Below are 57671 nucleotides of genomic sequence, written 5' to 3'. Positions count from 1 at the left end.
TAAGGTTATTTCGAATTCTTCATAGTTGTCGAACGAACTTGGAATGCTCCGTTTTTGTAAGCAAGAACAGAGGTTTCTACGCCTTTAATTACGGAAGTAGCTTCACCACGAATCGTTTTTGTTGCAACAATCTCATAGACTCCGTTTTTATCTACATCAGAAGCCTTCATTGTATTGTAGAGCGAACGTTTGCCATTCACTTTCACGTATTCGTTTAGAAGAACTTTAACACCACTGTCTTTGAAGGATACTACGTAAGCATTGGTGCTACCGCTGTTACCGCCAGAGTATACAGTAATCATGACATCTTGAGATTTATCACCATTGAAATCGCCAACGAAGTTGATCTTTGGTTGGTAACCCGAGAAGTCTTTGATATTACTGTTGATCACTTTTTTAGTCTTACCTTCTAGAACGACGATGTTGATATCTGTAACCAGACCACCATTAGCGGCATCCTTGTTACCAATCAGTAAAACATTATCCGAAACACCATTACCAGTTACATCAACTTGTTGTTTCGCTAGCAAAATCGTTTTTGCTGTTGTTGTAATCCCCTTAAGCTCAAAGCGTTTGCCAACGGTGAAATCACTTGTTGTAGTTGATGGTGTAGTCACTGGCTTGCTATCGGATTTAATGGTTTCTGTACCCACAACCTTGAAAGCACCGTCTTTAAAAGTAAACGTTGTTTTTTCCTCACCTAGAACTATAGCTTCAGCGTCACCGCGAATTTTTCTAGTTCCCACCAGATCATATACACCATCTTTATTAAGATCCACTTGCTCTAAAGTGTTGAAAAATGCTGGTTTACCATCCACAACAGGTTTTACACTCAAAAGCGGTTGTACCTTATCACCTGTGAAAGACAATATGTAAGCATCTGTCGTACCATTGTTACCACCGGAGAATGCTGTAAACATTACATCATTTGCTTTGTCCCCGTTAAAATCACCAATCCATTGAATTTCTGGTTTGTAGCCATCGAAACCGCTGATTTTTGCATCTTTCAATGTGTTTGTTTTGCCATCTACAACAACCAGGTTGATGTTGCTTACATAACCAAGCTCATCTGCTTTGTCACCGATCAGATAGATTTTATCTTGGACACCGTCTTTATTAACATCGTTAACTTGTTTTCTGATAAGAACAGTCTTATCTGTTGTGTTAACACCTTGCAATGCGAAAGGTTGGCCAACAGTCAGTTCACCAAGTGCAGGTTGTTTGAAGGGGTCTTCTTTAGTAGTTTCTGTTTTGCTAACTTGGAATTCGCCGTTTTTGTACGCAAACCATACTTTTTCATAGCCTGTTACCACTGAAGTAGCTTCACCATGGAGGATTCTGATTCCAAGCAGTTCGTTCACGCCATCATTTTCCACATCGACTGCTTCTAATGTTCTGAATAATGCCCGTTCGCCTTTCACCTTCAAATCCCCGCCCAGAATAATAGAAGGGGTATCATTCTTGAAAGTTACGATTCTAGCATTGGTAGAACCTTGGTTGCCACCGGAGTACGCAGTAATCATCACATCAAGTGCATGGTCATTATTGAAATCACTCACATAGCTGATTTTCGCGTTCGAACCACCAAAGTCTTTAATCCCTGCGTTTAACACTTTGTTTGTTTTGCCGTTTACAACGATGAGATTAATGTTGTCGAAGTCAGGAGATTCATTTTTGTCGCCGATGAGATATAAAGTGTCTTTCACGCCATCCAAATCAAGATCAACCGTTCTTGTTGCTATCAATACTGTATTGGCGTTCGTTTTAACACCAGCTAGTGTAAATTTTTGTCCAACTTGATTAGCGGATGTTGCTACGGTTGAACTGGTTGGCGTTGTGACAGGATTGGCCATTGCTTGAGATGAGAAAGATGCGACTGCTGCTACACATAATGCAACGGATAATGTTTTCTTTATTTTCATTGTGTTACCTCCGATGGTCTTTTAAGGTTGGTGTCGATTACAGACTTATTATAGTCCTGCAAACCTAGGACAGTGTTACGGTAAGGTAACATTATCCTATTGAAATAAAACAATAAATAAATAAAATATCCATATCAGAGGAACTTCAAGCACTAAATAATGCCAATTTCTTTTGGGGATAGCGGTCGCAAACTCAATAGAAACGCTTTCATCGGCTATACTATGGGATTTGAGCTACCCTACTTTTTTTTAATAGTTTGATAACAATTCTGTAAAATCAGTTTGATCCAATTAAAGTACAAACCTATTCGACGGCTATAACAGTTACAACTCCTCCGACAAGACGATCTCTTCTCCTTGTTCTTGTCTGATTCTAATATTTTCTTTTCCCCAAGAACACATAACGTCAACGATCTTATTGGCTGTAACCCCATATTCCGTCAGGCTATATTCAACTTTTGGCGGCATCTGCTGGATCAGGACCTTTTGTGAGATGCCCTGAATATTGCGCTGCAATTCACACCGGACATCAATAAGCAGATGATCAAAGCTTTCCACTTTCCACCGATGATTTCTAGTGTTGCCTCTATCCCTAGATTATATTGTTTCATAGAATAACAACTCGTTCATACAGATCTAATTAAATTACCCAAAACTTCATTTTTTCATATATTATTTCGTGAGTCTAGTACGTACTTCAAAGTAACCATCTTACTTTATTGTGTGTATTTTCTTTTTTAAAACCTGCAAGATAATGATGATATTCATAAAAATAAGGCACAGCATTTTGAAGAAATACGCTTAATATAGGCCTGGAATGGAGATTCATTATGAAAACACTGGTGATTGTGGCACATCCCAACCTTGAGAATTCGAGGGTCAATCAACGCTGGAAAGAAGAGCTACTGCAATATCCAAACGATATTACCATTCATGAGATTTATAAAGAGTATCCTGACTGGAATATTGATGTTCCTAGAGAGCAAAATCTAATGGAAGCCTATGACCATGTGATCTTTCAATTCCCTTTGTATTGGTATAGTTATCCGCCATTTCAAGCGAGCGATGAAGAAATTAATACTAGTGCAAAAGAATATATCCACTATATCTTTAAGTACCATATTTGATACAAAAAGGGCTATCCCAAGTCTTGATCAAAGACTTTAAGGATAGCCCGCTATTAAAAAATCTAAAGCGTTTCTGTAGTGAGTGTAAATCCTTCGATCACAGCATCTTCGTCAACCTCAATCAAAATGCAGCGTCTACCTTGATAATTCACTTGCTTCACATATTTCAAATCCTGTGGACTGACCGAAATCGTAGCTACCTTTGTTTCGATCTTTATCGATTTTGTAGTGAATTTCGGCATCACACTACTTGCCTTCATTTCATAGTGCTTATCGTCTACGATGGTTTCAAACGCACGTTCCACTTTTTCCATCGTCACGTCTTCAACGCCGCTTACCTTCAGCACACGTTCTACATCTCTATAGTCAAGTTTAGGAGGTTCTTCTTCATCTTGATTAGTTTCAATGACCTGGTGGATTTCCTCGTACAGCTGAGCAATGGTGGTCGCGTCAAGTTGATCGCCCGCCACTTCCTTCACGATATCTTCGAAAATAGCTCTCTCTTCCAGTGCCGTCACGGATCTTTCAGCGTTCAAGACCTGCTCGATGAAATGCGGATCTGGAAAATTCGATTTTCCCGTACAATACAGAATGCGGTTCACATCGGAATAATTATCCGTCACGCTTGGGTAAAAGAAGCCCTGCTCCGGCGTACTTAACTTGACGATCGGATCTACAATGACGTTGTACTTGAATTCCCTTTCCACATAATCAAATAAGAGAGCTTTCCGTTGCTTCTCCGTGGAATTCACGCTGCATAGAATAAACGGATGCGCGAACATTTCGTTTTTCTCACTTTCCTCGGCTTCATCGTTTCTATCCTTGGTCGGGCGGTAATACTGTCCGCGAACAAAAGTGATCACCGTATCCCGTTCATAATGAGTATCCGCCATCATTCTGTCCACCAACAGCAGCATCAGGTCCTGCCATTCATCTGGATCCCCTGTCACCAAAGCTTGGTGAAGCATCACCTGCGCTGGTTCCTCCGCTTCCGCCTGAAACTTCAACTCGAACAATTTCTGATCCAGTTCGCCGGTCAAGAGCTTTTTGAAATTGCCCATATACAGCTCCTGCTTCTCTCTATCCACCATTCCAAACGGCAGGCGCTCCCAATGATAGATCTCGTTACTTTCCTTCATAATATACACGTTGAGAATATCGTAAATATTCATTAAATCGTGATCCAGCTTAAATTGCTTGCGTATATGCGCGACTTCTTTCTTTATCATGATTCGTTAGACAACTCCTAGGAAGATAAATTGGTCTTTTCAGTATAAAGGATAAAAAAAACCTTCGCTATACTAGTTGAACTTAAGATTTTTCTATTAAGGTAAGTTCGTGACTCCGGTGAATGTTTGGACTTCCGGCCGCTGTTGTCACCAGATTTCTCGATTATTACCATGTTTCATGGTTGAAATCCGGTGACAAAGGCGGACACTACGTTCCTACAGTTCCAAATTTCCCCTCCATCACTTTTCCTTTTTAGAATGTTTTTAGTTCAACTTATATAGAAGGTTTTTTTATACGTGCTCGTTGTAATTAATTTATCGCATGCTCTAATGCATAGTCTTCAAGCGGAATATCTACCTGTTGATCCATGGCTAGCTTGGCTAGCTGCTCACCAAGAAAGGGTCCCATCGTTAATCCGGATGAACCTAGTCCATTAGCAACAATTAGTTTATTCCATCCTTGAACCCTGCCCAACACGGGCAGAAAATCTGCTGTAAATGGACGGAACCCTACTCTTATCTCATTTAGGCTACAATCCGCAAGACCGGAAGCCGTTTGAAGACCTTTATTTAATATTTCTTGCATTCCTCCTGCGGTTACAGCAGTATCATAACCTACTACATCATTTTCGTGAGTAGCACCTACCACGATATTTTGATCCGCAAATGCAAGGATATATTGATCTGTAGGCGGCATTACCACAGGCCATTGCTCTGTACTCGCTTGTTGAGCAAGCTTCAAGTGCATAATTTGAGCCTTCTGATAACGCACCTGGAGCATGATCCCAAGCGGATGTAGCAAAGCGTTAGACCAGGCCCCTGCACACACAATGACTTCATCCGCTGTGAATGTCTGTTTTCCTACGCTAACCCCTTTAATTTCATGATCATCATGCTCAAGAATAGCATCTCCCTCAATCATCTGCGCACCGTTACGCTGTGCCGCCCTTAGCAAAGCATCACGTAATTCACGTCCATCCACTCTTGCTGCACCCGATACATGCAGCGCATGATAACCTTCCGACAATAATGGAAACTTCTCTTGTGCTTCAAGATCCGTCAACATCGTAAGCTCACCTATTTCAGGGGCGTCCTCTCTGCGCAGTTCCGCTCTTTCTTTCATCGCGAGTAACTTTTTCAAATCCTCATGAATACATATCGCTCCAACTTTTGCGTATCCAGTCTCGGTTTCTCCAGCCTCTTCCAACTCTTGAATAAGTGCCGGATAAAAGCTTGCTCCCGCCTTAGCAAGACGATACCATGCTTTGTTTCTGCGTTGAGACAACCATGGACAAATAATCCCTGCTGCTGCATCCGTTGCTTGTCCAACATCCTTACGATCTATAATGATGACCTCAGCACCTAACTTACTTAGCTGATAAGCTGCTGAAGCCCCTAATATCCCTGCACCAATTACAATAACCTTGTTCATGTCCGAAGTCCCTTCAGTTATTCATTTTTTTAATCATTCACTACTTATCCATTGTATCTTAAATTTGACATTTATAATGAATTATCGTACTATAAACCTCACTCAGTTAAAAGTACTTTAATTAGAGTACTAAAATAAAAGTGTCATTCAGAAGAAAGAAGGTATACAGTTGAAGTTTTCACAGTTTTTGAAGTCCAAAGGAGCCATTGGTTCTATTTTTATGGGTGTGTTCTATGCCATTGCGATGCTTGGTATTTTCTTACCAGGGTATACAGCACTTCCAGGGAACATGGATGATTTAAAAATTGCTATCGTCAACGATGATGCAGGTAAATATGGGGCTCAGATTTCGAGTCAGTTTTCGGAGAGCTTACCCTTCAAAACGATAAAAACCGATGTATCGAATAAAAAGGCGATGGATGAATTAGAGCATAATAAGTTAGCTCTAGTTGTCCATATTCCAGAAGAATTTTCCGCCAACGTTCAAAGCGGTAAGGTATCCGCAAGTATTGATTTCACAGTCAACGAAGCCTCTGCCACCATGGTATCTTCAGCCATGTCTTCCGTTGTAGGAGAAATTAACAAACAATTAAGCGCGAACTTCTCAGAGCAAACCGCAAAAGGTGTGTTAATGAACTTTAACGTACCAGAAGAACAAGCCACCGCAATGGCTACACAAATTGAGAATAGTTATGTCGGGAATTATGTTGTCATCAATGATGTTCCGGACGGCATGCACAACAACATGCTACCTATGTTCTTAACTATGGCTGGTTATGTTGGGGCAATGATTGCCTCCATGCAATTAGTTGCTTCTTTTAAAGCGAACCGCGGGAAAGCAAGCAAGACAAAACTGTTTATGTTCGTTCAATTAACAGCTTTATTAATCGCTGTATTATCAACAGTCGTTGCTTTAGCCATTGCATTCTCTATTGCAGATGTAGACCTATCCTTACTGTTACCAGTTGCTGCTCAGCAAATTCTAATGTATATGGCTGCATTTAACGTGTGTGCGATTATGGTCTTCCTAGTTGGCGAAGGCGGTATGGTCTTAAATATTCCAATCCTGCTCATGCAAACCATCGCCAATGGTGCTACCATGCCTCGTGATATGATGTATACACCATACGATTGGTTCGGCCGCATTACACCGATGTATTATTCTGTACAAGCTTATTTGGCACAAATGTTTGGTTCCATCAGTCCAGCACCCTTCTTATGGGGATTAGCAGGCGTATTTGCCGGGGCTATGATGATTAACATTGTAATCGTCCGGTTTGTTCATAAACCTGTACCTCTGACTAAAGAAACTATACTGCCCGTTGAAGTTAAAAATACAGCTGAAATAACCGCCTAGGTTTGGTAAGATAGAGTTTAGCCAACAATTAGGAGTGGGTTCTGTGATGTCAATTCAAATTTATATCTTAAGTAAGTTAATGGATGAAAATAATTATCCTTATAAATTAAAAAAAGAACTATCCACCCCTATTCCATTTGATAAATTGCTCAATCTATCTGAAAGCAAACTATATTATCACTTTGAATCTCTTTCGAAACAGGGCTTAGTTGAACAGGTAGAGATTATAAAAGAAGAACATCGCCCAGACAAACAGGTGTTTTCCATTACCGATAAAGGGCGCAAGCAGCTCCCGCTCAAAATTTATAAGGTAATAGAAGATGCAGAATCTATTTCAGATATGATTGTCGCTCTTGTGAATCTTCGTTTTGTAGAGACTGATAAAGTGATCCCGATTATCGAGAAGAAAATTGAACAGTCACTTATAAAAAAAGATCAATTAAATCAAATTTACCATCAAATAGATGTAGTTAGCTCCACTCGTGAAGTCGTAGATTTCATGGAAAGCTACTACGTTTCTCAACTTGAGCAATCTATACACTGGTGGAAAGTTCTTTTAGAAAAGCTGAAAACGAAAACGATATAAAAAAGAATGCCTTGGATTATAGCATAATCAAGGCATTCTTTTTTTATATCCAGCACCAATCGCAAAGCTTTTTTCAATTATTCACTTTTAATCAATAAATATAAAAAGTATGGGGCACCGATTAAAGCCACGATTACTCCTGCTGGTATTTCAGTATTGGCTACTACCATTTTACCAAGTGCATCTGCAATAACAACTAATCCTCCACCTATTAATAGGCATGCGGGAATCATTATTTTATGACCACGAAAGAGTCGTCGAACTAAATGTGGAACCACTAAACCTACAAATCCAATACTCCCACTAACGGCAACCGCTGGTGCCGCCAATAATACACTACATACTAAAAACCAAACGCGATATTTATTTAAAGATACCCCTAAACTAATGACTACAGGATCGTTAAGCCTTAGCACATCCAATATAAGATGATTCCGAATTAATAAAGGCACAATAATAAGTAACCAAGGCAGCATAGCATACACGTGACTCCAATTGCTATTCCCTATGTTCCCTGCCAGCCACACTTTGATCATCTGATATTGCGAAGGATCTAGTACGAAGGTTAACACAATCATAAATGCGCTAATCGCAGCTGCAACAGCAATACCTGTATAAATTAATCGAATGGGAATAATGCCTTGATTGCGATCATAGGAAAGCAAAAATAAGAGCGCCACAACGATAAATCCGCCCAATAGGGCGTACAAGGGCTGAACATAAGTATGTAAGCCGGTAGAGCTATTTTGTAACAGCAAAAATAACATCATGGATAATCCAGCTCCAGCATTTATCCCCAGTATGCCCGGGTCCGCTAAAGCATTTCGGCTTATAGCTTGTAGCAGCATTCCTGCTATCGCCAACGCGCCACCCACTAGAAACCCCAATATCATTCGAGGAATACGAAACTGAAAAAGTACAAGCTCCTGCCTCGGTGTTCCATTTCCTAATAGGGTCTGCCATAACTCTTGTAAGCTTAAGCTGCTTTGACCAGTAGATACACTATATATAAAGCCTAGCAGTAAAATGATAGCTATAATTATAAATTTCCATCTAAGCTTCACTATAGTTCCCGCCTTTCTTTACGTGCCAAATACAGAAAGAACGGAACTCCAATAACTGCAATTACAGCGCCGACAGGTATTTCATAAGGAGCATTTACGATACGTGCCACTAAATCAGCAAGCACAACAAGGATTGCCCCCAGAACTGCGGATAATGGAATAATATAACGATAATCTACACCCACTATGTAACGTACCAAGTGCGGAGCAATTAAGCCAACAAAGCTTACAGATCCAGCTAAAGCACATGAAATCCCAGCTAACATAAAAGCGGATAAAAGCGCGAGGTTCTTGATAAGCTTAATATTAACGCCTAGCCCTTCCGCTGTCTCATCCCCTACAGATAATATGGTAATCGACTTTGAAATTACGATGGCAAGTAATAGCGCAAGGAGCATCCAAGGCAACATTTGCTGTAAATGGGCTATGCTAATGCCACTTAAACCTCCTCCATACCAAAAAGCCACCTGCTGTGCCACTGAAAAAAAGATACTTATTCCTTCACTTAGGGCAGTTAGCATAGCAGATATGGCAGCACCCGCCAGTACAAGGCGAATAGGTGTCATTCCTCGTTTACTTAATAAGCCAACACTAAAGACTAAACCTGCTCCCAATCCCGCACCTAGAATACAGAGCCAAAGTGTACCTGTGAATGTAAGCGTCGGCAGGAAAACCATAGCAATAACTAACGTGACCCCGGCCCCAGCATTTAACCCAAGAATACCCGAATCCGCTAAAGGATTGCGACTAATCCCTTGAATAATCGCTCCACTTACTGCAAATCCAGCGCCTGTAGACATAGCGGCAAGTACCCGGGGTAAGCGAATCGACTGGATTACCTGATGAGTAGACGCCTTATCATCAAAAGCGATGATCGACATAAATACATCTGCAAAGGGTATTTTTTTCGCGCCAAGGGCCATAGCAAGTACTAATACTCCTATTAATAGGAGGAGCATGAAGATTAGCAATAATAAAAAGGAGAGCTTTTTTTCTCCTGTTAGAGATGATTTCTGAACATTCGCGGCCAATGTTTCCAACCCTTTCCCTTCACTTTACAAAAAGAGCCAGCCAAGGGCCAGCTCAGATGCAAACGAATATGATTTCTAACGCAAGTCAGAGGATGTGGTAAGCATAAATTTGACGGCCCGACTAATCGCACCCGAGATTACGCTCACATGCTCCTCTTGAGCAAGCAATGCCCAGCTTACTTCGAAGCTTGGAATGTGTAAGGACATCATGCTATTACATAAATCCAAGCTATCCTTGACCATATAATCCAGCTCTTCTCCACCGGCAATCATAAGCGTTTTAGGTAAATGACTTAACGTATTGCTGTGTAAATCAGCTTTAAAATTCTCATACTCATTTAATAATGCGTAATCATTCCACCAGATGGAAGCACTGCTTGCAATATAATGCGAAAACAAGGTAGGTTGTGTAAACAAGGCATGCAGAACAAATAATCCGCCAAAGGAATGACCAAACAATGCTTGCTTCTGCTCATTTATAACGAACCGCTGGGCAATGGCTGGCATTAACTCTTTTTCAAAAAAAGCAAGCAGCTCATCTGCCCCGCCAAATTCTGGCCAAGGCTCCCCGTTGGGACGTTTCGGTAAATTCGCAAGCTCGGCTGGCATAGTTAAATCATAGGTCCGACGCACTGTATCAAATGCCTCACCCCCAGGATAGCCGATGCCGACAACAATCGCGGGTGGATATCCTTTGGGCTTACGTGTCAGCAATCGGGTGATTTCAGCAGCGGTTTCAAAAAGTCCATTACCATCTAGCACATAAATGACGCCGTAGCCATCTTTTGCGGGCTCATCTAAAGGTTTGGCAATAAAGATTTCATAGTCCTTATGATTAGCTTTACTCGTAATCAGCATCGTTTCATAGTTGGGCTTTACATACGGTTTGATGATCATGGCTTTAGGAACTTCACGATATCGTCCATCGTCTTTTGATAAGCAATTAATCCGCTGGATCTCCAGTGATCACCATCCACCTCGAACACTTTACCTGCTTGGACTGCAGGCAGCGCATTCCATAAAGGACTAGCTTTAATGTCTGCCAGGAAGGCATCTCCGAGACCATCATTATCATTAATAAAGATGTAATCAGCATCTAAATCAGACAGCATTTCCAGCGAAATATCCGCAGACATTTCACCTTCTACAAGAGTACTTTGAGCAAAGCCTAGCTCACTCAGCACATAACCTCCGTAATGGAAATTACCCACTAAAAAGATCGCACGCGCATTCGCATTAATATAAATCGCTTTTTTACCGGCAGAAACGCTAGCTAACTGTGCTTTAGTCTCTTCTAGCTTTGTATTATAAGCAGCAATAGCTTCTGTTGCTTTATCCTCTAATCCTAGCAATTTCGCAATCGTTTCTGTTGCTTCCACTACGTTACCCAGAGCATTCTTAAACACATAAGTTGGAGCAATTTGCGAGTAGTTTTCATAGACACCATTTTGTGCATAAAACGCCGTTGGGAATATAATTAATTCCGGCTCCAAATCCACTACAGATTCTGGAGAGGGAATACCATTAGCGAAGCTGATTTCTTCTACACCACTTAACGTATCCTGTAGATATTGCTGTGGTCTTTCACCCGTGGACCATTGCGCTACCGGGGTTACACCAAGCGTTACTAAGTAGTCCTCTAGACCAGGCGCATACACCTTTTGTACAGTTCCGGGAATGTTTACTGTATTGCCTACTTGGTCAGTTACTACAAACGCCTCTCTAGCCGCTACTTCCGCTTCTTTTACAGCGGGTTCCTCCGTTGCGCTCGCTTCGCTAGTTGTTGCTGGAGTATCTGTTGCTTGCTGATTCGCTGTATTATTACTGCCGCAAGCTGTTAGTAGAATGGATAATAAACCAACCATTACAACATAACTTATTATCTTTGTATTAAACCCCTTCATGATTGACCTTCCCTCTTTCCTATTTTCTCAATAATAATCATTCTCAGTATTGAGTGTATAAGAGATAGGGCTCATTGACCATGTAACATCTTATGATTCCTCATGTACATTTTCAAGGTATCATCATCACTGCAAGTTCTTCTAGCATCCGCTTTAAAGCCACAGGAGAATATTCGAACCAAGGATCAGAATGAATAACATAGATTTGTTGCTGTTTAATAGCCTCTAACTGTTTGAATCCAGCGTCTCTCTGCAAATGATGCCATGTTGCGCGTGACTCATCATCTGGGCATATAATCGTAAACAGCTTATCTACCTCCAACTCACCTAGCTCATCAAAAGTAATCTCGGCATTATACAGACCAGGCTGCTCATAACTAGATACCGCTCCCAAATCCTGAAATAAAAGATGCTCGATGCCTGTATTGCAATAAGCAAAAATTTGCTGCTGATAGATACGTATAACTAGAACTTTAGGTGGATTTGTGATCCACCCTAACTCGCAACGAACGTCTTCCAATCTTGCCCTATACTGTGTGATCCATTGTTTCGCTTCTTCTTGTTTATTTAATCGGGCAGCAAGTTCAGTTAACGCTATTAAGCAATCTTGTTTATCATCCAGCCAATAGATTGGAAAATGATCCTCTATCTGTTTTACCAGCTCTGACGACAATGCTTTGGGAGAAATAAGAAGATCGATTGGCAAATGCAATAGCTCATTTGGGCTGCAATAATTTTTATTTTGCGTCAAAGTTACCTTATGCTCGATTTCTTGCGACCACAAATTATAGTAGTACGGTGTCCATTTTGCACTTAAGGGTGCAGCAAATGGGATGATTCCTGCCGCATGTAAATACCCCATCATATTCCCAGTTACAACACCGATATTAGATTTTTGCTGGCTAGAATACATCGTTGGGGAGATCCCTTCGACCTTTTTGAACACTCGGCTAAAATAAAACTCATCACTATATCCAACAGCCTCTGCTATAAACTTCAAGCGAACGTCTTCCTTTTGCAATAATTGTTTAGCCTTTTGAATCCGCAGCTGGGTAACAAACTCCATTGGACTTTGTATATATTCCTGTTTGAACGCTGAGGAAAAATAACTGGAACTAAGACCAGTAAGATCTGCTAAATGAGCCAAAGATAAGGGCTTCGTGAAATTCTTTTCTATGTATTTTCTAACCTCACTTAAATCTGTCTTTTGAGATTGTTTTTGCATTCTGTCACCTCTTTACTGCTTATATATTAATACAGCTTGATTAATTCGATGATTGATAATTATTCTCAATTATACTTTTGTTTTGGGAAGCTAGCAATGGTTGGAAGTGTATAGCCTCGTAAAAAAAAGACGCTCAGGGAAATCCCCTCGCGTCTTCTTTATGTGTATCTATGGGCATCTCTACCCTAAATAGCCCTTCTTATTTTGAATCAACAACCGGAACGGAAGCTGGAGCTGCAACTCCCCCTTCATTCTTCTGCAAGTTCTCTTTCACTTCTTCAGTCCCTAAGGACTGTACAGGAGCACCGATGCTGAAACTATCGATGATCTTCCCAAGTGTGGCTTGGTCAAAGTCTTCTTGAGCGTAAAGTTCAATGGTAAAGCCATCTTTTTCCCAAATCACAATTCCATTTGCAAAATAAACCTTAGTCCCGTTAATTACTTCTGTCTTCACTTCTTCCGTAGTACTGATCCCATTGTCGCCGCCCTTGGAGATTAGGAAATTAACAGCTTTATCACCGGAGTTATACTGCACTTCAACCATGCTGGTCCCCTGAAGAACAACATTCACAAACTCATAGTCTGCCATCCAGGTTGGTGCCGGGAAGTTCATTCCAAGCTCTGCACGTGCTTCATCCAGGGTTAACTTAGCTACAACCGGCAATTCAATGGCAACATTCTCCCCGCCTTTCCCCTCTTCAGATGGAGTCATTGACTGTGCAGCCGAAGGGATTTCCTTATCGTATTGCGTGATTTCGAGATTTCCTACTTCAAACTTTGCCATGATTGATTGGAACATATCCTGTGCATAGGAGGTTGCAGAGAATGCTCCACCTAGACAAATTACTGCACTACCAATCACTATTGCATTTCTCCAGCTGCTTTTTTTCATCGTTATCCCGTCCTTTTTCTCTGATTTGAGTTCAAGAGCTCCGTGGTCCAGCTTGTATACTAAACGGTTATAAATTCTTTCTTTGGCGGCAGTGTTATCCTGTTCAACATTCTCAAGCAGTTCTATGGTTTTGCTGAATTTTGTGAGATCATCATTTTTCTTATTCATGGTTGAATCCTCCTGCTTTTAAGGAAATATGCAGTTTCTTCAGACTTCTATGCAATACGACACCAATATTGGACTCACTGACGCCCATGATCTGTGCGACTTCGGAATTTTTCAGCCCAGCCCCATATTTCATTGCAATGATATTACGTTCCTTCTCACGCAGCTTGGAGAGCGCCTTAAACAGTGCTTGATTATTATCCTCACGAATCGCCAATTCCTCCGGAGACGGCTTGGGAAATATGAGCTCCAGCAAAGAATCTAGTGAGGTGTAGCTTCTTTTCTTCTGCCCTCGGAAGTAATCCGTCACAGCGTTCCTTACAATGGCAAACAGCCAAACCTCAAAATTCGATTTTTCTTCTGAAAAGCTGTAATACTTACACATCACCGTCTCAAACACCTGACTGCAGATGTCCTCTGACACGTGGTGGTTATTAATACGATAACTAATATATTTGTAAACACGTTTGTAGTACGTATCGTACATCCGGGTAAATTCCTCTTTTGACATCATGGCACCACGTGATCTTTCGATATTCTTGTAACGGTCCGCAGTACCCTGGATAACTTCCATCTTCACCCTCCTTCCACCTCACCTTCATCGAAAAGCTAAACAAATTGCGCAATTTGTTGTGAAGAAACTTACATAAGTTAATACGTAGAAAAGCCCAAACCATTAACAAATGTTTTGATAATTGTGGGATTAAGAAACCATCATACAACTTATAGTTCACCAAATGGAGACGGAGGACCTTTTTCAGCGATCGTTCATGGGGTTAATAATCACAACACAAAAAAACGCCACCCCGAAAGGCTGCGTTAATGTTTATCCCTTACTTACTGCTCCCCTAGCTTAATTAATTATTTTTGCAGGTGCAAGCTTTAGTAATTCTACATTTAGGCGTTGCTCTGCTTCCTCATCAATACGATACCCATCTGCTTCTAACCGTTCTATTTGCCGATCTAAGAAATAAACCGTATTAAAAATCTCAGTAGCACCTAGCACGGATAATACAGGTTTCAATGCATATTCAATAGCTAGAAGATGACCTAACGAACCCCCAATAGCAATAGGTACAATTCGCTTATCAACCAGCGCTTTTTGCGGAAGGAGATCTAAATAGGTTTTTAAAATCCCCGTATAGGAAGCTTTATAGATAGGCGTTAATATGGCAACAATATCTGCTTCTTCCACTAGCGCATTGGCCCCAAGAATCTCCTCGCTGGCAAAATTGGCCGTAAGCAAATCAATTGCAGGTAGCTCATGGACATAGATCGAATGATGCCCAATCCCCTCTTGTTCTAAAAATCTTCCAACCTGCTGATGGATAGCAGTCAACCGGGACTTTCTAGTATTTCCTCCATTAATAATGACTGCTTTGCTCATTACACATTCCCTCCTGTGCTCGCAACGGTTAGTGTTTTTTCAAATGTGGGTACAACAGGTACAGATAGTCCTAAATTTCCTCGAAGCGTGTTACTCTCATATTCAGTGCGGAATAAGCCCCTACGCTGTAGTTCAGGAATTACCAATTCAACAATATCGTTAAAGCCCTCTGGGAAATGGGGAGGCATCACATTAAATCCATCTGCCCCTTCATTTAAGAACCATTCTTCTAATTGATCTACGATTTGTTCAGGGGTTCCAACGATTTCCCGGTGTCCGCGTGCTCCAGCGATCCGTTCATAAATTGCACGTATGGATTGCAGATTTTCACGTTTGGCAATATCACGAATAATGTTGTAGCGGATACGCGGATTGGTCTCATCTTCAATGGAACTGAATTCCGGAAGTGGTTCTTCGACATCATACCCTGACAGATCAATGTTAGTGAAAGCTGACAAATACGATAATCCTACCTCAGGCAAAATGTAGCTGTTTAATTGCTGCTGTTTCAACAAAGCTTCTTCCTCAGTTTTCGCTACAGTAATAAACACACCCGGCATGATCTTCAAGTCCTCCGGCTTACGTCCATATTTATCCAACCGACCCTTTACATCCCGATAAAAGGTTTGCGCTTCTTCAAGGGTTTGCCATGCTGTAAAAATAACTTCCGCGGTCTTCGCCGCCAGTTCTTTTCCAGATTCAGACGACCCGGCTTGAACTATCACTGGATGTCCTTGTGGTGTTGTGGATGAGTCAAGTGAACCTTGCACTTTAAACCAGGCTCCTTCATGGTCAACGGGATGTACCTTGTCTACATTTAAATACCGGCCTTGTTCCTTATCGATGACTAGCGCCTCAGACTCAATGGATAACCAGAGCTGTTTGACAACCTCCACAAATTCCTCTGCACGTTCATAGCGGGATGCATGCTGCAAATGTTTATCCTTACCAAACAGGAGAGCTTCCCCCTCATTAGCTGATGTTACTACATTCCAGGCGGCACGCCCCTTGGATAAATGATCAATAGCTGCAAATTTACGCGCTACATGGTATGGATCGTTATAGGTAGTCGTCAAAGTGGCCGTTAACCCAATATTCTTAGTTACCGCTGCGAGTGCCGAAATAATAATAACGGGGTCTAGCTTCAATGATGATTGTGCATTTCCCGAAAGCTTTTGACCCAATACATCTGCAAAAAACACCATGTCGAACTTACCACTCTCAGCCGTTTGTGCAATCTCCGTTAAATACTCCAAATCAAATGCCCGACTTGCCCCTGAAGAAGGATGACGCCAGCTTGCTACATGATGACCAGGTAGATTAATGAATGCCCCGAGTTTCATTTGTTTTTTTGTCATGCTAATCACTCCTATTGTTTATTTTTCAACTTATATAGAAAATTATTTAGCAAAAGGATTAAATTCGTTCGTATATAACTCTTCCGGTTTCACTTGGCCTTCTTTAAGCTCCCCATTTGCCACAAGCCAATCAATCCAAACATCGTATTCCGATGGTGTGATCACACCGCCTTTTTCAGAGATGCCCGTACTCTTCCAAAACTTAAGATTATCTGTGGTTTCCTTGCGTTCACGCTTATTAATAATTTCCTCGAATCGTTTAATTACTTCCTCCCTAGGTGTCGTTCGGGCCCATTCAATCGCCTTAGCCACTCCATCTACAAATTGCCTGACGGTATTAGGATTATCCTTGATATACTGATCTGTGAAAAAGTAATCACCCGCAGTAAACTCTGTCCCAAACACATCAATATCCTTGAAAATTTCTGCGACCCCTCCTGTTGTTAAAGCCCGATCTCGGGCAATCCCGCTTAACATAACCACATCGATCTGATGATTTCGCAGAATCTGTTCTGCACTAGAACTTGGGACTGTAACCAAGGTTACTTGTTCAATTTCTTTTTCGGTCAAGTTGCCTTGGCGTAAATAATCTTTAATGACGAATTCCGAATGAGCACCGAGAATATTCACCCCTACCTTTTTACCAATAAAATCTTTAGCCGACTTTATAGCTCCCCCCTCGAGGGCATATGCACCTACATACGTATTTTTATCACTGCCATAGGAGCCAATGACCGACTTTATTTTTACGTTCTTGGCGTAAGATTTAATAATGGCTCCATTGAATGCTGCACCAAAGTCAATTTGTTTCGTCGCGGTTAATTGAATACTTTCTGGACCACCCACGCTGTCACCAATAGACTCTAACTTCAGATCTCCTAAGTAGCCTAAATCGGCAGCTAGCTCTGGGAAAGAGACACTTCCAGGGGCAGACTGATATTGCAGAATCTGATCTTCTCCACTTTTCGCGGAGGACTTACCTTCTGAGCAGCCAGATAAAATACCACTAACCAAGCCTACAAATATAAGCAGTGCTACTGTTTTGTTCATCTCGCTTCTCCTTTTCCAAATGAATTCTATATTTCTATATGACAAATTAATTCAAGCGGTTTAATTGGGATTAATAATAAAAAAATATCATTCAAAATCATCCTTCTATTCATTCACCGGTTGCTTCCATTTAGAAAATTTACGCTCGACTAAGGTCAAGCCTTGGTTGATTAGCAAGCCCAATAAGGCAATGGTTAATATACCGGCGTACATTTGAGGGATTTGGAAGTTATATTGAGAATAAGTGATTAAATAGCCTAAGCCTTCTTTTGCCCCTACCATTTCTGCAGCAATCAATACTAATATCGCCCCTGTTCCTGCCATCCGAATACCTGTAAAAATAGTTGGCACGGATGCCGGCAAAATCACCTTTAGAAATAACTTAAACGACTTAATATTCATGGATTTGGCCGCTTTTATAAGCAAGGGATCAACGTTCCCTACAGCAGCAATCGTATTTAGAAGAATAGGCCATGTGCAAGCAAATAGGACGATCGTAATCTTGGAGGTTTCACCAATCCCTAGCAGCAGCATAAATACCGGAAGTAAAGCGAGCGCAGCCGTATTTCGGAACAACTCCAACACTGGATTTAACAACTCCCTAGCTAATGGATACCAGCCAATCAGTAATCCTAACGGGATCGCAATTATTACCGCTAACGCAAATCCACTGAACGAGCGAATGATACTCGCTAAGAAATGAGTGAATAGCTCACCTGAAGCTATCAAATTCCATAAGGCGGTGATTACCTCAGAAATAGGTGGGAAAAATGCTGCGTCAACTAAGCCCGCCCGTGGTGCGATTTCCCATAGTAAGAACAATAAGACTAAAACAATAGACTGTTTAAACACCTTAAGCACGCCGGAAAAAGAAACAGGATTTCGTTTCTTCAGCTGTAACGTTGAATGAGCAGTCTTTACGGATTCGATGGGAATACCCTCCTTTATCAACTAAATATACGCACCTCTGTATTCAGGTTCATGCAAATAACCCCACACTTCATGACGTGCCTTCACAAAATCAGGATGTGAGCGAATATCCGCATCTTCCAATCGTGATTGAAGCGGAATATCTACAATCTTCCTCACCGTACCCGGCCCTGGTGTCAAGACGACTACTCGCTCCCCAAGATAAACGGCCTCATCAATACCATGCGTAATAAAAATTATGGTTTTTTGGGTCTTCTGCCAAATTCGTAAAAGCTCACTTTGCAGTGATTCTCTTGTTTGGGCATCCAGTGCGGCAAAAGGCTCATCCATTAACAAGACGTCTGGGTTAAAGGCAAGACTTCTGGCAATGGCTACACGCTGCTTCATCCCCCCGGAAAGCTCATGAGGATAACGATCTCCGAAATCACTAAGCCCAACTAATGAAAGAAAATGCCTAACCTGCTCTCTACGTTCGTGCTTTGGGATTCCCTTTGCTTCTAAGCCAAATTCAATATTGCCACGCGCGGTCTTCCATGGAAATAAAGCATACTGCTGAAACACAATACCCCGATCAAGCCCTGGACCTGTTATGGGGTGACCATCTATTAAAATGCGACCTTGTGTTGGTGATGATAAACCGCTGATCAAATCAAGCAAAGTTGATTTACCACACCCGCTTGGACCTACTATCGTTATAAACTCACCTTTTTTTACGGAAAAATCCAACTCTTTTACCGCTGTAAATTGCCCTGTTGCCTCCTTTTGCTTGGAATCTCGGACACTGAAGGTTTTGGTGACACTCTCAAACCTGATTTTTTCAGAAGCAGCCATGGACTTCACCTCTTTTAGTTATTATTCGGATAAGTAAACAAAAAGGCTCAGGTGACAACGACTAGCGTTTGTCCCCTGAGCCTCTGGTTGAACCAGTCAGCATATTCCGTTTTAAACATTTGAATACTTAAATTTAAGTATTTGTAATTTGTATTAATCTGATGGGATTACTATATTTTAATCCGGTGGGATTGTCAACAATAAATTCAACTATACTTAATTAAACCCAATATTGGCATATTTATTCAACGAATGAAATGCTGCATGATGAATGGTGCTACGGACGAAGCTGTAAGCAAGCTGAACAATGTAATTGCATAGTCGTTCAAAATATGCGCGATACTAGATGCCCAAATATTCTTAGTCTTCATATAAGCCCCTGTAAGAACAAGACGTACAAGGCCAATACCTACAAGTGCTTGTACGAGATTCCAATGATAGGTTGGTAGGTGAATGGCTCCGAAGATTACTGCTGTAACAAGAAATGCAATCCAGATTCCCGCTCTGCGAGAAAGCTTGAAATTCACCACACACAATTGCAATATAAACAGGAATGGTAAAATGGTTAACAATTCTTCACCAACAAGTTGAATCCCCATTTTGACAAACATCAATACTTTACCAAGAGAATCAAGTTCTGCAAAGACATTAACTACTGCATCAGCTACAGTATTAACTTTTACTACATAGACTAGAATGAGACCGACAATCGGAGTAGCAATTATATTAAAGATAAAGAACAGCACACCCCACTTAACATCATTCTTTGTAATTTTACGAAACAGGTGATTCGCATGACCCTTAGATGCCCAAATGAATGCAACAAGCGGAATTCCCGTGAACAATATAGGTGCTAAATATTCGTTAACTTTCAATGGTATAAACGGTATTCGAGTGGTCAACGCGATAAATCCCAATACAATCGCTACCATTACAACGAGCCATTTCATAACAGGAATTTGTACAGGTAATTCATTGTAAAACGGGTAATCTAAATTTTCTTTTGCTTTTTTCATGGGTTTCTTCCTCCAAATATCGTACTAAACTCTTGATACCCATAAGTTAAACCACTTATATGAACCTAATGTGAACTGGATGAATATACAGAAAATTTTCAGAAAAAAACCAAAAAAAAATGCCAATCTCCATTAGGAGTGGCACTTATCTATTCATTTGATATTCCTTATTTGCCTGTCGCTTTTCGTTCGCCAAGCAAAGAGTTTAATTGCTCCAACAAATCCCCGCCACCCGTAAAAGATATGGATCCGATTTTCTCGCATATTCTCTCGAGGAATTCCAGCTCTTTCAGTCGGAACAGCGTCTGATTCTCATCCATTAGCTTTGCGGTGTTAAGCAAGCTTCGGGTTGAGGCCGTTTCTTCACGACGAGTAATTAGATTTGCCTGTGCTCTTTTCTCCGCAAGCAGAACGGTGTTAATTATATCTCTCATTTCCCCTGGCAAAATGACATCCTTAACCCCAGCACTCAGGAAATCTACTCCGAACTCTTCACCCTTCTCACGTAAACGGGATAGGACGAACGACGCAACGTCCTCTTTTCGTTTCAGAAGATCATCCAATTTGAGCGTTCCGACATATTCCCGCAGCATAAGCTGAAGCTGGATATGGATTTGCTCGTCAAATGACTTCATTTCCAGAGCACGTAATGGCGTTACGATCTTGTACTGACAAACGAAGTTAAGCCGCAGCGAAACTTTGTCTTCAGTCATGATCTCTTGGCCGATGAGATCCATTTGTTGTTGTCTTAAATCAATCGTCTTTACCACAGTCGAAACTGGACCTCTCCAGAAGTGGTACTTGCCAGGAGGAAGTTCTCGTTGTAATACATGATCATAAAACAGAAATCCAGATTCGTAGCTCGCAATTTCGTAGGACTGCACATTTGCTGTTAGCTTCGCTATAATTGCGCGGTTTACCTCGACAGGCAATTCAGGTTGTCTGATATCTGCATGGAAAAAGGTGTGTTCTTTAAGTATATTCCAGAATGCGTAGACACCAGGCTTAAGTAATTGAACAAATTGCCCGTCCTCATAGTACAGAATATACTCGTGATCTTGTACACGTACGATATCGAGCTCACGCACGAGATCTTCATCATGAAGGAATAACTTCATATCTTTTCCTTCCACATTAAACGGTTTAGCGATATTCAACACCACAACGGTGGATTTTGACCACATTGAAAAGTGATAGCTCCCCGGCATCAGCTTTTTCACATAACTTCCTTTATGAAATAGCAAACCACGTTCGTCAGCTTGAATCGTTACTTTGTTCAACATAATGTTTCCCCCTAATTAGTTCGACCATTGGTCTTAGAATCCCACTGAAGTTCTGGCGGAATCTCGTTTTAGCTAAGCGATTTATCTATTGTTCTCATGGATATTCTCACACTTTAATCTAAGAGAACTTCCTGAAATTTCGCACAAGCGGTATCCACGGATTGCAAAGCCTTACTTCAGTGCACTAAAGCTAGCTGCAAGGGATTCTAGCCTTTGGTCTTTTCTTCAATTTTTCGCTCGATTTAAAGTCGAGTGCTCTACCAGAATCGCGTCCAAGGCGATTGGGGAATCGAACCCCTAATAAGGGATTCTTACCGATCCGATCGTACAGGATACCGTAACATAGCATGCACGGCACTGCGGGATACATCGATATCCGCGCCTCGTTACGACCGTCCAAATAAGAACCAGTGTATGATGAAACGCCATTTGGCGTTTACCATCTTGCTAAATGCTGCCTTACAGGTTCTATAATCGCTCATTTCAGCCTTAACGAACATGGTGAAAGTATTACGACTGCAGATAAACTTTTCCATTACACCCAAATCCCTCCCCTGTTACAATGGAAGAAGATGCTTCATATGAACGGAGGATACCTTTGGCTAAGGAAAGCTTTGATAAAGAAATACAGTTTCTGCGAATGCTGGTGCTTACGAGCGGGGCATTCAGCAGACAACAGTTCGCAGACAGATTGGGGATTTCCGTTCACACCTTTGATAAAACGATCCGACGACTCAAACAAGTAGCTAGCTCCACGCACCAGCACTTGGCGGATGAACAGAGCAGGGAATTTTCCGAGACCTTTCGCCTAAGATATTATGACTCCACCGATCCATTACTCTTATTTCTATTCCGCGCCAAATCCGTAAAGGAATCTGAAAGCCAGCGAGTCTCGCTGCTTCTAGGTGCAATGAATGGACAAGCCTTGACTGCGAAGGATTTATTGGAGATGTGCTGCAGCAGTCTGCCTTCTGATCTACCTTTACCTGACGAAAAGACCATTCGCTCGGATCTCAAATACTTGGAGGAGGTCGGAGTCATTACAAGAGAGCCGGGATCTCGCCCGTACCGGTACCGAATCCAAGACGACTTGATTCGAAGCTTATTGGATGAAGAGCTTATCGATTTATATGATTTTGTAGATGTGATGGCGAACACTCAAGTCCCTTCCGTTCAAGGATATTTACTGCGTGATGGATTAAAAAAACATCTTCTCCGCAATCAAGTTGAGCGGCATGCCGTTGAAGCATTTTTATATAAATATCACTATTACTCGAGGATTTTAGATGAGGCGCATCTGTTTACACTTCTTCATGCAATGCGCCATCGCCGCAAAGTCAGGTTTCTGTATTTCTCACCGAAGTCTGAGAAAAGCTACGCATCCAAAAACACCAATCCCCTGTTTGAACGTGAAGCAGAGGGCAAAGCTGAAAATATGGTTCCACTTAAAATTGTGTACGATCATCAATATGGAAGATGGTATTTGCTCTCATATGATAGACAGGGTATTCGGAAATACCGGATGGAAGGAATTACGCAAATCGAAGAAGCTGAACCTGTGGATGAGATCTGGTACGACGAAAAGAATAAAGAGCTTGTCGAGAAGATTAGGTACAGCTGGTTGATAGATACTGGCCGGCCGGTGACCGTACGTGTCCGGTTTTTTAATCCGGGAGGTTCAGAACCGAACTTCATCAAGGAACGGGTACTCTTGCAGGGACAATGGGGGGAAATTGTGTTTGAGGATGAACATTCGTTTATTTATGAAATCATCGTAAACGGGGTTACTGAAATTAAGCCATGGCTACGTAGCTTCGGTTCTAGCTGCGAGGTTCTGGAGCCCGCTTCGTTTCGCCAGGAAATAATTGCTGAATGGAAGGAGATCCAAGCTTACTATGAATCTGTTTGAGAAAATATTCAATCACCAGATCATTTCCCGATTGGAGGATTCCGGTACTTTCATGATCACTACGCACGAACGGGCCTGGCTTAAGACCATGCTTGAGCATCCCTCGGCAGCTGATGCTTTCACTACGGATACTATGGACAAGCTACGTACTGCCCTTGAGTCGGAACAGGGGATGGATATTTCCAATCATTTGATTGAAAAAGCCCGTACGCTAGAAAAGCAGGTCTACCACCCTCTTCTGCGATCTTTGCGCCGGCATATCATGAATAAAACGGGCATTCTTATCACCTACGCGATTAAGGGCGACCGTATTAATAAGGATCATTTGGGGTTTCCGTATAAGCTGGAATACTCCATGGTCAAAAGAGAATGGTATTTGCTCTGGTATCACACTCGGCATCACTCCTACATGAGTACCCGACTAAAGAAGATCCATTCCATCACATCAGAACCAATCGAGCCCTCAGCAGCAGAGAACATTCTAAGGAAGATCGGAGAAACTCTTGAATCGCGTAAAACCGAAGTCATCATTGAAATTGTCCGCGTTTATAACGCAGAGCTATCCCGTATTCTATACGCCTTCTCCAGCTTTGAAAAAAATGTTGAGTATGATACGGAGAAGGATACCTATCGAGTCAGAGTTTCTCTGCTTGGGGATGAGCTCGAGTATTTACTTTCCAAGATACGTTTTCTGGGAAAACGGGTTTGGGTGGTCGAAGGCGATTATTTGAAAAAGCGGATGCTCGAATCATCGTCAAAAGCTTTAGAGCGTTATGGAATCATACCAACCGATGAAGAACTATCTTCGTAATCTGAGATAAATAAGAGTCATGTAGTTAGCAATCTATGCCTACATGACTCTTTTGAATTACCTATTAATATTGCTGCTATGAAATCATCAACATAATCTTTTGCCATCTCATAACTCAGTTTCCCGACTCCACCAAGAAGAGCATCACACAATGACTCCTCGTAAGGATATTCTTCATAGAAGATGTTATCTTCGTAAGATTTCAACATTGCAGGACAAGCCTCTGTTTGTACTCCAATAATACGGATAGCTGGGTTAATCGCTTTAGCCGCAACCGCGATCCCTGTAATAAGACCTCCACCACCTATCGGAACTACTATGGTATCAATATCTTTATTCTGTTCCACAATTTCAATTGCAACGGTCCCTTGCCCTCCATAGATTTCTGGATCACTATAGTATGCGTCAATATAGGTTAAGCCGCGTTCACAATATACTTCATACCTAATGAATGAGCCTCATCATAATTTTTACCTAATTGCATTACATCGGCTCCGAAATACTTGATTTTATCTATCTTACTTATGAGAGTACCCAGTGGCACAATTACATTTTTTATTCCTAGGATTGATGCTGCATAGCTTACGGAGCTTCCAACGCGCAGCTTGTGGCGGTTTGGATTCGGATCTTATAAAGAGAGAAAATAGAGTTTTCAGCATAAGAGAACCTCATATGATCTAGATTTTACAATATGTATGATTATTCGACAATTTGGGAACATATCCCTTTATTCTGATTATGAGTGGAGGCCTGCTCTCTTTTTTGGATGAACAGCATCGAAAAAAGCAAAAATTCCAAACATATACAAGAAAAAAGACTGTCGCATGTACAGTCCGAAAATAAAGTATGCGTTTATCCCCTTCGGTTCCGATCCCTATATGCTTCTCCGGCAGCCACAGGGCATGTCTTAGTCCGAAAGAACCGAAGGGGCAGTAAGGGCATTTGCAAGCTGCATGCCATCCTTTAGTCCTTGAAGATATAGACGTTCATAAAGAACGGCTTGCTTCAATTGAAGCTTATCCTCCCAGTACTCAAACTCTGGCATACGTGCAATGTCCGTGGAGTCAAACAACGCTTGAAAAGCTTTGAGCTCTTCTTCAAAAACATGCCTAGGCTCGGATTGATGTTCAATCTGTGCGGTCACCTCATCCAATCGACCTTGAATTGTCTGTAGAAACCATACCGGAAAGCCCACCACATCTCCTCCAAGACAAAAGTTCAAACGAAAAGACGCTGTATGTCCAACTTTTTCTTGATACATCCGATTAATGAGTTCGTCCATCTTACGGCTCTGGGCCTGAACCGCTTCATTACTGCTTAACGGAATTCCCTGCTCCAGTGATTTCTGTCCGAGTTCATTCAGCTTGCGCTTTTCCTCCTCATATTTGTACTTCAAATGTTGCATTGCACCCGCACCTTCTTGGTAAAGCTATGTCTGTAGACATTTTCATTTACACTGATTATGAATAGTTTTAATTTCCTTTCTGTACGTATAACTTTTTTAAAGTAAATCTATTAGTGCCACTCAAGAATGGGATAAAAATATACGTTAGCAAGAACAATAAGTTTCCGAGTGTTACGCATATGAGTACCATACTTGGGAATATTATACGGTACGCTTATACGTATAGTCAAGATTTAAACTCAGAACAAGCGAGGAGATTCTAGTGGGAAAGAGAGTTATCGTGAAAATATCTCAGTTGACGAAAAAGCATGGTATCTCTCTACGAGAGTTGTCAAGAATATCCGATGTTAGACATGCTGCATTGAGCGAATTAGCCAACAATAAAAGAGAAGGTATTAACTTTAATCATATTATTAGAATAGCAGAGTCATTAGAGATTACCGATATTCGAGAGATTATTGATTTAGTTGACACTGGAGATACAAATTGACAGTAATACTGCAAATAATCTCATGGTCAACTTTCTAGAATTAAATATCAAGTTAAAAATCAATAAAAAAACGAGGATACCTGATTCTAATACGTCAGATGATATTCTCGCTTTTTCGTCTTCAATTATTTACTTCAATCCTTTTTATCTGTATTTCATTCTTCCGCTCCATCAGTATTATGATTCAACCCGATCTACTACTACATTTTTCACAGCATCGCTCACCAACACAGCCACTCTCCACATGGGATGAATGTCCGGTGTGAACAACTTTATACGATGAATCTCCAACAAAATTTGATATATGTCCGCTTACGAGATAGAGACTCTTTTGAAGCTGATTTACCTGATACAATTACCGATCTTGGCTCTCCACAAACACTACTTTCTCACCCTTTATGAGTTCAGCGATAGAATAGTATCGTGCACCAGAGTTATTAATCTGCGGCTTGGGTAGATGCTTCAAATGAATTACGCCTTTACTACAAAGATTATAAAAACGATACTCTTCTCCCGGATGATTAAATCCATATCCACCATTTATACGATTTGATATGTATTCTTTAATTCTAGTAGCAAAATCTATCTGTACACCTTCTAATAAAGCGTTGAGAGAAGGAGACAAAGGATCGAGAACAACAATCTCATCAATTTTATATAGAAACTCCATTTCTCCACCACCACTAGATCTGAAAGTTATATATATTGGAGTTTTATATGAAAAACCCTTCGCAGTATGTGGGCACGCATGAATAAAGTAATTTTTCGTTAACTCATACGTCTTACCCGCAGCAACCGATAGAACTTCAACCTCGTAGTACTTCATTCCTTTTCTCACCCCTTTAATAAAATCTATAAATTCTGTTGCAACTGTTACATCCTCACCTCTTCTTTTCTCTTGACTAATTACATCATTTATTAATTCTAAAATGTCTGTCCAAGTAAGACTGACAAATCCAGTTTCAGGTGGATGAAGCACTCTATACTTTGTTAAAGTTACACCTACCTTAGGCACATCAGCATCGAGCGGAAAATTTGTTGGATCAAGATACGACTCCAGCTGCCTTGTGATATCCTTTTGCAGTACAGAAGCACTTACGCTCTTGGCTTCAATTATTATAACTAGTTTTTTTGTGTTTCCTTGAAACAAAGACAAGGTAATATCGCATCTTATTTTCTTCACTCCAGCTGATAACATTTCTGCGTCTACTTGAACGAAATCGAATCCCTGCTTAAATTCCGTGTACTTATTTGAAGTCAAACGAGTAACTTCTTTTAAAAATAACTGTATCAAGTTAGGATATCTTGAAAATAGGTACGATAGTCCTTTAGTCTGCTTCGTCTCTGTATCCCCATGTAACAAATCAAAAAAGGTTGAATGGTAATCCGTATTTCCTTCATGATAAAGACGTAGCATAGTTTTCATTATCGATTCTCCCATACTTGATAAATAGGTTTCGTATTCACTAGATGCTATCATTCATCCGACGAATAGTCTGTCAGAAATCTTTCATAGTATCCCTCAGTAGCCCAAATCCCCAAAACTATAATAGAATAGAATTATAAATGCAGAATTGATTGCATAAATACTAAACTGCATAACCGGAGGGACTTATGAAAAAACATATCTACGTAGTTGGAGCTGTCATCATCGAAAATAATAAGATCCTCTGTGCACAGCGCGGGGCTACTAAAGCACTAGCTTACAAGTGGGAATTCCCTGGTGGCAAAATCGAAGAAGGCGAAACGCCACAGGCTGCGCTTAAACGCGAAATTAATGAAGAAATGAACTGCGTGATTGAAATTGGTGAAGAGATTGAGACTACCGTGCATGAGTATGATTTTGGCTTTGTGCATCTGACTACTTTCTATTGCCACCTACTAAGCGGGACGCCTACCTTAACTGAACATGTTGCAATCCAGTGGCTATCTGCGCATGAACTGATGTCACTAGATTGGGCGCCTGCTGATATTCCTGCTGTACACAATATTCAGAAGAAGCTGACAATATAACATGGACAACCCTATTCAGCATTTAAAGAGCACATTAAATTGGGCGTTTATTGACCATCAACAGGACTCTTTGGATCAATACAAGCCTAGGCTTCTAGTCAATAATAAAGAGACCAGCGATTTTGTTCTTACTCCTTTGCTCGAAGAACTCGATCGCTGTCAGTCCTTTATTTTTTCCGTTGCTTTTATTACTGAGAGTGGACTAGCCACTCTGAAGTCTCATTTAGCTGATCTAAAAATGCGCGGGATATCGGGCAAAATCCTTACCTCAAATTATCTGAACTTCAACCAACCCAAAATTTATAAAGAGCTTCTAAAAATCACAAATGTTAGCGTACGGTTGACGGATCTAAGTGGATTTCATGCCAAAGGATACGTTTTTGAGCATGAAGATCATTCCACTATCATTATGGGAAGCTCCAACCTAACCGCCGCTGCATTAAAAGCCAACTATGAATGGAATGTGAAGCTAACCTCTTTTAAACACGGAGGGCTCTTAGAACAATTTCATAATGAATTCGAGAAGGTATGGCAAAATGCTGTCCCACTAACGGATAAATGGATTGAATTGTATCAAATTCTCTATGACGAGGTTCAAAAGGCAAACCGTAACCATCCATTGACGCTACCCTTAGTTCCTGAAGCGATTCCGCAAACTGTTTTTAGTAAAATTTCACCCAATAAAATGCAAGATAGTGCGCTTAAGAATCTACAGGATCTTCGCAGCACCGGAGCGCATCGAGGATTGGTCATTTCGGCAACAGGAACAGGAAAAACCTATCTCTCTGCTTTTGACGCAAGGAACTTTGCACCAAGTCGAATGCTATTTATAGCTCATCGGGAACAAATTTTGCACAAGGCTATGACTGATTATCAACGAATCATGGGAGGAAAAGATAGTGACTACGGTATTTTATCCGGTACAAGTAGAGATACAGATGCCAAATACCTCTTTGCAACCATCCAGACGATTTCTAAACTCTCAACACTAACTAATTTTGATCCCAAGGCATTTGACTACATACTGATTGACGAAGTCCACAAAGCTGGAGCTCATTCTTATCTTAAAGTTATTGAGCATTTTGAACCTAAATTTCTACTCGGTATGACCGCTACACCCGAACGTACGGATGACTTCAATATCTATGAGCTTTTTGACTATAACATTGCCTACGAGATTCGTCTGCAGGAAGCTTTGGAAGAGGATATGCTGTGTCCATTTCACTATTTTGGTGTCACTGATTTTGAATATAACGACCAAATGATTGACGATACAACGATGCTTTCTCAATTGGTTACGAACGAAAGAGTTTCTTACCTAATCGAAAAAATCGAGTACTATGGACATTCCGGCGAAACTGTAAAAGGTTTAATCTTTTGTAGTCGTAAAGAAGAGACCTTAGAGCTATCCCGCATGTTAAATGAAAGGGGATATCGCACAAAGGCATTAACAGGAGATGACTCCCAGGAAGACCGTATGCAGTGTGTAACAGACCTTGAGTCCGGAAAACTGGATTATATCTTAACGGTGGATATTTTCAACGAAGGAATCGACATCCCTTGTATTAACCAAGTTGTGATGCTGCGCCAAACCCAGTCTAGCATTGTTTTTGTTCAGCAGCTAGGACGTGGTCTGCGTAAACACTCGGGTAAAGAATTCGTAACCATCATCGACTTTATTGGTAACTATAAGAACAACTATTTGATCCCAGTAGCCCTCTCCGGAGATAAGTCTCAGAACAAGGATAATATCCGTCGTCATATGAAGGACACAAGTTATATTAAAGGCGTCTCAACAATTAATTTTGAAGAGATTGCAAGGCAACAAATTTATCGCTCGATTAGCAATAGCAATTTAACTGCTCTTAAAATTCTTAGAGAAGAGTATTTCCAACTTAAAAACAGGCTGAATCGAATCCCTCGATTAATCGATTTTATAGAGAATGATTCAATCGACCCACTTATTTTTACTGAAGAGCATTTTAGCTATTATCACTTTTTACAGAAAATCAAAGAGACAGTTCCACATCTATCCGAGCACGAGAAAATGTATGTAATAATGTTGTCCGCTGAGATCCTAAATGGAAAACGCAGATATGAAATCTTACTGTTGAAGCTGCTATTAGCAAATGATCTGGTTACTTATGAAGAGTACAAAAATGCCCTGAACGAAAGTGGTTGTTCAACGGATTCCGAAACAATTGATTCGGTTAAACGTGTTTTAGATTTGTCTTTTTTCACTGAGGCGGTGAAGAAGAAATATGGAGACACTGCTATCGTGGAGTTCACAGATCAGCATCTTGCATTCCACCCAGCGATGGCACAGTCCTTACAGAACAACGCTTATTTCAGAAACATGATCCTAGATATTGTTCAGACCGCTTTTCATAAAAATGAGCAGTATGTATTTAGCGAGCCACTAACTCTTTATCAAAAATACTCCCGCAAAGATTCCTGCAAATTATTGAATTGGCATAGCGACGAAAGCTCCACCATGTACGGATACAAGACGAAGCACCAGACCTGCCCGATCTTTGTAACGTATCACAAGCATGACAAGGTCGAAGCAAGTACGAACTATCAGGAGGAATTTGTGAGTCCAGAGGTTCTGAAGTGGTCCACAAGAAGTAGACGAACCCTTGAATCCGATGAGGTTAGAACGATACTTGAAGCAGACCAACGAAACATCGACCTGCATGTATTTGTGAAAAAAGACGATGCGGACGGAACGGAGTTTTATTATCTGGGTAAAGCACACCCGGATCAAGAAAGTGCTGTTCAGGCGACTATGGTCGATAAGAATGGGACACCCATATCCGTTGTGCATATGAATTTGGTGTTGGAGCATTCGGTGGAGAGTAAGTTGTATGGGTATTTGGCTTGGGCCTAGAATCAAATTTTAGTATGATTTTCCAATTTAATATATTTAGCTGTTGCTAATAATTGTATGAAGAAGTTAAAGGTGATTTGATGATCGTAACAAACGTTGAAGTACTAACGCGATAATCAAAATACTGACGTTGTCGTGGCTATCATCTGAAATGATTGCCCATAAAAATAAAAAATAGACCAAACGGTCTATTTTTTTAATATGAACACTTTAATAAACAGCAATTCTGACATAATGCCATTGGAAACTTGCGCCACCCCACGGCCCTTCATTATTACCCTAGTAAAAATACTGAGATAAATTAAAGACTAATTTACACTTCCACCTAGTTTGAATAAAAATAAAGAATCTTCTTAGTTACACTCATTGTATATAATAAATAATCACAAAACCAAGATTTAAGAATAGTATATTTCAATTAGATATATTTCACCGTTATTCTTAATGGAACAATAAAGGGACGTTGGAACTTCTCCAACTTCCTTCTTTTTTAAAAACTCTTAACTTATTTGAATGATCATCATCCTAGTAATAATAACTGATGTAATCTTAACTGAATAGTATTAAGTAACCGTTTAGATCTCTCCAAATTATCCTTTAATTTGATTGGAGATAAAATCTCTAATCTTTTCTTTACTTTCTTTTTCAATTTCATTTGCACGCCTTCTAAATTCCTCTGACTCAGCTTTTGCAAACATGTATTGATCGATAACCTCCTTTTGAATCGAAATTGGAGGAACTGGAACTTCAAATTCCAAGAAATCCTCCTCCTTGAATCTATTTCTACTTACAGCAGCCGAACCTGCTGATAACAGTTTAACAGCTTCAATCAAGAAAGGTTGGGTAAACAGAAAGTAAAGAAATTGTGGTAACATGATTTCCTCGTCTATCTTAAACTGCGGAAATTCATTCGATACAAAAAAACCACTATGCTCTATAGGAACTAAAGCAAATGACTCTTTCCAAGCAAATAATCGATTATAAATAAAAGAATTTTCTACAAGAGGCGTTAACCATTTTGCACTTATCTCCTCCCCAAGCACAGTTTCACGATAAAAAGTTCCTTCTCCATACCATTTAACACCAACCATATTATATTCCTCATCAGGCAGCACTGGAACTTTATGTGTTAGTTGAGTTGTAAATTCGCTTATTTTTCGAATAGGCCAATTATTTGGATTATTGTACTTTAAGAGCAATTTAACAGGTATAGTCCATTTTTTTAAATCCTTAAACTCAGCGTAATATATAGGATTCTGTAAGCCCTCAACATATTGAATGATCACTTCACTATGGAAGTTATTATCAATCAGCTTTCTGTACTTATCAATTAAAACTGGCAGTTCATTTTCAGTTTCTTCTCCGGCCGCATTTACTCCTACATTAACCGCTTCATAAAACAGTACTTGATAGTTGATATCACACTTTGAACTATTCCTAGCATTCTGATAAGCATGAATATCTAGTTCATCTTTTCTTTTCTTCAAATCATTTTTTTCTTTTATAGTTATTTTTTGGATCAACTTATTTTCGATATAGTGTCTTTCATCCTTTTGCTTTTCAATTTCCTTTTCATTGTATCTACTCATTAATTCCATCCATTGCTGCTTTTCTTCGTTGGTGAATTTTTGCAAAAATACCACACTTGCTTTAACTTTTGCGCCCGTAGAAGCAAAGGTGTCTTGTGGTAATGAAATAATAGCTCGAATAAATGCTCTTTCTTCTACAAATTCTCTAACATAATTTAGGGATGAGTTATTAAGAATACCCTCAGGTAAAACAATTCCTAATTTACCACCAGGTATTAATAAATCCAAACACCTTTCTATAAAGAGCAGTTCGGTCTTAATTGATGAGCTTTTGGGTAACGAAAATAGTTTAAGAATTGGCTTGCCTACAGTTGCTTTATTTCTAATAATAATTTTTTCGTAGGCGTCACCGTATATGTTCTTATAATGGTTAATTACATCTTCATCATCTTCAACCTGATTATTTTGGATTTCATCATTCATATCGACAAGTTGTCCAAATGGAGGATTTGTTAGTACTATACTAAATCTTTCTTCATATATACCATTGATATTCAAGAACCCATCATGATGATGAATTCCCCCATGACCATCTCCATGCATTATCATGTTCATTTTTGATGTGCGTGCCATTCTTTCATTTGCATCAGTTCCGTATATACGTCTATTAGAAAGCGTCCATAACCTTGAACCTTCTTTATTATTGTCCAATTCAACCATTAATTCATTAAATTTCTTAAGTAATAATTCAGCTTTTTCAACAACAGAAATATCTTTCCTTGATTCGATAATTTCCTTATGTTTTTTATAATCCTGATCAACTGATTGAAGAATTTGATTCCGAACTTTTTCGAATACACGAATCAAAAATCCACCGGATCCTGAAGCTGGGTCACATACTGTAGACCCTTCTTTTGGATCTACCATATCCACCATGAAATCAACTATCTTCCTCGGTGTAAAGAATTGACCAATTTCCCCCCTGAAGGTCTTGCCTAAAAATTTTTCAAAAGCAATTCCTTTTACATCGGTTGATGTTGCAGATAGGTTATATCTTTCGAGTTTTTCGATAATAGACTTAATCGTGTTTGTTTTAAGATTGATTCTTTCGTCTTTTTTAAAAAGCTTGTCCTTACCAAACTCTCTTTTAGTTTTTTCGAAAATATCGTAAATATAATCAGGATTAAACATTTCACCTTGCTCAATATACTCTAACGTAAATATATTACCTTTCATATCTACTTTTAAGTTTCTCTCGGCAAACACTTTCATAAACAAAATTTTTGCTATTTCATCAAAAGCAGCCGCAGGGTCAAGTTTCTCCCTATTTCTAATAATATTGTGGCATTGATGCAACAAGTCAGCAAATTCATTTTCCTTAAAAACTTTGAGCTTATTTAATAAGTCATTTATTTCTTTTTCGTTAGAATTCGCTTTTGGAATATCTTCGATTTCTATTCTATAACCAGGTAATTTTTCCTTATTAACTTTCCAATATCTAGATTCTCTTTTATTATGGGTCACAAAGAATGGAGCATTCGTTTGTCTTGCATATAACTCTCCTTGTAGGCTAACATCATCATTTAATAATATATTTTCAGCCTTACATTCAACAATGATCAGTGGAGCCATTTTATTTTTTTTATCATTAATGGTTCTCCAAATAACAAAATCTGCTCTCGCCCCACCCGACCCCCTACCAGTTGTTTCAACTTCTTCATCAATTTGTTCAAGACTGTACCCATAATTATTTATTAATTGAAGCAAATACTCTTGTCTTACTAGTTCTTCTGGAGTTAACACTAACCATTTCCCCCGGATATGACTATATATTTTGTTGTCTTTAATTTTTAAATTGATGTTCATGTTATTCCTCCAGATACTATTAATTGTTAAATGTTATATTTAAATTTTAAATAATTAATTAAAACAAATGAAAGTTCAGTATATTTATTTTTTCCCTCTTCTATTTTTTTTTCTGAGAAGGCGTTTACGAGTTCTTGTGCCTGTGATTTATTAATATTTCGGTAGTACAATAGTTTTGACTTACGTATATTCTTAAGTCTCTCAATGTCTAATCCTAACACCCTAATAGTATCTAAACAATCTCCATCTTCTTCATCTTTAGTTAGAATTTGTCCATCTAAAGTATATAAGAATCTATTTTCACAATCAGGATTTAAAGGAGACATTTTTAATTGATCATTACCTCTTTTAGCATTACATGATAATTCTTTTGGTAGAGGGTCTTTTCTTCCACCTATACAAGAGACTATCAAATTATTATAGTCTAATTTTTCTTCTTCTACACACTCAAATCGAGGTTTAACGTGTTCAATCTCTGTATTATGATCGTTATTAACCCTTATACCACAATAACAACATATATGACCTTGATCATTAAGCAGTGCTTCTTTTAGAATTCCCTTCTCTGGATTCCTCAGATTATCCCAAGTTGGTTTCCAATTATCATTTTCTTGCTCTTTCCACCTATCGAATTTTGCTGGTGATTGACCTTTAATTATGTATTTCACTACTCCAACACCTCTAAAATATGCAGTAGCGACTCTGCTTCTATAAAAAATGGATCAGAATCACTTATCTTCCCTTTAAGTTGATCAATTATCAGTTTGGCCTCCGCAATCTTTTTTCTAGAAATATGCTCATGAAACTTATTGATTAAGCTAGTTACTTCAAATGGCCTTTCAGATACTCCCATTATTTCTGTTAAGATACCATTAACATCCCTACCAAGTGACCCATTGCTATTTGTAGAAAATACATTACCATTATCCATTAAAAAAATGTCTTCTTGATCAACACTCGATAGCAATAGGGGGGAGTGCGTTGTAATAATAAATTGTGTTTGAACACCAGTCATTTTCAGATCGTTTAATAACTGTCTTTGCCAGTTAGGATGAAAAAAGGTATCTGGTTCATCAAACAAATATAATGTATCTTTGTAACCAAAAAACTCAATAATAGCATTTAACGTTAGGTATTGTTTCTCCCCTTCACTAAAATCTTCATTTCCAACAATAATTCCAGATTCTAGAACACATTTAACTTGTATATCTGATAGCACACCTAAACAATGGGCAACATCAAGAAATTTAAATAAATCTCTATCGTAACCTATTGCTCCGTGATTAATAATTTTTTGAAGTGCATTACCCTTAAAATTATAAGTGCGTAATCTGTTTTTATCTTCAAAACCATCATTCAAATCTTCTAATAAGTCTATGAACGTAGTCAAAAAACCAACAGAGTCGGCTTTATCTTTACATAAGGTTATTGTAAAGGAGTCCAATGAAGATATAGACAAGTTTTTTTTAACGAGTATTTTAATGTCTTCAAGCTCACTACCCAAAATTGATAATAGTACCATTGAAAAATATGATGGGTGTAAGTAAAAAAAATGCCTAGGTATAAATGCTCCTTGCTTAATGTTTCTAATAAACTTTTTAGTTGAAAAACCTATAAGATTTGATAATTTCTCACTATGACCTGAGTAATAAACAAGTATATTACGGGGTAATATTGTTTGCAAATCGTCCTTCATAAGTGTTTTAAGTTGCTTTAATGTTATTTCGTTGTTATTTACCTTCACTATAAATCCTTTATTTATATCCGATTTTATATTCACATTTCTTCTATCAAACAAATTATAATCTATTTCAAAGTCAAATAAAGGTTTCTCCAAACAATATATCCACTTAAATATGTTAATTATAGCTTCAAGTAAATTAGATTTACCGGAACCATTATTTCCGATAAACACAGCAAAATCATCATCAGAAAAATTAATTACTAGATTTTCAATGTTTTTATACTTATCGATTGATAACTTATTAATCTTCATTTATATGTTCACAACTCCTTTTCAGTGTAATATCCTGTAGTCTATATTCGATAAAGGTGAGAGGATTACCTTGAAAAACTCGAAGATTGATTATTTTTTATTCTTAAACTCGACAAGTTCCTATAATGCTTTTTAGAACTGTTAAAATCCTAAAGTCATCAAAAATCGATATTTCTTATATCACGACTGCTCTATTCAAAATAGTTGTATTCTTTTTCTCGAACATAAAAATTCATTAATATGAATTAAGTCATCCATATGCGTTTCATGGAAAGGCGCGGACAATGTACACGATCTCAATTTACCCCAGCTATACAGAAAAGCTAGATACTTTGTTTTCCAAAAAGTTCAGAACACAAAAGACGCTCCAGAGACTATTCCCGAGCGTCTTCTTGCGTTATATTATTTCGATTTATATTTATTCGCCGAAGTATATTCATTTTTTACACAAAAGGTTAAATGCTTCTCAGTTTTCCAATGACTTCATAAGATTTGTGATATCACGAAAACTCTTCATAGCCACCGACTCCACATGTGTCGAGTGTTCAGTATGGACAACCTTAATACGATGTGTCCCCCATCAAATGAAAGTCTGAACACAGAAAATTGTGGTTTGGCAATTGTTTTTCAAACTACTAATGAGCATCAGTTGCTTCTTTCGTTTCTTGTTTTGAAGCGATTCTTTTACCTGTGCAAGTATTAGACCATATATTAAATTATTAAAACGTTTGGCGTGCACAACTACATCATCCATATAGACAATAGGGTCAAGATACTTAATCAGATTGGATTAATCCTGCTCCAGTAGGCAGACAAAAGCCGCATTATGTCTATACTTCACTATGTATTGCAGTAGCATTTTTACAGATATTAATTCCGTATTAAGGGCTTGAATTTATCTAATTACTATATCTATTAATCAGCACGACTTAAATGATAAAGACAGACTGCTGCATATGATGAATTAACCGGGTAAGCTAAAAGCTTCATTCTCCTGCAATCCCTTCTTATTTGACGTAAGAACCCGATATCACACAAATAATCAAACTTGCCTTGACCACTTCGTCTCAAAGTAGATTTTCACAAGGCCTTGTCTAACAAAAAAGCGAACTCAGCCCTATGCTGAATCCGCTCTTCCATTACTCATACGATCTAATCAATAAGCCCCGACTTCTGCAACAGCCGCTGAATAAGAACTGCCACTTCCGCGCGGGTGACATTAGCCTTTGCCTCCAGCTTATTATCGCCACGGCCGCTGATTAAGCCTGCCTTGGCTGCAAGCGCCAGACTATCCTTGGCCCAGACGCCTATGTTGCCTGCATCTGTAAAGGCTGCGAGTGTGCTTGTCGCATACACTGTACCACTCTGATCCGCAAGGCCGGTTAACTTCATCGCTTTGGCGATAATGTTCATGGCCTGTTCGCGTGTGATTGGAGCATTCGGCTGGAATGTCCCATCCTCAAAACCGGTGATCAGACCGTACTCAGATGCCGTTTCAACCGCTCCTGCATACCAGCTATTCACTGGCACATCCGCAAACGCAGTCTTTCCTTCTCCAAGCTTCAGTCCCAGACCGCGTACGATGATCGCCGCGAACTCTGCCCGGGTGATATCTGCATTCGGGTTAAAGGTCGTTTTGTTCACTCCATTAATTACTAGACGAGATCCCATATCGTTCACTGCGTCCTTCGCCCAATGATTCTCCACATCCGCAAAAGTCAGCCGATGCCAGATCACCGAATACGAGCTGTTCGTCACACTCTTAATAACTGCGTAGTATTTGCCGTCCTTCAGAACGAATCTGGTCGGCACATGGCGCACTGTGCCATCTGGCTCCACAACGACTCCAGTCGTAATCCGGTTTGGATCAGTACCACCTGGAAGTGCCACTATCCGCTCTACGTAAGCATTGAACTGACTCACTTCCACTGTCGATGTACCGTAAGTAGCGGTAACAGTGAAATCTAGTGACGGTGCAACGAGTGTGAAGCCACCTCTACTTGCCGCACCCGCCACTACCTGGTTCATGGATGCCGAGGTCTCACTGATTGTAATCTTCAGTTTGATATCTTCCAGCTTCAGGCCATTTCCAAGTTTCTCAACTAACGCATTGATGTTGATTTCGTCGGCTGGCAAAGTATAAGTACCTTTGCTTGTCTGAAACACTAGAGTAGCCGATGCGTTCTCCATGTTCTTAATTATTTGACCATTTAACTCAGCGACAATGACGTTGGAATCCAGCGTCACAGGAACGGTCACCACCGCCCCATTACCTTCCGCATCCAGCTTCGCTTGGAGTTTAGCTGGGTCAACGACGATAATAGTTGTTCCCACCTTTCCTGAGGTCGTTGTTGTTGCTTTGCCCGCATTCTCTTCCTTACCATTTACGAGTACGATCACATCGGTAACGACTGTATTCGCATTACCGGGGGTTGTTCCGCTATTCGAGTTTCCTCCGGTTCCTGGGCTGACCGGATCAGTACCAGGTGTTACGGTATCAGCCGCCACAGCTGCTGTTGCACTACCGTATTTCACCACCTTGCCGTCAGCATCTACCTCTGCAATCCCAATCGTATCCCCATTGGCTGCTGGAACCAATCCCTCACTGCCTACAAGCGTGTATCCAATCAAGATATCTCCCACATTTGGTACGACGACACTACCAGCACCAAAGTTCTTATAAAAGAGCTTATGTCCTTCTGCCAGCGCAGGCGTAACGGTGATTTGAGTATAACCATTATTGGCTGATCCACTTGGATCGATGGCGATCACGTTCAAGCCACCCGCAGGGATAAGTGTATTAATTGTAAAGATAAGCGTGGTTGCAGGTCCCGCCGGAACGGAACCGCTAGCTATCACCCGTACTTTAACGATGTGCTCACCACTCAAGTCCGGTAAGTTGGTTCCGTCGTACCGTACGTATGGTCCGTCGTCCACTGAAAATTCCATACTCGTGTCCAGACCAACGATCGTATTGTTCAGATCATCAGCCGTGACTTCAGGCGCGGAAGGGATGACCGCATTCGAGTCATGAACAGTAATCTGAGCGGCAATAGAAGCGAATGCTGTTGCCGTTGCCTTTTCCCGAACATAATACGTGTTCGGTGCAAGGTCAGTAATCATTGTGTCTGTAACTTCTGTCCAAAGACCAGTGCTGCCTATTTTGTATTCCATTTGGACTGTCAGATTCTGAATGGTGCCGTTATTAGCTCCATTGTACGTTACATCCGTAACAGTCACTCCTACCGGAGCCGCTGTACGAGATGGAATGCTTAACGTCTGTACCGCACTGTCCGTTGTTGTTGAACCGTCACCTTTCTTAAGGATGCTCAGTGACGTTCCCAACCAACTGCTATCTATTTCCAACTTGCCATCTACTGACACCGTAATCGCTGTATCGTTTACCATGTATGAGCCACTTGGCGTCAGGCCTGCCAACTGTTCAGTAGCATAGTCGATGACGGCCGCTGGCGTCGCTTCTGGCATTTTCGTGAATGCCGATACCGTCACTTGTACCGAAGCCGAACTAAATGCCGTCGCTGTTGCTTTCGTCCGCACATAATACGTGTCAGGAGTAAGTCCCGTCACGCTTGTACCCGGTACATCTATCCATGCACCTGCTGTGCCTTTTTTGTATTCCATCGCACTAGTAACATTGATGAGCGTACCATCGTTTGTGTTCATTCCCGTTTCACCCGTTGCTGTCACACCAGTCGGCGCCACTAAACGGGACGGAATGCTTAGCGTCTGTGCCGCACTATCTGTTGTCGTCGAGCTGTTGCCCTTCTTCACGATGCTTAGCGATGTTCCTATCCAACTACTATTAATGTCCAGCTTACCATCTGCTGTCACCGTAACCGCTGAACCCTTTACCGTGTACAAGCCACTTGGCGTCAAGCCTGTCAACTGCTCTGCCGCATAGTCAATGATGGCTGTCGGTGTTCCTTCCGGCGTTGGCACGAACTTAGCTACCGTCACGCTCTTCGCTTCTGAAGCAAATGCTGTCAAAGTCGCTTTCGTCCGGACATAATACGTATCAGGAGTAAGCCCTGTTACGGTTGTGCCTAACACATCCGTCCATGCCCCTGCTGTGCCCTTCTTGTATTCCATCGCGGTTGTTACGTTCGTCAATTTGCCATCGATGGCATTTATCGCCGTTTCATCCGTCGCCGTTACACCAGTCGGCACCCCTGCACGGGACGGAATGCTTAGCGTCTGCGCCGCACTATCCGTTGTCGTCAAGCCATTGCCTTTCTGCACAATACTCAGCGACGTTCCCAACCAACTGCCACCAATAGCTAATTTACCATCAGTTGTTGCTGTTACCAAATCCCCGTTTACTGTGTACGAGCCATTCGGCGTGAGGCCTGTCAGTTGTTCAGTCGAATAATCAATAACGGCTGCGGGCACCACTTCCGGTGTTGCCACAAAAGCAACCACCGCCATCTGCACTGAAGCTGACGCAAATGCCGTCGCCGTCGCTTTCGTCCGCACATGGTACACGTCCGGAGTTAGTCCCGTTACGGTTACACCCGTCACATCCTTCCATGCACCTGCCGCACCCTTCTTGTATTCCATCTCGCTTGTCACGTTCGTCAGTGTACCATTGTTAGCATTTATTGCGGTTTCGTCCGTCGCCGTTATACCTATCGGCGCCCCTGGACGGATCGGAATGCTCAGCGTCTGTGCTGCGCTATCCGTAGTCGTCGAACTGTTGCCCTTCTTCACAAGGCTCAGTGACGTTCCCAACCAACTGCTATCAATAGCTAATTTGCCATCAGCTGTCGCTGTTACCAAGACGCCGTTTACCGTGTACGAGCCGCTTGCCGTCAAACCTGTTACCTGCTCAGCCACATAATCAATGGTGGCTACCGGTGTCGCTTCCGGCGTTGGCACGAACGTAGCCACCGTTACACTCTTCGCTTCTGACGCAAACGCCATCGCCGTCGCTTTCGTCCGAACATAATACGTGTCCGGAACAAGTCCTGTTACGGTTACACCTGCTACATTCGTCCATGCACCTGCTGTACCCTTCTTGTATTCCATCGCGGTTGTCACGTTCGTCAATGTACCATCGTTAACACTGATCGCCGTTTCATCCGTCGCCATCACACCAGTCGGCGCCCCTGCACGAGGCGGAATGTTTAGCGTCTGCGCCGCGCTATCCAATGTCGTCGAGGCATTGCCTTTTTTCACGATGCTCAGCGACGTATCCAACCAACCACTGTTAATGGCCAGCTTACCATCTGTTGTCGCTGTTACTGCCGTACCGTTCACCGTATACGAGCCGTTTGGCACCAGACCGGTTAACTGCTCTGCCGTATAATCAATGATGGCTGCCGGTGTCACTTCCGGTGTTGCCACAAACGTAGCCACCGTCACGCTCTTCGCTTCTGACGCAAACGCCGTCACCGTCGCTTTTGTCCGGACATAGTACATGTCCGGATCAAGTCTCGTTACGGTTGCACCTGAAATATTCGTCCAAGTACCCGCCACACCCTTCTTGTACTCCATCGCATTTGTTACGTTAGTCAATGTACCATCGTTAGCACTTATCGCCGTTTCATTCGTCGCCGTTACACCAGTCGGTGCCCCTGGACGGAATGGAATAGTCAGCGTTTGTGCCGGGCTATCCGTTGTCGACGAGCCATCGCCTTTCTTCACGATGCTCACTGACGTTCCCAACCAACTGCTGTCTATAGCCAGCTTACCATCCGCTGTCACCGTTACCGCTGTACCGTTGTTAACCGAGTAGGCGCTGTTTGGCGTCAGTCCGGTCAGTTGCTCAGCCGCATAGTCAATGATAGCCGCTGGTGCCGGAGCTCCCGTCTCAAATATTTTAGCGGTTATTCTATAATGATCAGCATCCGTATTATCGGTTGTCACCAAGACAAGCTTGTCACCAAAGGTGGGATACAATTTGAAGCTTGGATAATATTCCACAGCGTACATCCAAGTGGCCTCATTGAAACCCTGCATAGCCACCGGAGCGGAATCCACCGGCTGATCCGATGTAAAGACTAAGTTACCGTCATTGTCATAATAATTCAGGTAAGCATACTGCGTTCCCGACCATTCTTTAAAGTTGTTGTACGCATCATTGATGGCATTGGTAGAAGTGGGGTCCGTACTTACGGTTACAAATCCCGGATTTGCACCATTCCTATAAATAGCAGCCGAAGATTCGCCTAGAGAGCCGCTTACTGTAAAATCACCCTTACTCGCACCGTTCTTATCATATAAAGAAACCGTTGATGAGTCCGTTGCATAATAATATTGGCTGAACATGAAATTCCCGTTGTTCAACGTAGACAAGTAGAGCTGTTTTTCATTCGTTCTTATTCCTTTATCAATTGTATTTATGAGATCTCCATTATTACTGAATATTTTCAAATAAATTTTATCCGACTGAGGTCCTACTCCCGAATTATAAGCAACCATATATACACCGTCTCCAGCGGATACATAAGACATGCTTGCATTATGGGAAACCAGAAGTGTTTCTCCGGAAACTGGGTTGCCCTCAACAGTGAACACACGCGTAGCAGTGCTTATATTATCATTTCGTTGCCAGGAAAAGGCTATATTGCCGTCAGACAACTCTGTTATAGAGACAAAGCGCGTAAGTGCTGGGGTACTGGCGGCAGAGTATGTATTAATCTGCGTCTGACCGACCACCTTTTGTCCTGACTGGTTTAGCACCATGAAATAGGCATTGGGAGTGTTCTCTTTAACGGCACCCAATTGCAAATTATTAGGGCTACTGTCGCTTTTATGGTAAGTAATTAGAATCCTTCCATCACTTAGCGCAAGCATATTCACATCAATCATTTGGTAGTAGGTATCCATTAAGCTACTAAGATTAACATCTGTTTTAAGTGCTCCTGTGCTGTCAAAAATCTTCAAAAAATAAGAATAAACGTAGGAATTGCCTTGATAAGCGAATGTGTTCAACACTACTGCGGTACTTCCGTCAGGAAGAACATCAACATCAGAAACATTCTTACCCGAGGCGTTTGTAACTGGAGGCTGAATGGGAATGTCCACCGTTTTGGTGAATGAGGGTATGGCAGCGTATGCCCGGAGTGAAATCATCGGTAGCAGTCCAATGACTAATATAAAAGCCAATCCAATCTTGCCTAACTTTTTTAACATTGCTTTCCTCCTTGTCGAATGACTATTCATATAATTGTTAACGCTTCCGTAATTGCAGTTAATACAGAAAAGCAGATTTCTATCCTATTATATCGACATTTCTTAGAAAATAGTTTATTTTTCGACAAAAAAATACGCTAAATAACGAAATTAATATGACTTTAGTCATATATATTTGTGATAAAATAAAAAATCATAGATTCACACATTAAAAAAGCCCTCTCTGTCTATTAAACAGATTGGGCCGTCACATTTTGAATTCCTCATCCTGATTGCCGATGGAAAAGACGATCTATGATCATAGTTCTAGTTAATACAAAAAAACCGAGAAAGGCACTTTATTTAAAAGTGTCTATTTCTCGGTTATAGTTTATACGTCCGTTACGTTAACTAGCTAGATTGCCCTTCCATCGCTCTAATAGATTCATCAACCTTCACCATCATGGAACATTCGACCCTCTTGCGGAAGACGTCACAGCTGAAGTCATAGGTTCCGACCAGGGAACCCGTCGCGTGCAGCGCATTGGCAGGACAACCACCGCTGCAGTAGAGTTTAGCCCAGCAGTCCTTACATTCCGGCTTCGAGTAGCAGTTGCTCTCTTGGAATTGACATTGCAGCTCAGGTTTTGTGATGCCATCCCAGAGGTTCCCCATGCTATACTCTTCATCCCCTACGAACTGGTGGCAAGGAAAAAGCTCTCCCCAAGGGGTGACGGCAAGATATTCGGTTCCTGACCCACAGCCAGTGATTCTCTTCTGGATGCAAGGCCCTTCTGAGAGGTCAAGCATGTAGTGATAAAAGGTAAACCCCTTGCCTTGTTCACCGCGACCGATCATTTCCTTGGCGAGAATTTCGTACTGGTTGTATATCTCCGGTAGGTCCTCCTCGGTAAGTGCATAAGGTTCCTTTGGATCACAGATGACTGGTTCCATCGAGATCTTGTCAAAACCAAGGTCTGCGATATGAAATATATCGTTGGTGAAATCGACATTATTACGAGTGTAAGTTCCTCGAACATAGTACTCTTGGTCCCCGCGCTTACGAACGAATTCCTTGAACTTCGGAAGAATATGATCGTAGCTGCCTTTTCCGTTAACCGTTTGGCGAAGTCGGTCATGAACCTCTTTTCTTCCATCCAGGCTTAATACGACATTGTACATTTCCTGATTTAAAAACTCGGTGACCTCATCGTTCAGCAGCATCCCGTTCGTCGTGAAGGTGAAGCGGAACTTCTTTTTGTATTCTTGTTCTTTGCTTCTTGCATAAGCTACGATCTGTTTAACCACTTTCCAAGCCAAGAGCGGTTCCCCGCCGAAAAAGTCGATGTCCAGGTTTCGATGATGACCCGAATTTTCAAGCAGGTAATCGATAGCTTTTTGTCCAACCTCATAGCTCATGATTGCCCTATCTCCGTTGTATTTCCCTTGGCTAGCGAAGCAATAGTCGCATGACAAATTACAGGTATGCGCAACATTGAGGCAGAGTGCCTTAACATAAGTTTTCCGTTTTTTTAAATCGAGCGAGAGGTTCTCATACTCATCTTTTGTAAAGAGCTGTCCATCATTTTTAAGTTCCTCGATATCCGCGATGGTTTCTCGAATGTCGCTCTCGGAAATGCTGGAATCATCTTTATATTTATCCAACAGCGTTGTCACGATTTTTTCGGCAGAAGTTTTCTCATAATCCGCTATAATTTCATATGCTAGGTCATCAACAACATGCACCGAGCCACTATAGGTATCGAGCACGATATTGTATCCATTTAGTTTATATTGATGAATCATACTTACTAATCAAGCTCCTTTTGCACACAAGTAGAAACGGCTTTGCCATCCTTTAGGGATAGTATCCATTTCTTAAAAATAGCCGCCCATCAGCAGAGCAATGGGCGGTAACATTCCGAATCCTATCTGTTCATTGCATTTTCACACTTCTGGTTTGCAACGCCGCAGGAAGTTTTACAAGCGGACTGGCAAGAGGTTTGGCATGCGCCGCATCCGCCGTGTTTTGCGGTATCCATCAGTTTGCGGGTGCTCAGTGTTACGATTCTTTTCACGATAAATAACTCCTTCTGTAATTTCTTGTGATCACTTTCACTTAATTTCCATGGAACATCGTAGCAACCTCACGCAAATACGTCTATGATTCCCGTCACCTAGCTGTGCAGAGCAGAGAGAGCTCGAACATAAGCATCAACGCTAATTTTGCTGCAGTCTTCATACTTGTGATCGTAAGATGCGGTAGCGGGAACCAGAGTCAGCGCAATACTAAAAAAGTGAAACAAAAAAGAGACGGCAATGATGCCATCTCTTTAACAACGATTTTTCCTCATACTTGTCCGCAAAGTCCAATAAATATAAGGATCTCATAACACTGTATCCTTCCTTACCAGTAGAGCGACACTCTCCGATTCCATATGCATCATATGCGAACATCCCTCTCATTATCATGGCTATTGTTATGGTGGGAAGAAGTCACGTAGAATTAGGGATTTTTGTAGAGAGTGTTTCTTGAATATTCAATGAAGTTATTTATTTTTATAATATACTACGCCTTAGTTCATAAAAATATTGCACACTTGGATGCTTTAACTTCATCTTCTCGCTCATGTTTAAAATCCGCTTTTTCCCAACTCGTCTGTCCACTAAAGCTAGAATATTCAATAAGATATCGTCGCTTTCTAAGCTCTCCTCTATGGAAATAGATAAATACTTAGTAGCTATAACAATAAAGTTCGATTTACTTAATGATGTCTGTGCTGACAAAAGCTCCTTTGCAACTTCTGATATTTTTCTGCTTCTTGCAATGACTATTAGCCGATCCTCCGGGATGATCCCCTTACTATCTTTTCTAACCGCTTCAATGTCTTCATGGTTGATAGGAATTTGAAGATCTGAATCATTCTTAATCTCCTGCTCCGTCTGATACCATCTAATTGAGCTAGTTCTATCATTCATATTAAGTACGTTCTTTTTATCTACCGAAATATAACAATTCCCTGATTTATCAGGTAAATAACGGTAACTGCTTGCGCGATATTCAACCCTGCCGTATAACGCAGGACAGAGAAAACTCTCCAGTTGTTGCTTCAATTTGCTCCAGGACATGTATCCTCCTATGTTTTATGTTATAAATACCTGTTGAGGCAGTCGTTCTATTATACAATACATAATACAATCCCACTAAAACCTGAATAATATCTTGATACTGTACATAGAAACAAGCCGATTAGGTATAGACCCCGTGGTCTGGTACCTAATCGGCTTGTTATGTTACGCCTCAAACGTTTTTACTTCGGTTATAAGTCTTCCTCGGACAGATAATTCGATAACCGGTACAGGAAGTTTCAGCGCGGGTCGTGCTTGGATGGATTATTTCTCCATTACTTATCGTGACCTTTACCCGGGTTTTCTTTTGAGTATTCAAAGATCACTTTTACAGGCTCGCTCATATAGCCAGTCGATAGATACGCCTCATTGGTTCCCTTTAAATTACCCGTAAGTTTGAATGTGAATTGGAAGCTTCCCGCGACGGTACTCTTCGTCTCATCTTCGATTTGAACCTTGCCTTTCGGATCAAGCACCTTCAACTTCACATTTGTAAGGACGCCATTCATTAGCAATCCATCAATCGTTACTTTTTTCGCTTCCTCGTCAACCTTTACTTGTATGCCCTCAATGCCCTTCACGTCTACAGCGCCCGAGAGGTTATAGACACCAAACTCGTAGATGGAATATCCGTAATCGGTTGCTCTTTTTATGCCTTGTAACTTCATGTATCTTGCCTTGACCGGGTTGAACTGAATCGTTTCTTTGCCATCATGCGCGGTAATAATTCCGTCATTTGGCATGACATTGATCCAGTTCTGCTTATCGTTCGACACAAGAAGTTTGTATTTATCGGCACGAGCATATTCCCAATCGATTCGAACCGTATCCATTTCCTTCACTTCATCGAGATCGACCAGGAACCAAGTATTGTCCACGTATTCGCTCGCCCATCTTGAAGCAGGGAATCCATCGACGGCTTTAGCCGGTGCATAATTCACATTATTGCCTTCGGTCGACGAAGCTTCTACCGTTTTATTCTGCGCCAAATTGCCTATTAGGTAATAGACGCTTTCCTTCAGCGTATTGTACGCCTCATCTTTTATCGTACCCACCTTCTTGAATTCATCCAGCTTTGCGTTAAAGCCTTGGAGATACTTGGTGACTTGCGCTGCATCGTTCCCTTCATAGCGCTTCATCATTTCCAAATAGTTGTTCAAAGAACGCACCGTTGCAGAATTCGTAAATTGCTTCGCTTTTTCGAAGCGCTCGACTAACGCTTTCATACCAGATGCATTCGTCGTTGCTTCGATAACATATGACTTTGTCACCATATGCCCCGCCGTAACGGTAATGTTAAGCTCATGCTTGCCAAGCTTGCCTGCGAGCGGAATAACGGTACCTGCTGTATAAGGCTTGCCGTCATACGTCGCCGTCACTTTCGTCAGGCCATCATCAGTTCTAAGCTTCCATGTAAAGGCTACGGATTCTGAATCGGGCAGCTTCATCCCGCTCTGGAACGGCTTGCCGTTCATCTGCACGTCTACCTCGGAAGGCGGAGCCTCGTTGATCTGATACGTTCCTTTAACAAATTGATACAGCCAGTCGTAAAGAACGCGTGTCGCTGGATCTTTACTTACCGCGGTGTTATAGACTGCATTGTTGCCTTGGTAATACGATTTGAAGCCATCCTTCATAAGCCCTGTCTTCGCACCGCTGTTCAAGTAATCGATATACCGCTCGCGGAACACGCCGTCCGTCAGCATCCGATCATCGAACTCGAGTTCATTGGACATGCCATACTGCTTCGCCAGATTCGCAGAATCCTCCAAGCGCTCGATATCCGTCGGCTCGAAGAAGTAGTTCGGTTGGATCGTCACCGCATCGAAGCCGACATCCTTCCACATGAACGCTTTATAAGCGAAGAAGTGCGGAATCCAGAAGAACTTCAGGTCCTTGCCGCTAATTTGCATGTCATGCAGGGTGCTGCTCACCGAACGGATCAGATCCGGTCCGGATTGGCTTGTGCTGATTTGCTCTTCGAACCAGTACATACCTACAAGCTCGAGGTTAGCGTAACCTTTTGCTTCCCATCTCGATTTGACTTGCTGCAGCCACCATTGAACTGCTTTTTCACGGTTCGCAAGGGCTTTCTCTTTGCCAACGGAATCATTGAAGTTCAGCGATTCTCCACCTTGTTCAATAGCTCCGAAATTAGTGATCGATTCACCTGGATCCGGAATCATGAGGACAACCTTTTCCTTCACGCCAGACTCGTTCAGCGCATCGGATACTTCCTTAGCCGCTGCGTTTAACGCATCCATATCACCGCCTACCGCAAAGGTCTTATCCAGATACCATTGCCAATCTTCCAGATAAGCCCGCCCGCCGAAATCACGACCTGGATTTGGAGAGTTAATGCCAAGATACAGGACGCCGTCGAAGAGTCGATCCTTAATCTTGCCGTCCTTATCGACATAACTAATGTTCGGAATGATCCGTTCTTTTGTCCAGATGCCTAAGTCATTCGCATATTGCCCGTTATACAAAAGTCCAAGATGCTCTATACCCGCTGTCGCTTCGCCTGCCGCCAAGAATTTCGGCGTATGCGTTGGAACAGTTACGGCTCCGGCAACTTTGCCCTCTTCACCGAGGATTTCAATCTCATCCACGAAGGTCATTGCACGCGTATGCATTGTGAATGTTACTTTCACGTACCGAGCATACGCGATTTTCGCATCTGGGCCGATCGCTTTAATACCGTCCTTGTTGCCATCCCACACATAGGTCTCCGTGTATTTACCATCATTCCACAGCTTCTGCGTGGCATTGTCTTTGAGCAGTCCCCAGTTCACCTTGTCATCGGAGACGTACATCGATACCGTGAGTGGCACGAGTACATTGTTCGTTGGCCAATCTTCGAGGAAATTGGCTTTAATACCCGTGAGTGATTTCTTCGCCCCCAAATCAAACACAACTTCGCGTGTCTTACCCAAATGATGTCCAACCCATGCTACGTCGGATCTATTGCTTGCCCCATATATACCATCCGTAAGTTTGTTGCCTTCATCCGGATTTGAAGCTTCCGGCTCTTGCGACCACTCATAAGATAAGCCCGCTGCAAGATTGTGATATACCGCCCCATACACTGACGCAATAACACCCTCCGTACCCGCTCCCGGTAGGTCTGATGGATTCGTCACCTCGACCGGATCGGCTTCGCCCGGCGGGTTCACTGGTGTCTGTTCCTCTGTCTGTGTAGGCGGCAGCGCCTCTTCCGCTTGCGCGATCGGCATCATCGTTACGATCATGATCGCAACCATGACGAGAGCTACCCATTGTCTACTCCTCTTCATATCGTACGAACTCCCTTCTGATTCTTGAGTCAAGAAACATCAATCTCCTAAATGGTATGCGCTTCCATTTGAGCTTACCTCGATGCTCTTTCCTCCCTTCCGAGATTCCGACACGCCATAGAAGCTTATAACATATGTCAATGTCCTTATAGTAACATTATGAAAAGTGGCCTTTCTTTCAAATAGATAATTAATGACATTGGGTATACACTTGTTGACATGAAGGCCTTCACGTCACGTTTTTATAGGTATAAAGATAGCGCTTACCTCCTTAGGTCCTACCTATTTTCTATCAATGTCCTCTAAGCAATCCTCCAAATAAAAAACGCAACCCTCTCGAGGTTGCGTCGTGTTTATATATGGTGGCGCCTAATTGCTGCGGCGTTCTACTAACTTGATGCCCTATCCATAACCGAACGGATGCTTTTTGTACTCTAAGGGGCTTGAACCGACTCTATTTTTGAACACACGACTAAAATAGTACTGGCTCTTATACCCTACCTTCACGGCCAGATCCCCGATTTTGATATTCGGCATTACGTCATCCAGAATCTCCTTCGCCTTCGATATCCGAAGCTCGGTGACATAGTCAAGGAATGAAGCACCGATTTCTTGCTTCATACGCTTGCTAAGATAGGTTTGGTTGATATGAAATAGCGCTGCTACTCGAGTAATAGACAGCTCCGGATCCTGATAATGACTGTCAATATACTCGGTCACTTTTTGGATAAGCACTGTTCCATCCCCTGTATACCCGGGAAGCTCCAGCTCCTTATCCACCCTGCTTTCATGTGAATGCAAAGGATATTTTGCTTGAAGATGCTCATCGATCCGATGAAGCAGCTTGTTCAGATCACTCTTCGGCACAGGTTTTAATACATAATCGAATGCTTGCAGTTGCACGGCTTGACGCGCATATTCAAAGTTATCGTAGCCGCTGATGATGACAACCAGAACCGACGGACAGCGTTCGCGCAATATATTTATCAGATCGAGCCCATTCATATTCGGCATGTTGATGTCCACAAGACATACATGTGGTGGGGCTTCCTCCACCATATTCAATGCTTCGTTTGCACTTTTCGCTTCTCCTGCAACTTCAAAAAGATACGAACTCTCCTCAATGTATTGTCGCAAGCCTTTGCGAATGATCGTTTCATCATCGACGATGACAATCTTCCACATCTTCATTCCGCTCCCCTTCCAAAGGTATTCGAATGACCATAACGGTAATGCCATCTTCGCTCTTCACTGCAAGGCCATATGGCACCCCGTAAGCTAGTCGAATGCGATGGTTTACACTGTATAGCCCAAAGCCCGTGGCAGAACGATCATCTTTATCATCAAGAAGGGCTTGATTCATCTGTTCAAGCTTCTCTTCAGGAATCATAACCCCATTATTTTCAACCTTAATGACCAAATAATCGACCTGTTTATATGCTGTAATCGAAATTTTGCACTTTTGATCCCCAAGTGGCTTAATCCCGTGATAAATTGCATTTTCCACCAAAGGCTGCAGCATGAAGCGAACCACTTGGCACTGAGCAAGCTTTTCATCATATCGAAGCTCGTAGTCCAGAATCTCCTCATATCGCACGCCTTGAATATGAAGATAACTCTCGACATGGTACAACTCCTGATCAAGCAGAATGTAGGGACTGCCTGTGCCAAGCCCTACTCGGAAATACGCGCTAAGCGCTTCCACCATCTCCACCACATTATCTGCTCCATGTTCCGTTGCCATCCACTGGATCGTATCCAATGTGTTGTATAAAAAGTGCGGCTTGATCTGCTCATGAATCAGTCTGAGTTCCATCTCCTTTCTGTCCTGCTCCACAGCGTATAATTGAACAAGCATGTCATTGAAGCTTCGCCCAAGATCGCCGATCTCATCCGAGCGCGTAACATCTGCTCGTATGGTTTGGTTGCCGTTCTGCACATTTTCCATTACCTGGCGAAGCGACTGAATTGGACGAATAATGGAAGAAGCAAGCAGCATCAGAAAGACGATAAACGCACTACCGATAAGAACGCCTACCAGCAATGCAGTCCGCTGGGTTTTGATCACCGCTAGCGATAGACTTGAATTCGGTACTTCGAGTACTAGCTTCCAGCCTTCCACATTTTGAATTGGAGCCTCAAATACACTCATGTTCTTCTTATCTGCTGCATCCTCCGCTCCATCTCCTTCACCCAGCTCTCTGCAATCGATGATAAGCTGGCCTGACTGGTCATATAGCATTACATCTTGAGCAATCTCCTTCATCTTCTTGACGGAGACGGCTGCGGCAATATAAGCTACCTCATCATTCACCGATGGATTCACGCGGTAGAGAATGACGACGATTTCAACTGCATTCGCTTTGGATACGATCGGATTACTCACCACATAATTGGAATCTGAATTTAGCAGTTGTTTTCGATAGTAGGGTCGGTTTAGTATCGAAAAAGGCTTGTCCTTTGCTGACCAGGAATTTCCGTGAATATCCACCACTCGTATGGATTCGTACTCTACTTGCTTCTTCGCCTCGAACTTATCGATCTCTTGCAGCAATTCATCTCGTGTCCAATGATGGTCCGAAGCTAGAGAAGCAAGCATGTCTATCTCACCGATGCGCTGATTAAACCAATAATCGATCTGGTCGCTGCGTGCATTAACCACTTGCTGCGTTAAGTTCTTATTCAAAGGGACAACCGTATGGTTCATCTCCAAATATATTGTTACAAGCAATGCAATGAACAGCAGCAAGAAGCAGCTTCCTGCGATTAACGTAATTTTTAAGTGAATTGATCTCATTGTAATCATAGCCCTTCACAATATCCGTTTCTTACATGCCCGAAAAAGACAAAAAAACGCTAATCTGTGCAAATACATAATGCAGTACTAACTCTATAATAGGTCTTGTGCATATTTTCACATGAAACACCATTCATGTCTAGGCTAGAGATAAGGGATTTGCCTAGCAAATCTGCCTCTCCCTAGTGTATGTAACCAATTCACAACAGAATGAAGGAGATATTATGCGAACTCACACGAAAAAGCTGTTATCTATTCTACTAGTCCTCAGTCTTATGTTCACGCTTGCTGCCTGCGGCGGTAAAGATGCAGCACCCGCTGCAGATGCAAACGGAGTTCAAGTCTTTGAAGGGGTTGGGCAAGGTAAACATGGTGATATTAAAGTACAAGTTTCCTTATTAGATAACAAGATCACTGACATTAAAGTAACAGAGCATAAGGAAAATGAAGTACTTGCAGAACCTGTTTATACGCAGCTCAAGCAAGATGTCATGGCAACTAACAGCGCAAAAGTTGATGCCGTTAGCGGATCTACGGTTACAAGCAAAGGATATCTCGAAGCCATTCAAGATGCAATTACGAAATCTGGACTTACCCTTGTCGCTGGCGCTGCAGTCAGTAAAAGCAAAGACAAAGAAGAAGTCGAGCAAACCTATGATGTTGTCGTCATCGGTGCCGGGGGTGCTGGCTTTAGTGCGGCTATCGAAGCGAAGAGCGCTGGAGCAAATGTAGTTCTGCTCGAGAAAATGCCAGCTGTTGGCGGCAACACATTGATCTCCGGTGGTGAGATGAATGCTCCTGACAACTGGGTTGAACGTGCTCTAGGCATCACAGATGACACGACTGAATTGTTCTATAATGATACGATGAAAGGCGGAGACAACCTCGGGGATCCAAAGATGGTTCGTATTCTTGCCGACAATGCTCTATCATCTGCCGAATGGCTGCGCGATGAGATCAAGGTAGAGTTCTTACCTGATCATCTGTTCCAATTTGGAGGCCATTCCAGAAAACGTGCGTTGATTCCTGTAGGTCATACAGGTGTTGAATTGATTACTAAGTTAAAAGCCAAAACAGACGCTGATCAAATCACGATCAAAACGAATATGAAAGCCGAAACCTTGCTGAAGGACGAAAGCGGCAAAGTAACCGGTGTAACTGCGACTTCGGGTACTGGCGACAAGATCACATTCCATGCGAACAAAGGCGTCATCATCGCTACCGGTGGTTTTGGATCCAATGTAGAGATGCGTAAAAAGTATAACCCTAAAATGGATGAAAAATATATGTCTACCGATACACCAGGATCTACAGGTGACGGTATCGTTATGGCAGAAACGATTGGCGCCAAACTGACAAATATGGAGAGTATTCAAACGTATCCAATCTGTAATCCTGAGACAGGTGTTATTTCCCTGGTTGCAGACTCCCGCTTCGATGGTGCGATCCTGATTAACCAAGAAGGCAAGCGCTTCGTTGAGGAATTAGAACGTCGTGACGTTATTTCTAAAGCAATTCTTGCCCAAACGGGTGGATATACGTATCAATTATGGAATCAAGGCATTGAGGATATTGGTAAAACGATCGAAGTTCATCAAGACGAATACGATCAGCTCGTTAAACAAGGCTTGCTCTTTAAAGCCGATACGATTGAAGAGGCGGCTGATTTCTTCAAAATTGACGTGAACACTTTGAAAGAAACGATTAATAAAGTAAATGATTATGCGAAAACAGGTAAAGACCTTGATTTCAAACATCGCGGTGGATTGAAATCTCTTGAAAAAGGCCCTTACTACATCGAAAAAGCTGTACCATCCGTTCACCATACAATGGGCGGCTTGGTGATCGACGAGAAGACTCGCGTATTGAATGAAAAAGGCGAAGTCATCCCTGGGCTGTTCGCTGCAGGTGAAGTAACAGGGGTCATTCATGGTGCAAACCGTCTTGGCGGTAATGCTATCGCTGATATCTTCACCTTCGGCCGGATTGCAGGTAAGCAAGTTGTAGCAGAGTAATCTTATGTTTGTGTAAGTGCTCTATTAATAAGTTAGCCTTAAAAAAATGCAAGATAGTTTGTTGAGTGCAGGTTGACTGATAACTTTCAAGTTTCCCTCTATGACATAGTAAACCGCCCTGTCAGCAACATTGCGAACAGGGCGGTTTTTTATGGTGGAGCCTAGGGGCTACGCTCGTCTAACTCGCGGCTCTTTTATCGTTCTCCGTTAGTGGAATTAATATTGTCCATTTCTTTCCTGGTACTATCACTAGAACTATAGCAATTATTTAGTGTCTACTTGACAAGGGTTCCTCACCAACAAAGCTACCGATTCTACATGCACCGTATGCGGGAACATATCCACCGGAGTTACCTCCACTGTCTTATACCCTCCATCTTCGAGCACCCGCAAGTCCCTTGCCAGTGTCGATGGATTACACGATACATACACCACACGTTCCGGCTTCATCGCCAGAATCGTCTCCAACAACCGCGGATCGCAGCCCTTTCGCGGAGGATCGACCACGATAATATCCGCCGTAATCCCCTGCTCTTTCCAGTTAGGGATCACATCCTCAGATGCACCTACCTCAAACACTACATTATCCATACCGTTCAAAGTGGCATTCGCCCGAGCATCCTCAATCGCTTCACGTACGATTTCTACACCGTAGACCTGCTTAGCATGCTGCGCAAGGAACAATGAAATCGTCCCGATACCGCAATAAGCATCTATAACAGTCTCGTTTCCCGTAAGTCCTGCATATTCCACCGTCTTACCGTAAAGAACTTCAGTTTGAGCCGGGTTAACCTGATAAAAAGAACGGGCAGAAATCGCGAATTTCACATCGCCGATATAATCGTAAATAACGTCGTTCCCCCAAAGGGTACGTGTTGTATCACCGAAGATTACGTTCGTCTGCTTAGTATTCACGTTCTGGCAGATGCTTGTAACAGCTGGGATTTCACGGCGGATCTCAGTGATCCATTCGTCCAGATGTGGGATGCGTTCGCCATTAGTGACGAGTACGAGCATCATCTCACCAGTACGGAAGGCTTTCTTTACTACGACATGACGCAGTAAGCCTTTGCCGGATTCCTCGTCGTAAGCAGTAATGCCGCGCTTCCGTCCGATTTCTTTCACCTTGCGCACAACGTCATCGTTATCTTCATGCTGAATCAAGCATGTTTCCATATCGATGATCCGGTGGCTTCCTCTCGCGTAAAAGCCGCCCACAAGGCCGCCTTCTGTTACGCCAATCGGCACCTGAGCCTTGTTGCGATATCGCCAAGGCTCGTCCATGCCCAGTGTTGGGCGGACGAGAATGCCCGCTGCCTGATCCGTTCCAGCGTCTCCGCCACCACCACTCACCCGGAGCTTCCCAATCCGCTCCAGGTTGTCCACCACCAGCTGCCGTTTCCACGCCAGCTGAGCCGCATAGTCCATATGCTGCAGCTGACAGCCGCCGCATTGGTCATAGATCTCGCAAGGCGCCGCGATGCGGGCGCTGCTCGCCTCTACTAAATTCAGCAGCTTGGCGTAGCCATACTGCTTTTTGGTCTTGAGCACCTTTGCCCGGACCTTCTCTCCGGGAAGAGCTCCCTGCACAAAAAGGGTAAAGCCTTCTACGCGGCCTACCCCTTCACCTTCATGGGTCATGCCGATAATATCGAGCATAACCTCATCATTTTTATTCACAGGCAGTCCGGCGACAGGCGCCTTGCCGACTGGGCGGCTGGTGCTGCGTCCACTGCGGTGTTTACTCATTATTTATAGTTCACTTCTTTCATTATCATCGCTGTATAAACCCATTTATCATAACTATATATCCCACAATAATCTTCAATGGCTCTTAGCTTAGTTATTTTCAGCAAAAATCCGCAAATGCTGTGGCAAAATCCGGAATCGCCCTGGCAATTCTCCACCCAGTTCGCCATCCAAGTTCAATTGGACATGTCCTGGAGAGATTACATCCATCGCATCCGTACGGAAATAAATAACCTTCTTATCATTCAAATGTTCGCCACGAAGAGCCAATCTGACCAAACGGACAAACTCTGCCAGGTTGCATTTTTTAACCGCTATAACATCTAATAGACCGTCATCGATCCGAGCGCCGGGAGCAAGCTTTTCGAAGCCGCCAACAGAATTCGTATTTGCAATCAGGAACAGCATAAACTCATCATGAATAACTTCCTGCCCATTGGCACGAATGATTAGTTCCTGAGGAGATAGGCTGACCATTTTTTCAATACCTTTTAAATAGTACGCAAGCTGCCCAATCATGGTCTTCAGCTTACTAGGAACTTCATATGTCAGTTCGGTTAGGCTACCGCCGCCTGCTATATTAATAAAATAACGGTCATTTGCCTTACCGATATCAATCGGACGTGTTTCTTGGCGAATGATCAGATCACAGGAATCTTCCCAGTTCTTCGGGATCCCCATTGCACGTGCAAAATCATTAGTAGTACCAAGCGGCAAAACGCCGAGCGGGGGAAGATTAGGCTTCTCCGCCATACCATTAATAACCTCATTTAAAGTGCCATCGCCACCGGCTGCTATGATCAAATCATAACCGCGTTCTACTGCATCTGCAGCAGCTAGCATAGCATCGCCT

At 41.9% G+C, this 57671-nt stretch carries 42 protein-coding genes and 1 pseudogene (1 of these 43 cut by a window edge); 9 read left to right on the top strand and 34 right to left on the bottom strand.

Annotated features, from left to right (window positions below; genetic code table 11):
- Positions 1-5 precede the first annotated feature (5 nt).
- Both MKY19_RS03600 and MKY19_RS03595 read right to left on the bottom strand, forming a co-directional pair.
- Entirely contained in the window at positions 6-1922 is a 1917-nt protein-coding gene (locus MKY19_RS03600) for a hypothetical protein (protein WP_339800391.1), read from the bottom strand.
- Positions 1923-2246: 324 nt separating this feature from the next.
- Positions 2247-2533 (bottom strand): annotated as a pseudogene (locus MKY19_RS03595) (helix-turn-helix domain-containing protein).
- Positions 2534-2752: 219 nt separating this feature from the next.
- Between MKY19_RS03595 and MKY19_RS03590 the strand changes: the two are divergent.
- Complete coding sequence (locus MKY19_RS03590; RefSeq protein ID WP_339800388.1) at positions 2753-3049, top strand: NAD(P)H-dependent oxidoreductase; 297 nt, start codon at positions 2753-2755, stop codon at positions 3047-3049.
- A gap of 62 nt (positions 3050-3111) precedes the next feature.
- On the opposite strand, the gene MKY19_RS03585 is transcribed toward MKY19_RS03590, so the two are convergent.
- Entirely contained in the window at positions 3112-4278 is a 1167-nt protein-coding gene (locus MKY19_RS03585) for a DUF4317 domain-containing protein (protein WP_339800383.1), read from the bottom strand.
- Between the two features lie 310 nt (positions 4279-4588).
- Positions 4589-5710 (bottom strand): FAD-binding oxidoreductase, encoded by a 1122-nt coding sequence (locus MKY19_RS03580; RefSeq protein ID WP_339800381.1) that lies wholly within the window; start codon positions 5708-5710, stop codon positions 4589-4591.
- 169 nt (positions 5711-5879) lie between these two features.
- Here MKY19_RS03580 and MKY19_RS03575 point away from each other — a divergent pair, with 169 nt between their 5' ends.
- A complete protein-coding gene (locus MKY19_RS03575; RefSeq protein ID WP_339800378.1) occupies positions 5880-7067 on the top strand; it encodes an ABC transporter permease in 1188 nt (395 codons plus the stop codon).
- Between the two features lie 46 nt (positions 7068-7113).
- Complete coding sequence (locus MKY19_RS03570; RefSeq protein WP_339800375.1) at positions 7114-7653, top strand: helix-turn-helix transcriptional regulator; 540 nt, start codon at positions 7114-7116, stop codon at positions 7651-7653.
- Positions 7654-7730: 77 nt separating this feature from the next.
- On the opposite strand, the gene MKY19_RS03565 is transcribed toward MKY19_RS03570, so the two are convergent.
- The 15 genes from MKY19_RS03565 to MKY19_RS03495 form a co-directional block, all read right to left on the bottom strand.
- Complete coding sequence (locus MKY19_RS03565) at positions 7731-8717, bottom strand: iron ABC transporter permease (protein WP_339800372.1); 987 nt, start codon at positions 8715-8717, stop codon at positions 7731-7733.
- On the bottom strand, positions 8717-9757 hold the full coding sequence (locus MKY19_RS03560; protein WP_339800369.1) for an iron ABC transporter permease: 1041 nt from the start codon (positions 9755-9757) through the stop codon (positions 8717-8719). Before MKY19_RS03560 ends, MKY19_RS03565 begins: the two co-directional genes overlap by 1 nt.
- A 66-nt stretch (positions 9758-9823) precedes the next feature.
- Positions 9824-10645, bottom strand: coding sequence for an alpha/beta hydrolase-fold protein (locus MKY19_RS03555; RefSeq protein ID WP_339800366.1), 822 nt, complete (start codon positions 10643-10645; stop codon positions 9824-9826).
- Positions 10642-11652 (bottom strand): ABC transporter substrate-binding protein, encoded by a 1011-nt coding sequence (locus MKY19_RS03550; protein WP_339800363.1) that lies wholly within the window; start codon positions 11650-11652, stop codon positions 10642-10644. Before MKY19_RS03550 ends, MKY19_RS03555 begins: the two co-directional genes overlap by 4 nt.
- A 112-nt stretch (positions 11653-11764) precedes the next feature.
- Positions 11765-12877, bottom strand: coding sequence for a helix-turn-helix domain-containing protein (locus MKY19_RS03545; protein WP_339800361.1), 1113 nt, complete (start codon positions 12875-12877; stop codon positions 11765-11767).
- Positions 12878-13076: 199 nt separating this feature from the next.
- Positions 13077-13937: a hypothetical protein gene (locus MKY19_RS03540; protein WP_339800358.1), complete on the bottom strand. Its 861-nt coding sequence runs from the start codon at positions 13935-13937 to the stop codon at positions 13077-13079.
- On the bottom strand, positions 13930-14508 hold the full coding sequence (locus MKY19_RS03535) for a sigma-70 family RNA polymerase sigma factor (protein WP_052404147.1): 579 nt from the start codon (positions 14506-14508) through the stop codon (positions 13930-13932). Before MKY19_RS03535 ends, MKY19_RS03540 begins: the two co-directional genes overlap by 8 nt.
- Positions 14509-14787: 279 nt before the next feature.
- The gene (gene ssuE, locus MKY19_RS03530; RefSeq protein WP_339800355.1) at positions 14788-15321 is read right to left on the bottom strand and encodes an NADPH-dependent FMN reductase; all 534 of its coding nucleotides are present in this window, start codon (positions 15319-15321) and stop codon (positions 14788-14790) included.
- Positions 15321-16679, bottom strand: coding sequence for an LLM class flavin-dependent oxidoreductase (locus MKY19_RS03525; RefSeq protein ID WP_339800352.1), 1359 nt, complete (start codon positions 16677-16679; stop codon positions 15321-15323). Before MKY19_RS03525 ends, ssuE begins: the two co-directional genes overlap by 1 nt.
- A gap of 42 nt (positions 16680-16721) precedes the next feature.
- The gene (locus tag MKY19_RS03520) at positions 16722-17729 is read right to left on the bottom strand and encodes an ABC transporter substrate-binding protein (RefSeq protein WP_339800349.1); all 1008 of its coding nucleotides are present in this window, start codon (positions 17727-17729) and stop codon (positions 16722-16724) included.
- Positions 17730-17834: 105 nt separating this feature from the next.
- Positions 17835-18623, bottom strand: a complete 789-nt coding sequence (locus tag MKY19_RS03515) for an ABC transporter permease (RefSeq protein ID WP_339804138.1) — start codon at positions 18621-18623, stop codon at positions 17835-17837.
- Between the two features lie 57 nt (positions 18624-18680).
- Entirely contained in the window at positions 18681-19490 is an 810-nt protein-coding gene (locus tag MKY19_RS03510; RefSeq protein WP_339800346.1) for an ABC transporter ATP-binding protein, read from the bottom strand.
- A gap of 245 nt (positions 19491-19735) precedes the next feature.
- Positions 19736-20506, bottom strand: a complete 771-nt coding sequence (locus MKY19_RS03505) for a type II CAAX endopeptidase family protein (protein ID WP_339800343.1) — start codon at positions 20504-20506, stop codon at positions 19736-19738.
- Positions 20507-20673: 167 nt separating this feature from the next.
- Positions 20674-21789, bottom strand: a complete 1116-nt coding sequence (locus MKY19_RS03500; protein ID WP_339800340.1) for a slipin family protein — start codon at positions 21787-21789, stop codon at positions 20674-20676.
- A gap of 386 nt (positions 21790-22175) precedes the next feature.
- Positions 22176-22325 (bottom strand): hypothetical protein, encoded by a 150-nt coding sequence (locus MKY19_RS03495; protein WP_339800334.1) that lies wholly within the window; start codon positions 22323-22325, stop codon positions 22176-22178.
- Between the two features lie 62 nt (positions 22326-22387).
- Between MKY19_RS03495 and MKY19_RS03490 the strand changes: the two genes are divergently transcribed.
- Together MKY19_RS03490 and MKY19_RS03485 are read left to right on the top strand one after the other, a co-directional pair.
- Positions 22388-23698, top strand: coding sequence for a WYL domain-containing protein (locus MKY19_RS03490; RefSeq protein ID WP_339800331.1), 1311 nt, complete (start codon positions 22388-22390; stop codon positions 23696-23698).
- Entirely contained in the window at positions 23685-24509 is an 825-nt protein-coding gene (locus MKY19_RS03485; RefSeq protein WP_339800328.1) for a WYL domain-containing protein, read from the top strand. Before MKY19_RS03490 ends, MKY19_RS03485 begins: the two co-directional genes overlap by 14 nt.
- Before the next feature lie 17 nt (positions 24510-24526).
- Here MKY19_RS03485 and MKY19_RS03480 read toward each other — a convergent pair whose 3' ends face one another.
- Positions 24527-24892 (bottom strand): pyridoxal-phosphate dependent enzyme, encoded by a 366-nt coding sequence (locus MKY19_RS03480; RefSeq protein WP_339248412.1) that lies wholly within the window; start codon positions 24890-24892, stop codon positions 24527-24529.
- A gap of 524 nt (positions 24893-25416) precedes the next feature.
- Complete coding sequence (locus MKY19_RS03475; protein ID WP_339800325.1) at positions 25417-25914, bottom strand: hypothetical protein; 498 nt, start codon at positions 25912-25914, stop codon at positions 25417-25419.
- A gap of 262 nt (positions 25915-26176) precedes the next feature.
- On the opposite strand from MKY19_RS03475, the gene MKY19_RS03470 reads away from it, so the two are divergent.
- Positions 26177-26404 carry a helix-turn-helix transcriptional regulator gene (locus MKY19_RS03470; protein ID WP_076120142.1) on the top strand — a complete coding sequence of 76 codons (228 nt, stop codon included), beginning with the start codon at positions 26177-26179 and terminating at the stop codon, positions 26402-26404.
- Positions 26405-26759: 355 nt separating this feature from the next.
- On the opposite strand, the gene MKY19_RS03465 is transcribed toward MKY19_RS03470, so the two are convergent.
- Positions 26760-27830 (bottom strand): hypothetical protein, encoded by a 1071-nt coding sequence (locus MKY19_RS03465; RefSeq protein ID WP_339800321.1) that lies wholly within the window; start codon positions 27828-27830, stop codon positions 26760-26762.
- Between the two features lie 188 nt (positions 27831-28018).
- Here MKY19_RS03465 and MKY19_RS03460 point away from each other — a divergent pair, with 188 nt between their 5' ends.
- On the top strand, positions 28019-28417 hold the full coding sequence (locus MKY19_RS03460) for a (deoxy)nucleoside triphosphate pyrophosphohydrolase (protein ID WP_042184825.1): 399 nt from the start codon (positions 28019-28021) through the stop codon (positions 28415-28417).
- Between the two features lies 1 nt (position 28418).
- Positions 28419-31307 (top strand): DEAD/DEAH box helicase, encoded by a 2889-nt coding sequence (locus MKY19_RS03455; protein WP_339800318.1) that lies wholly within the window; start codon positions 28419-28421, stop codon positions 31305-31307.
- A 590-nt stretch (positions 31308-31897) separates the two neighbouring features.
- Here MKY19_RS03455 and MKY19_RS03450 read toward each other — a convergent pair.
- The 10 genes from MKY19_RS03450 to MKY19_RS03405 all read right to left on the bottom strand — a co-directional run bounded on the left by MKY19_RS03450 (position 31898) and on the right by MKY19_RS03405 (position 53054).
- Positions 31898-34702, bottom strand: a complete 2805-nt coding sequence (locus MKY19_RS03450; RefSeq protein WP_339800315.1) for an N-6 DNA methylase — start codon at positions 34700-34702, stop codon at positions 31898-31900.
- Positions 34703-34728: 26 nt separating this feature from the next.
- A complete protein-coding gene (locus tag MKY19_RS03445; protein ID WP_339800313.1) occupies positions 34729-35370 on the bottom strand; it encodes a retron system putative HNH endonuclease in 642 nt (213 codons plus the stop codon).
- Positions 35370-36698 carry an AAA family ATPase gene (locus MKY19_RS03440; RefSeq protein ID WP_339800310.1) on the bottom strand — a complete coding sequence of 443 codons (1329 nt, stop codon included), beginning with the start codon at positions 36696-36698 and terminating at the stop codon, positions 35370-35372. The genes MKY19_RS03445 and MKY19_RS03440 overlap by 1 nt, the downstream gene beginning before the upstream one ends.
- 1152 nt (positions 36699-37850) lie before the next feature.
- Positions 37851-43853: an S-layer homology domain-containing protein gene (locus MKY19_RS03435; RefSeq protein WP_339800307.1), complete on the bottom strand. Its 6003-nt coding sequence runs from the start codon at positions 43851-43853 to the stop codon at positions 37851-37853.
- Between the two features lie 390 nt (positions 43854-44243).
- Positions 44244-45638, bottom strand: a complete 1395-nt coding sequence (gene scfB, locus MKY19_RS03430) for a thioether cross-link-forming SCIFF peptide maturase (RefSeq protein ID WP_339800304.1) — start codon at positions 45636-45638, stop codon at positions 44244-44246.
- A gap of 122 nt (positions 45639-45760) precedes the next feature.
- Positions 45761-45910: a six-cysteine ranthipeptide SCIFF gene (gene scfA / locus MKY19_RS03425; protein WP_076098734.1), complete on the bottom strand. Its 150-nt coding sequence runs from the start codon at positions 45908-45910 to the stop codon at positions 45761-45763.
- A gap of 481 nt (positions 45911-46391) precedes the next feature.
- Positions 46392-46961 carry a hypothetical protein gene (locus MKY19_RS03420; protein ID WP_283910185.1) on the bottom strand — a complete coding sequence of 190 codons (570 nt, stop codon included), beginning with the start codon at positions 46959-46961 and terminating at the stop codon, positions 46392-46394.
- A 275-nt stretch (positions 46962-47236) separates the two neighbouring features.
- Positions 47237-50257, bottom strand: coding sequence for a DUF4855 domain-containing protein (locus MKY19_RS03415; protein ID WP_339800300.1), 3021 nt, complete (start codon positions 50255-50257; stop codon positions 47237-47239).
- Positions 50258-50659: 402 nt separating this feature from the next.
- Entirely contained in the window at positions 50660-51448 is a 789-nt protein-coding gene (locus MKY19_RS03410) for a response regulator (protein WP_339800297.1), read from the bottom strand.
- Entirely contained in the window at positions 51417-53054 is a 1638-nt protein-coding gene (locus tag MKY19_RS03405; protein WP_339800294.1) for a sensor histidine kinase, read from the bottom strand. Before MKY19_RS03405 ends, MKY19_RS03410 begins: the two co-directional genes overlap by 32 nt.
- 224 nt (positions 53055-53278) lie before the next feature.
- Here MKY19_RS03405 and MKY19_RS03400 point away from each other — a divergent pair, with 224 nt between their 5' ends.
- Positions 53279-55069: a flavocytochrome c gene (locus MKY19_RS03400; protein ID WP_339800290.1), complete on the top strand. Its 1791-nt coding sequence runs from the start codon at positions 53279-53281 to the stop codon at positions 55067-55069.
- A 264-nt stretch (positions 55070-55333) separates the two neighbouring features.
- Here the strand turns inward: MKY19_RS03400 and rlmD are convergent, their stop codons facing one another.
- Positions 55334-56818, bottom strand: coding sequence for a 23S rRNA (uracil(1939)-C(5))-methyltransferase RlmD (gene rlmD, locus MKY19_RS03395; protein WP_339800286.1), 1485 nt, complete (start codon positions 56816-56818; stop codon positions 55334-55336).
- A 90-nt stretch (positions 56819-56908) separates the two neighbouring features.
- Positions 56909-57671 carry the 3' portion of a diacylglycerol kinase gene (locus MKY19_RS03390; protein ID WP_042184783.1) on the bottom strand. The gene runs 128 nt beyond the window's last position, so 763 of the gene's 891 nt are visible here — the last part of the coding sequence; its start codon lies off the right edge, out of view — the gene reads right to left on this strand; it ends in the stop codon at positions 56909-56911.

The organism is Paenibacillus sp. FSL R5-0744 (assembly GCF_037972555.1).
Taxonomy (GTDB): Bacteria; Bacillota; Bacilli; order Paenibacillales; family Paenibacillaceae; genus Paenibacillus_AQ.
Note: the sequence above shows the minus strand (reverse complement) of the source record. Positions and strands in the feature narration are given on the sequence as shown.

Coding starts and splice junctions, on each gene's coding strand:
- MKY19_RS03600 (WP_339800391.1), bottom strand. CDS start 1,922: ATGAAAATAAAGAAAACATTATCCGTTGCATTATGTGTAGCAGCAGTC.
- MKY19_RS03590 (WP_339800388.1), top strand. CDS start 2,753: ATGAAAACACTGGTGATTGTGGCACATCCCAACCTTGAGAATTCGAGG.
- MKY19_RS03585 (WP_339800383.1), bottom strand. CDS start 4,278: ATGATAAAGAAAGAAGTCGCGCATATACGCAAGCAATTTAAGCTGGAT.
- MKY19_RS03580 (WP_339800381.1), bottom strand. CDS start 5,710: ATGAACAAGGTTATTGTAATTGGTGCAGGGATATTAGGGGCTTCAGCA.
- MKY19_RS03570 (WP_339800375.1), top strand. CDS start 7,114: ATGTCAATTCAAATTTATATCTTAAGTAAGTTAATGGATGAAAATAAT.
- MKY19_RS03555 (WP_339800366.1), bottom strand. CDS start 10,645: ATGATCATCAAACCGTATGTAAAGCCCAACTATGAAACGATGCTGATT.
- MKY19_RS03550 (WP_339800363.1), bottom strand. CDS start 11,652: ATGAAGGGGTTTAATACAAAGATAATAAGTTATGTTGTAATGGTTGGT.
- MKY19_RS03545 (WP_339800361.1), bottom strand. CDS start 12,877: ATGCAAAAACAATCTCAAAAGACAGATTTAAGTGAGGTTAGAAAATAC.
- MKY19_RS03540 (WP_339800358.1), bottom strand. CDS start 13,937: ATGAATAAGAAAAATGATGATCTCACAAAATTCAGCAAAACCATAGAA.
- MKY19_RS03535 (WP_052404147.1), bottom strand. CDS start 14,508: ATGGAAGTTATCCAGGGTACTGCGGACCGTTACAAGAATATCGAAAGA.
- ssuE (WP_339800355.1), bottom strand. CDS start 15,321: ATGAGCAAAGCAGTCATTATTAATGGAGGAAATACTAGAAAGTCCCGG.
- MKY19_RS03525 (WP_339800352.1), bottom strand. CDS start 16,679: ATGACAAAAAAACAAATGAAACTCGGGGCATTCATTAATCTACCTGGT.
- MKY19_RS03520 (WP_339800349.1), bottom strand. CDS start 17,729: ATGAACAAAACAGTAGCACTGCTTATATTTGTAGGCTTGGTTAGTGGT.
- MKY19_RS03510 (WP_339800346.1), bottom strand. CDS start 19,490: ATGGCTGCTTCTGAAAAAATCAGGTTTGAGAGTGTCACCAAAACCTTC.
- MKY19_RS03505 (WP_339800343.1), bottom strand. CDS start 20,506: ATGAAAAAAGCAAAAGAAAATTTAGATTACCCGTTTTACAATGAATTA.
- MKY19_RS03500 (WP_339800340.1), bottom strand. CDS start 21,789: ATGTTGAACAAAGTAACGATTCAAGCTGACGAACGTGGTTTGCTATTT.
- MKY19_RS03495 (WP_339800334.1), bottom strand. CDS start 22,325: ATGGAAAAGTTTATCTGCAGTCGTAATACTTTCACCATGTTCGTTAAG.
- MKY19_RS03485 (WP_339800328.1), top strand. CDS start 23,685: ATGAATCTGTTTGAGAAAATATTCAATCACCAGATCATTTCCCGATTG.
- MKY19_RS03475 (WP_339800325.1), bottom strand. CDS start 25,914: ATGCAACATTTGAAGTACAAATATGAGGAGGAAAAGCGCAAGCTGAAT.
- MKY19_RS03465 (WP_339800321.1), bottom strand. CDS start 27,830: ATGAAAACTATGCTACGTCTTTATCATGAAGGAAATACGGATTACCAT.
- MKY19_RS03460 (WP_042184825.1), top strand. CDS start 28,019: ATGAAAAAACATATCTACGTAGTTGGAGCTGTCATCATCGAAAATAAT.
- MKY19_RS03455 (WP_339800318.1), top strand. CDS start 28,419: ATGGACAACCCTATTCAGCATTTAAAGAGCACATTAAATTGGGCGTTT.
- MKY19_RS03450 (WP_339800315.1), bottom strand. CDS start 34,702: ATGAACATCAATTTAAAAATTAAAGACAACAAAATATATAGTCATATC.
- MKY19_RS03440 (WP_339800310.1), bottom strand. CDS start 36,698: ATGAAGATTAATAAGTTATCAATCGATAAGTATAAAAACATTGAAAAT.
- MKY19_RS03435 (WP_339800307.1), bottom strand. CDS start 43,853: ATGTTAAAAAAGTTAGGCAAGATTGGATTGGCTTTTATATTAGTCATT.
- scfB (WP_339800304.1), bottom strand. CDS start 45,638: ATGATTCATCAATATAAACTAAATGGATACAATATCGTGCTCGATACC.
- MKY19_RS03420 (WP_283910185.1), bottom strand. CDS start 46,961: ATGTCCTGGAGCAAATTGAAGCAACAACTGGAGAGTTTTCTCTGTCCT.
- MKY19_RS03415 (WP_339800300.1), bottom strand. CDS start 50,257: ATGAAGAGGAGTAGACAATGGGTAGCTCTCGTCATGGTTGCGATCATG.
- MKY19_RS03410 (WP_339800297.1), bottom strand. CDS start 51,448: ATGAAGATGTGGAAGATTGTCATCGTCGATGATGAAACGATCATTCGC.
- MKY19_RS03405 (WP_339800294.1), bottom strand. CDS start 53,054: ATGAGATCAATTCACTTAAAAATTACGTTAATCGCAGGAAGCTGCTTC.
- MKY19_RS03400 (WP_339800290.1), top strand. CDS start 53,279: ATGCGAACTCACACGAAAAAGCTGTTATCTATTCTACTAGTCCTCAGT.
- rlmD (WP_339800286.1), bottom strand. CDS start 56,818: ATGAGTAAACACCGCAGTGGACGCAGCACCAGCCGCCCAGTCGGCAAG.